This is a genomic window from Dactylosporangium sp. NPDC049742, assembly GCF_040674675.1.
GTDB classification, from domain to species: Bacteria; Actinomycetota; Actinomycetes; order Mycobacteriales; family Micromonosporaceae; genus Dactylosporangium; species Dactylosporangium maewongense.
The window spans coordinates 1-56,036 of the sequence record NZ_JBFANF010000077.1 but is presented as its reverse complement, the minus strand read 5'-3'; the positions used below and the strand labels follow the sequence as shown (position 1 = coordinate 56,036).

Genomic DNA, 56,036 nt, shown 5'->3' with positions numbered 1-56,036 from the left:
CCCGCCCGCGCGACCGGTGCGGTGGACCCGGCGGTCGCGGACCTGGTCGACCGGCTCGAGACCGGCTGGGACGCGTTCACGGTCCGGCCCGTCCACGCCTGGGACGCCGCCACCGCGGCCTCCGCCGTGCTGGAGCGGACCGACCCGGCCCGCGCGCTGCGGCTGCTCGACCGGCAGCGGGACCTGGCCGTCGCCTGGGAGGACGAGGGCCGCCGGACCGCCCACTACATCAGGTCCCTCGCCCTGCTGGCACGGGCCGGCACGGCACCGGCGCTGTGGACGGTGCTCGACTCGCCGGAGCGGCTGCGGGAAGCGCGGGAGCAGATGCTGGCGGACTCGTCGCCCGCCGCGCTGACGCTGCTGGCCGTCGCCGCGGTGCGGCACGACGAGGACACCACGGGGCTGCGCGCCCTGGCCGCGCTGCGGGCGGTGGCCCCATCGGCGATGGCCGCCCGCGCGGAGGCGTACGGCTTCGTCGAGGGGCAGCTGCTGCTCGGTCAGGGGCTCGCCCACGAACGCGACGGCGACCCCCCGGCGGCCGTCCTGCGGTTCCTGGCCGCCGCCGACGCCGCGGCCGCCGTGCCCGTGGCCGGCGAGGTCCTGCGGGCCGTCACCTGCGCCGCCGACCTGGTCCGCGCCGGCCACCCGGTGGACCTGCCCGCCGTCGCGAGGTGGTGCGCGGCGGGAGCGCTGCGTGTGGAGCTGGCCGCGCCCAAGGCCGGACCGGCCGCGATCCAGCGCCTCATCGGGCTCCTGCTGCCGGCCGCGACGCGCGACGGGTTCGACGCCGAGGTGGTGCTGCGTCTGCTGCTGGCGGCCAAGGGTCGGCGGACGGCCGCGCAGCTGACCGGCAGCACGACCGGCTGGACGCCCGACCCGCCGCTGCGGGCCCTGCTCGCCGAGGAGGTCGCCCGGGCCGCGCTGCTGCCCGCCACCGCGCCGGAGCAGCACATCGACGCCGGGCTGACGCTGACGGCGTACACGAGCGACTACGAGACCTCGGCGACGGACCACCCCGCGGGCGCGCTGGCCAACCTGCGGCGGGCGGCCGAGCGGCAGATCCTCGCCGCGATCACCCCGCACGGCTCCCCCGACCCGGACCCGGCGCTGGGCGACGTCGCCGCCGCCCTCGACGCGCGGACGGCGCTGCTGGTGCTCTACGACGGCGCCCACGACGGGCGGTCCGCCATGTACGGGCTGCTGCTCACCCGCGACCGGTGCCACCTGAGCATCACCGTCGGCGACGCGCCGCACCTCGCCGATCCGGTCATCGCCCTCGGCCACGACGGCCGGCAACGCGTCCACGTGCCGCACCTCGGGTTTCAGGTCGACGCCGTCCGCCGGGCCGTCCAGGAGGAGCCCGCCCCGCGCCCGGTCAGCCGCGACGGTGCCGAGCAGCTCGCACAGCTCGACGCCTGGGCGCTGCGGGCCGTGCGCGACGCCGCCGGCGAGCTGCGCGACGCGGGGATCACCCGGCTGCTCGTCAACCCGCACGGCGCGCTGCACTTCGCGCCGCTGCACCTGGCCGGCGCCGCCGGGGAGCCGCTGGCCGACCGGTTCACCGTGAGCTATCTGGCCAACCTCGCCCAGCTGCTCCACGTCGCGGACACCGGGCCGCGCCGCGACGGGGCGGCCGTGTTCGCCCTCGGCTACGAGGACCAGCCGGCGCTGCCGACCCTGACCTCGTCGGCGGCCGAGGGGCACGCGATCGGGGCGATCCTCGGCGTCGACCCCGTCCTCGACGCCGCCGCGACCCCGGCGGCGGTGCTCGCCGCGCTGCGGGAGCGCCGCTGGGTGCACCTGCGGGCGCACGGCCGGCACGACGCCGACGCGCCCATGTTCCAGACCGTGTTCCTGTCGGCCGCGGACGGCGGCGACGGGCGGCTGCTCGCCCACCACATCGTGCCCCTCGACCTGCGCGGGCTGGAGCTGGTCACGCTCGGCGCCTGCGAGACGTCGCTCGGGCGCATCGACCCCGGCGACAACCTGCGGGGACTGTCGGCGGCGCTGCTGACGGCCGGCGCGCACGCGGTCATCGGCACGCTGTGGGTGGTCGCGGCGGACGCGAGCACGACGTTCTTCACCGCGCTCTACGGCGCGCTGCACGGCGGCGCCGCCGTCGCGGACGCGTTCCGCACCGCCCAGCTGGCGACGCGGCGGCACCACCCGGAGTACCGGGACTGGGGCGCCTTCTACCTGACCGGAGGACATCACCCGATGACCGGGCGTGAGGACGACGTATGACCATCGTGGAACTGCCCGAGGCGCCGCTGCACGCCGTCCGCCTGGACCCGCACGAGCGACCCGTGCTCGGCCCCGGCGACCCGCCCGCGCCGCGGACCGGCCGGCTCGCCGTCGGCCTGCCCGTCGTCCTGCCGCTCACCGTCGACACCGTCGACGAGCAGACCCGGCCGTTCCTGCGGGCCCGCACCGGATCCACCTTCCATCTGCTCACCATCACGACCAGCTTCACCCACGACGACGGCGAGCCCTTCGAGTCGGCCTGGGTGGACGTCAGCCTCCGCCGCGACGGTGGCGCCGCGGGCGAGCCGCCGGTCGCCTGGTCGATGCGGCCGCGCACGGCCGCGGAGCCGGTCCCGGTCAGCCGGAAGGTGACGCTGAGCCCGACCCTGAAGCTCGGCGTCCCCGGCGCCAATCTCGAGGCGGGCGCGGGCGGCGGCACCGAGCGCCAGGTCACCTACACCCGCCAGGACGTCACCCTGGAGGCGCTCAACGAGGGCACCAGCGACCCGCGCTGGGTGTTCTACCGCACCGACGCCCTGCAGATCCGCGGCGTGCACACCCTCTGCCTGGTCGCCGACATCGCCGCCGGCGCCCGCGGCACCGCCTCGATCCAGATCGGCGCGACGATCCGCGGCCGCCGCCTGAAGGTGTTCCGATACACCGCCGCCGTCACCGACGTGCCGGCGGCGGCGAGCGTCGCCTTCGGCTGAAGGGCCGCGAGCACGACGCCCGCGGCCCTTCCCGGTGGCGCGTCAGAGGTCGGCGGGGCCCGATGCGACCGCCTCGCCGACGGCGCCGGTGCGGCGGGTCGTCGCGCGGGTCTCACCCACTGACACGCGGTCGGCGGCGACGAGCGAGGCGCGGGCTGCGGCCTGGGACTGCTCGCCGGTCACCCCGCCGCGGATGCGGTTGTCGGCGCCGACCCGCGCCGCCGGGGTGTTGCCGCCGAGCTGGAGCTGGCCGCTGATGATGTTGTCCTCGAGGGACACCCCGCCGGTCGTGTTGGTGATGCTGACGTCGCGGCCCCAGTACCCGCCGGACGCGCAGCCGTCGAGGGTGCCGTTCGGGCCGAGCTGGACGCCGCCGAGGTTGCCGGCGAACGTCGCCTTGCCCTTCACCGCGCTGCCGCACACGACGCTGCCGGTCGAGTTGTTCAGCACCGACAGGGTGCCGTCGACGAACGAGTCGTGCACGTCGGTGTAGTACGCGCCGCTGCTGCTGACGTTGCCGGTGACCTCGGTCAGCTGGTCGAGGCGGGCCTCGCCGACGTTGACGCTGACGCTGCCGTTGACCTTCGTGCCCTCCACGAACAGGAAGCCCTCGACGGTGGCGGTGCCCTTCGGGCGCACCGTCACCGTGCCGCTGCTGCCCTGGCGCAGGTACACGCCGAACCCGCCGGCGGCGAGCACGACCTGGCCGCCGATGCTGGTGCCGGTGGCGTCCAGGTAGCCGTCGGCGGCGATCCGGACCTCGCCGCTGATCGTGCCGCCGGAGACGACCAGGTTGGCGCCGGACGCCACCTGGACGTTGCCGGTGATCGTCGTGCCCTCCAGGGAGCAGGACTCCCCCGCCGGGACGTAGAGGTCGTTGGGCACGGTCACGGCGCCGCCGGTGCCGACGCAGTACGTGATCAGGCCCGCGTTCGCCTGCGCCGCGGGGGTGGCGAACACCGCGACGAGCGACAAGGCGGCGACCGTGGTGACAGAACGACGCATGGAACGGCTCCTCATGAGACGGAAGAACGGGAGGCGGCGCGCACGATCGCGCCCTGGTCCCGGCGGGTGAGCACGCCGCTGGTCACCAGGGGCGCGGTGACGGCGTCGACGTGCCGGACGAAGGCGGCGTGCGAGGGGTAGCCAGCGTGCTCGGCGATCAGGTCGTTGACGGTGCAGCCGTCGCCGGTGTCGACGTTGGCGACCCCGGAGTCGACCCCGCCGATGACGACCGTCGGCCGGTCGTCGGAGTTGGGGCAGGCGTCGGTGCCGGGCGGCACGACGGTGAACGTCACGGTCTGCGGGGCGGAGACGTTCGACGCCTGGTCGGTGGCCTGGTAGGCGACGCTGTGCGTACCGGCGGCGCTGACGACGACAGGAGCGCTGTACGCCGTCCAGACCCCACCGTCGAGGGCGTATTCGATCGAGCGCACCCCCGACTGGCTGTCGGTCGCGGTGATCGTGACGGTCGCCGGGCTGGTCCCGGTCACCGTCGCGGTCGCGACCGGCGGCGTGGTGTCCTCCACCGGCGGCTCGGTGACGGTGAACATCACCATGCCCTCCGGCGAGCGGTTCCCGGCCACGTCCGTGGCCCGGTGGTGCAGCATGTGCGCGCCCGGGGCGGTGACGGTCACCGGTGCCGTGTACGGCACCCAGGCACCGCCGTCCAGCTGGGTCTCCACGGTGGCGACCCCGGATCCGCTGTCGGTGGCGGTGACCGTCACGGTCGCGGACCTGGTGCCGTCGCCGGCGACCACGGCGGTCACGGTCGGCGGTGTGGTGTCCACCGGCCCGGGTTCGGTGACGCTGAACGACACCGACCCGGTCGCCGACGTGTTGCCGGCGACGTCCGTGGCGCGGTACTGCACCGAGTGGTCGCCGACCGCGGTCACCACCACCGGCGCGGTGTACGGCTGGAAGCTCGTGTCGTCGAGCTGGTACTCGACCGACGCCACCCCTGAGCCGCTGTCGGTCGCGGTGACCGTGACCGTCTTGGCGAAGGTGCCGGTGACGGTCGCGGTGACCGTCGGCGGGGTGGTGTCCCCACCGCCGCCGCCGGTGACCACCAGCTCGCCGACCATCAGGCTGTGCCCGGGGATGGAGCAGAAGTAGCGGTACCGGCCGGGCGTCAGCGTCACGGCGACCTCGTGCCGGCCGTTGCTGGCGTCGAACGGGTTGGCGAGGATGTTGACGCTGACGTCGTGGTTGTACCCCTCCGTCGAGGTGTCGAAGGTGAGCGTGTGCGGCATCCCGGTGGTGTTGCCGGTCGCCGCGCTGTTCTCGAACACGATCGTCGCCGGCCCGGCCACGGCCTCGGTGGGCGCCGTCTTGTACCGGGTGATCTCCCCGTCGGTCGTCCAGGTGAGGACCTGGTCGGCGGCCCGCGCGGGCGAAGGGACGACCACGAGCATCGGCAACAGCACCACGAGCACGCTCAGAAGAACACGGCGCAGCTTCACAGCGACCTCACCCGCAGGTTGCGGAACTCCATGACGTCGCTCGTGCCGTGGTTCTGCAGGCCGAGGAAGCCGCTGGTGAACTGCCGCAGATCCGTGGACGGGTCGCCTGCCCGGGAGGACTGCTTGCCGGGCGTGTTGTCGAACTCGTTGATCACCACGCCGTTGCGCGCGATCGTGTAGTGCTGCCCCACGACGCGGACCTCATATTCGTTCCACACACCTTTCGCGGTCGCGCCCCCGGTCGTCGGCACCGGGTCGAAGTTGTAGATGGAGCCGGTCTTCTGTGGTTCGCCGGTGTCGCCGTCGTACAGCTGGATCTCGTGCCCGCAGTAGATGGCGACCCAGGCCTGGGACGTGCGGGCCGAGCCGACGGTCCCGCAGCTGCCCGCCGGCCGCTGCTCCAGGGGTGTCCGCGGGTCGGGGAACCGGGCGAAGACGCCGCTGTTGGCGCGGGCCGTCCCCGGTGCCATGTCCCGGAACTGGAGCTTGAAGGAGAAGTCCCCGAATTCGCGGGCGCCGTACCAGAGCATCCCGAGCCCGCCGTCGGTGCGCAGCGTCCCGTCGGCCTGGAGCACGAACTGCCCCGACGGCGCCTGCACCCATCCGCGCAGCGACTCCGGGGTGCCGTCGAAGATCGCGTCATAGCCGGTGTGGCCGGTCCGTCCGATCGGTCCGGCGGCCGCGGTACGGGTGAGCGTCCCCGCCTCCCGCCCGTTGAGCACCCCGGCGGCCACCAGGCGGTCGGCGACCGCGGAGACGTGCCGCACGAAGCCGTCGTGGTCGGCCCAGGTGCTCTCGTCGTCGATGAGATCGTCGACGGTGCAGTGCCCGCCGGCGGTGCGGTTGGCGACGCCGGTGTCGGAGTCGCCGAGGCGGACCGTGGCGCCGCTGTCCGGCACGGCGCAGTCGACGTCGACGGTGGTGCGCACCTCGACCGTCGCCCCGCCGGCGTACGTGACGGTGAGTTTCGCGGTGTACGAGCCGACCTTCGCATACGTGTGCCGCGGGTTCGCCTCGGTGGACGTGCCGCCGTCGCCGAAGTCCCAGCGCCACGAGACGCCGCCGGAGCGCAGGCCGTTGAACGCGTAGGTGAGCGGCTTGTTGTGCACCGCCACCGCGCTCGCCGCCGGCACCGGGGTCGCCGGGCCGCCCTGGTACGCCACCCGAATCAGCTTCTGGTTGGGGTGCAGGCTGAAGAAGCCGCCGCCGTAGTCGAGCATGTACAGGGCGCCGTCCGCGCCGAACTTCGCGTCCATCCAGCTCTGCAGCCGGTTGTCGCCGCTGCCCGACGGGATGATGGCGCGCAGCGACTCGGCGAAGACCGGCGGCGCCGCCGCGGCCACCCCGGCCGGGTCGACGGTGACCGCGATCCGGTTGCTGGCGTTGGACTCGTCGCCGATGAACCACTTGCCGTCCCAGTACGCCGGCCACGCGACGCCGCTGTTCTGGTTCACCAGCTCACGGTGGTAGCTGGGGCCGGACATGACCGCCTGCCCGCCGCCGCGCAGGTAGGGCTGCGTGTAGGTGGCGTCGGCCGCGACGTACGTCGGCACGCCGCTGCCGTCGGCGCGCGGCGGGAAGACCGGGCCGCCGCCGTCCGGTGAGTACCAGATCATGTTGTTCTTCACCGGCGGCAGGTCGACCAGGCCCGTGTTGCGGGGCGAGGTGTTGCGCGGGTGGGCGCAGTCGTACCAGCCGGTGAGGACGGTCGCGTCGGTGTCGCTGCGGTCGCGGTACGGCTGCCGGTTGCCCATGCAGTACGGCCAGCCGTGGTTGCCCGCCTCGGTGATGACGGTCGCCGTCTCGTACTTGGCCGGGCCGAGCGTCGGGCTCGGCGACGCCGCGTCCGGGCCGACCCACGCGGCGGTGAGCCAGTTGCGGACCGGGTCCCACTGCAGCCGGGCGATGTTGCGCACGCCCATCACATAGATCTCGGGGCGGGTCTTGTCGGTGCCGGGCGGGAACAGGTTCCCGGCCGGGACCGTGTACGTGCCGCCGGGCTCCGGGTGGATGCGCAGGATCTTGCCGTTGAGGTCGTTGGTGTTGCCGGCGGTGCGCCGCGCGTCCTGGAACGACGTGCCCGCGAACTCGGCGGTCCAGTTGTTGCCGGAGTAGCCGCTGGAGCCCTCGGAGGAGTTGCTGTCGCCGGAGCCGACGTACAGGTTGCCGGCCTCGTCGAACGCCATCCCGCCGCCGGCGTGGCAGCAGCTGTGGATCTGCACCGGCCACTGGATGAGGTCCTTGCGGGTGGCCTGGTCGATGCTCTGCGCGGCCTTGTCGTAGGTGAACCGCGAGATCGTCCGCTGCCCGATCCTGGTCTCCCGGTTGATGGAGGCGTGCGGCATCCAGTACACGTACAGCCAGCCGTTCTGCGCGAAGCCGGGGTCGGCGACGACGCCGAGCAGCCCCTCCTCGTTCTTCACCAGCTCCGAGCCGCTGCCCCGGTTGCCCATGACCGGCAGGGTGGTCAGCAGCTTCACGGTCTTCGCCGCCGGGTCGTACCGGTGGATGGTGCCGCAGCCGAGACCGACGTCGGGGTTGGCCCAGTCGACGATCGGCCCGCTCGGGCAGGCGGCCTTGCCGACGTAGAAGATCGACCCGTCCGGGGCCACGGTCAGGCCGTGCGCCTCGCCGATCTGGTCCAGCTGCCCGGTCTGGTTCGCGGCGGTGAGCCGCTCGACGCGGTAGTTGGCGGCGATCGTCGCCTGGCAGTCGCCGCGCTCGACGCCGGTGGTCCAGCGCAGCGCGCCGCCGAGGTGGGCGCGGAAGTCCCGCTCGGCGTAGCTGCCCTCGGTGTGGCCCATGCCGGTGTAGAAGGACCGGCCGCCGTCGTAGTCGCGGCACCACGACACCGGGTGGAACGGGCCGTTGGCGCCGGCGCCGGCGACGTGCTTCCACTCCTCGACCTGCGCGACGGTGTGCACGGTGCCGACCGGGTTCGGGTCCCAGTTGTACCAGCGGTCGGAGCGGGTCAGCTTCAGCGGCAGCGACGCGGTCGCCGGGTGCTGCCGGTCCAGCACGTCCACCACGCCGGCCTGCACGACCGGCGGCGCGGGCGGCTCGGCATCACCGGCGAACAGCCGCAGGTCGGCGAGCTGGATGAGCGGCTCGCCGCTGTTGGCGGTGATGTTCAGCCGGTACCGCGGGTACACCGTGGTGTTGGTGATGTCGAACCGGCGGGTCTGGAACCGCTCGGCGAACGTCTGCCCGGTCCGCCGGTCGAGGTCGACCCAGGTCTGCCCGTCGGTGGAGCCCTGCAGGGTCCAGTCCTTCGGGTCGCGGCCGGGGAAGTCGTTGGCCGACGTGAGCGCGTAGCCGTTCACGGCCGCCGGGGTGCTCAGCTGGTACGCGACCCAGCCGGTCGTGGCGAACGTCAGCCACTTGGTGCCGGAGTTGCCGTCGGCGAGCTTCTCCTTCGTCTCGTTCGGCGGGTTCTCGGCGCTGGCGGTCACGGCGCTGACCGGCAGCGCGTTGGGGATCGCGCCGACCGGGCGGCTGCCGATGAGCCCGGTGAACCAGGTCGAGTCCGGCTGGGCCTTGGCGGCGTCGCCGATGCCGAGGAATCCGTTGCCGGCCTTGACGTAGGCCTGCAGCGCGGTCTCCTGGTCGCGGCTGAGCACCGCGCCGGCGGCGGAGAGGAAGACGACGCCGCGGTACTTGGCGAGGTTGTCCGCGGTGAAGACGGCGGGGTTCTCAGATTCGGTCACCTCGATGCCGCTGTCGGCCCCTACCTCGGTGATCTCGTCGGCGGCGCGGGCCACCGGGTCCAGCTGCTCGGTGGCGGGGCCGTGGAACAGCAGGACCTTCGGCTGTTCGGCGGCCGCCGCGGGCGGTGCGGCCGCGGCTTCGGCTGTGAAGGTCGGTTGGGCACTGTTCAGAAGGGTCAGCGCGACGGTGGCGGCAACCATGCGCCGCCATTGGGTGAACCTCATCGGAAACCTCCGTGGAAGCCCCCGGCTTGAGCCGTGGGGAGGAAACTGAACCCCTGCGGAGCAGCGCAGAATTGGCCGATCCGCCACCAAGGCGGATCGGCGCCTATCCGCGCGCCGCCGAAACGTTCCCTGTTTGGCGTGCTAGCTTGCGAGGCTTGTCCAGGACTGTGAAGCGGGCGTTCAAGTACCGCTTCTATCCGGGTACCGAGCAGGCTTCCGAGCTTGCCCGGACGTTCGGCTGTGTCCGGCTGGTGTACAACATGGCGTTGCAGGCGCGGACCGAGGCGTGGACGCTGCGGCAGGGGCGGGTCAACTACAACGCCACCAGTGCGCTGCTCACCGGATGGAAGAAGACTGAGGAGCTGTCGTTCCTCAACGAGGTGTCCCTGGCCACGGGTGCGGTCGGTGTCGACGCCGGGCTGGACAGCCTGCTCACCCTGTCCACCGGTGAGAAGATCACCAACCCGAATCACGAACGCCGGGACCGGGCCGCGCTCGCCCGCGCCCAGCGTGCGCTCGCCCGCAAGGAGAGGGACTCCGCGAACCGGGCCAAGGCACGGCTGAAAGTCGCCCGCGTCCACGCCCGGATCACCGACCGCAGACGCGACCACCTGCACAAACTGAGCACTCGGCTCGTTCGTGAGAACCAAACGATCGTGATCGAGGACCTGACCGTCCGCAACATGCTCCGAAACCACAGCCTGGCCCGCGCCATCAGCGACGCAGCCTGGCGGCAGTTCCGCACCATGCTCGAATACAAATCCGACTGGTACGGCCGAACCCTGGTCGCCGTGGACCGATGGTTCCCGTCGTCCAAACTGTGCTCGACGTGCGGTGCGCACGCTGAGCGGATGCCGCTGAACGTCAGGTCCTGGACATGCCGGTGCGGCACAGCCCACGACCGGGACATCAACGCGGCCCGCAACATTCTCGCGGAGGGGCTCTCCGTGATCGCCTGTGGAGGCGGTGTAAGACCCCAACGGACGAACGTCCCGATGGGGCAGTCGTCGATGAAGCAGGAAACCCAACGGGCGACCGCTGGAATCCCCTGCCTGTAGGCACGGGGAGGATGTCAACAGGCTCCTTCGTCGGTGGATTGTCAGCCGCCGTGGGTGTGGACGTGCGGCTGGACGGTTGCGGTGGTGGCGGCGGGGTCGTGCGCGTGGCCGTGGAAGCGGTCGATGGCCTCCTGGGCGCCGGGCGGCATGCTGCCGTCGGCGTTGCGCACCAGGAACAGGCCGGCCATGCCGGTGTCGGAGTGGGCCTGGACGTGGCAGTGGTACATCCACGCGCCCGGCCCGACGCCCTCCCCGGCGAGCACCTGGAACCCGAACGAGCTGCCCGGGTTGAGGTCCTTGTTGTCGATGACGAGGCTCGGGTCGGCGGGGCCCTCGAGCATCCCGGTCCGGTTGTCCGCCCACCGGTGGGCGTGCAGGTGGAACGTGTGGAAAAGGCTGCCGTGGCCGATGGCGGTCCACTCGACCCGCTGCCCGAGGTTCGCCTCGAACATCGGCGTGTCCGGCGCCACCCGGTTGTTGATCTGCATGTCGTTGAACACGACGGTGAACTGCTTGTCGGGCAGGATGTCGCCGCGCCGGCGGACGGTCAGCGCGCCGTACAGCCCGCGCGCCACGCCGCCGGTGCCGTGGTCGGTGCCCATCGCGTGGTCGTGGTAGTGCCAGTAGCCGGCGCTGCCGGGCATGAACCGCCGCCCCGCCGCGGCCGTCATCTCGTGCGAGCGCCAGGTGTAGGTCCTGGTCTCGCCGGGGTTGTTGAACGACGCGTGCAGTGGGCTGCCGTCGGACTCGGTGCTGTAGTCGACGCCGTGCGGGTGGATCGACAGCCGCTGGTTCGTCGTGTTGACCAGGGTGACCTCGAGCGTGTCGCCCTCGTACATCTCCAGCGTCGGCCCCGGGACGGTGGCTTGTCCGGGGGCGAGCCCGTAGCCGTACAGGTTGCCCGGCAGCGCCTCGGCGTAGATCGTCACCTTGCGGGTCGCCCCCACGGCCAGCGCGGGTAAGCCCTGCTGCGGGGAACGGGCGAGCGCGGGCGTCAGCGCGGTGCCGAGCCCGGCCGCCGACGCCGCCAGAGCACCCCCCACCAGCATCGATCTGCGCGACGTACCTCGACGGAACATCCATCCCCCTCCGCTCTCTCGCGAGGGGGTGTGCGCACACCGGGCACGGTCAACCGCCACCCCGGCATCCCCGTCACGAGCCACCAATCGACTTCTGTCGATTCGCTGCCAACTTATGTACGGGGCGAGCAAAAGTAAAGACTTGCATCTATAAAGAAGGCACTCTATGAACAGAAGTCACTGTAGTGCACGAACCGGACACCTGGATATGTAAAATCTTGTCTTAGCCAGCAGCCGGCGAACCCCGGCAACCCGGTCGACACCTGCGCGGAATCCGGGCGGCAGGTCGGGCGCGCCGGGCTACCGGACTCGAACCGGCTCATACCTTGCGGTAGTCAGCAGCAGGTGCTGGTAACGGACTTTCCCATCCGCCTTTGCCCGGCGCGCTCGCCAATCTTACTGCTGGCCGCCGATCGGCCACTTCAGGTCGCCGGCGACAGCCACGTTCCGGAGTGCGGCCGCCAGCCGGTCGCGGGCGTCGGTCTGGGCGGCGATCCGCTCGTTGAGGATCGCCAACCGGTCGTGCGCGACGCGCAGGCCCGTGGGCGAGGGCGGCGCGGCGGCGACATCGCCGTCCAGGCATGGCAGGAACACGCGCACGTCGTCCAGGGTGAGCCCGGCGGCCAGCAGATAGCGGATGTTGCGGACCCGCACCGCGGCCCGTTCGTCGTACACGCGGTAACCGTTGGAGGCGCGCTCGGAGGAGATCAGTCCGGCCTGCTCGTAGTGCCGCAGCGCACGAGCGGTCGTCCCGGTCGCTTCGGCCAGCTCACCGATCCGCACCATCCCCACCTCCGTGGCCACTCTTATCACGCCACGACCGCTCCGCCGTCGACCGGGAGCACCACGCCGGTGACGAACGAGGCGGCCGGTGCGGCCAGTTGGGTGATCGCCCAGGCCACCTCCTCCGGGCGGCCGATGCGGCCCAGCGGGGTGTGTGCCAGTTGCCATTCCCGGACTGCGGCCATCCGCTCGGGCGTCAGGCCCTGGTGCTCGCCGATGGGGGTGTCGATCGCGCCGGGGGCGACCGCCACCACCCGGACCCCGCGGGGTGCCAGCTCGACCGCCCAGCTGCGGGTCAGGAGCTCCAGGGCGGCCTTGGTCGCGGCGTACACCGAGTTGCCGGGCCAGGCCCGCTGCCCCACCGACGTGCTGACGTTGACCACCACCCCGCCGGAGGCCTCCAGCAGCGGCAGTGCGGCCTGGGTCACCAGGATCGGCGCGACGAGGTTGGTGGCGACCTGCGCCGCGATCTGCTTCGGGGTCAACCTGCCGAGGACGCCGCCGTGGACGATGCCGGCGTTGTTGACCAGCACGTCGAGCCGGCCGAACAGCTCCGTCACCGACCGGGCGATCCGCTCGGGCCCGTCCTCGGCGGTGATGTCGGCGGGCAGCGGTGTGATCCGGCCGTGCCCGGCGGCGGTCTGCCTGAGCGCTTCGCTTTGCCGGCCGATCGCCACCACGTGGGCGCCCTCGACGGCGAAGGCGCGGGCGGCGGCCCGCCCGATGCCGGTGCCGGCCCCGGTGACGGCGACGACCCTGGCGCTCTGCGATGCGGTGGTGTCCATGGCCGTCATCGTGCAACCCTGCCGCCTACGGCAAGGTCAACGCCGCTACGGCGAGCGGCGCCCGGTGCCCGCTCGTGCGGACTCCGCGGGCACCAGACGAGTGCGATACTGCCGCTCGTGGAGCAGACCGACGCAGCGCACGTCGCCGTCGAGGTGATCGACGAGCGCACCTACCTGAACGGCAGGTTCGCGACCCTGGTCAGGATCGGCCTGCAACCCGTCGACGTCCGCTGACCGGCGATGCGGAGGATCGCCGTAGTGCCCGGACCTGGTGTCATCGTCGATGCCTGCGCGTTGGGTGAGGGGCTGGGCCTGAGGGTCGTCAACGCCGGCGACCTGTTTCGCGACCATGTGCAGCGGGCGACGCCGGAAGGACTGCGGATGGCCGGGTACGTCCACGCCGGCGCGGCGGTCCCCACGGATCTGCTGACGGACGTCGTCTGTGCCGCCTTGCCGGAGTCGGGTGACGACTGGCTGTTGTACGGCCACCCGAGAACGGTGGACCAGGCCGACGCGCTGGCCCGGCGCGGGTGCGAACCGCAGGCGTTCATCGAGCTCGTCATGACCGCCGACGACGTGAACAGGCCGGACTTCTGGCTCGCGGAGTATCGGCGCGAGAACACCCTCCGGGTCCTTCCGGCCTACGAGGCACAGATGGAGCCGGTGCGGTCCCACTTCCGCGCTCGCGGCACGTATCGCGGCGCCGCCGGCTTCGGCGGCCACGAGGATGTCGCATCCAGGCTGCTCGCCGTCCTCGCCGGACCCGGATGACCTGGTTGGCACGGACGGACAGGACTGGCATGATCATGCGGCCTGGACGGCGACGGCCGAGCGGTGCGGTTGGCGGAGGTGGTGCATCGTGAAGTTCTTCAAGCGGCAGCCGTCGACTCCCGTCGGGCGGCTCATGGCCGCCGCGCGGTTGCCCACCGCGGGTGGCGACATCGCGGTGCAGGACGTCGTCATGGACGTGCTGCGACGCGGCAGCGGGCGGATGGCACCGACGCTCGCGGTCGTCGAGGAGCTGCTCGGCGAGGGTGGCGAGGCGTCGCGGGTCGCGGTGGACTTCGTCGAGTTCGTCCAGAACGCCGCCTCGCACGGTACGGACGGGCTGCTCACCACGGAGGAGCTGCTCCCGTTGCGCGGGGTGCGGACGGTGGAGTGCTGGGAGACGGTGGACCGATTCTGGACCGCCGTCGTCGCATGGTGCGACGAGCAAGGGGTGGCGCTGGAGTCGGGTGCGTCGCTCCGCGCCGTCGAGCATCCTCGCCTGCGGTCGATCATGTGGCCGTCGTGCCGGAGCCTCGCCGACGGGCGGTGGGTGAGCGTTGCCGACGTGTTGGCGTACGAGCTCGCGGTCGGCGTGCCGATGGCCGGCTTCGGTCACCGTCCGACGGCGTGAACGGCAAGCCGCGGCGACCCTGCGATGCTGCGTGGGCGCCGCCGGCGCGTCACGTCACGAACGTTGCGGTGCTCCGGTGTAACGGAACGTGTTGGAGGCGCGGCGGATAAAGCCAAGCCGCTCGTACAGGCGGATCGCGGAGACACGGTCGGGGCGGGACGTCAGGTCGACGCTGCGGGCGCCTTCGGACTCGGCGAGGCGCAGGGCCTCCCGCATGAGCGCGGCGCCGGCGCCGTGGCCCCGGGCGGACCCGTCGACGACGACGTCCTCGATCCTGGCGCGCAGGCCGGTCGGGACGGGGAACATGGCGAGCGTCAGCACGCCGACCACCCTGCCGCCGACGCGGGCGGCGAGGATGCGGTTGCCCGGCCAGGCGAGGAGCGCCTCGAGGGCCGCGGCGTCCAGCAGATAAGCGGACGGCCAGACCCGAAGTTCCGGGAACGCCGAGCCCGCCGGACGTCGTTCCACACCAGATCTGAGGCCACGCCGTAATCATGATGAGTCCGTTGGTCAGCTGCTCCGGCAATTGCCGCTGACCGAACGTCCTGCGAAGAGTCGGCAACTCATGGAAGGCGCGGATCACCCGCTTTCGCGGCATGCCGTTGTCTTGGCGGGGCATGCCGTCGAGGTAGCGCGCAGCTGGCCTGGGGGTCTCATGTCGCAGTTGCTTGTCACGTCGTACGGCGATCCGCGCCGGTCCGTGTCGCTGGAGCGCACGGCCCACCCGGCACTGGGGACCGACGACGTCCTGGTCGAGATGGAGGCCGCACCGGTCAATCCGTCCGACCTGCTGCTCGTCCGTGGTGACTACGGGATGCGGCCGTCGCTGCCGAGCCCGCTGGGCGGCGAGGGAGTGGGTCGGGTGATCGACGCCGGCGGGGGCGCGGGCCAGCACCTGGTTGGGCGGAAGGTGGTCATTCTGCCCAACTACGAGCAGGGCACCTGGGCGGACCAGGTGACCACGGGGTACCGCAACGTCGTGCCGATCCGGGAGGACGGCGACCCGCTGCAACTCGCCATGCTGCCGATCAACCCGGCGACCGCGTACCTGCTGCTGCACAAGTTTGCCACGCTGGCTCCCGGCGACTGGGTCGGCCTCAACGCCGCCAACTCCGCTGTCGGGCTGTGCGTCATCGCCCTCGCTCGGCTGCGGGGCTTCAAGACGCTCAACATCGTGCGGCGCGACGCCGCCGCCGAAACCGTGCGTGACGCCGGCGGCGACCGGGTGATCGTCGCCGGGGACGACCTGCCCGCGCAGATCGCGGACGCACTGGACGGCGCGGAGCTCGGTCTCGCCCTGGACGCCACGGCCGGACGAACCGTCGCCGACCTCGCCGCGGCGCTGAGGTTCGGCGGCACGATCGTCAGCTACGCCTACGCGACCGACGCGCCCCCAACCGTCCGCGCCCACGACCTCATCTTCAACGAGGTGACGCACACCGGGTTCTGGCTGCTCAACTGGCTGCGGCACGCTCCACGCACCGAGATCGAGCAGACCTACCGGGCACTCAACGACCTCGTCGCCGACGGCGACCTGACCGTCCCGGTCGACGCGACCTACCGCCTGGACGAGTACCACGAGGCGATCGAACACGCGATGGCACCGGGACGCAGCGGAAAGGTCCTGTTCACGTTCGCCTGAAGTGCCTCGGAGGTGAACCGCCTGCGGTCAGCCGTCCAGCTCGTTGGTGGCGCCCTTGCTACTGCACGGCCGTCCCAGCCCGCAGCGCGCGAGTCCACCGGCTACGGCCCGAGGCGGTGGCGCCGGTAGCTCGGCCCTGGAGGATGGTGTTCGAGCCCGTTCTCGTCGAGCGCGTTGTAGACGACCAACCAGGTCTGACCGAGATCCAACCCGACAGCGACGCTGCCGTCGGCCATGTCACCGCCGGTCCATTCGAGGAGCTCGACGTGATCGAGCGTCCGGCCGGGCAGCTCCGTCAACGGCGGCAGGGGTTCTGCCCGCCAGGCGAGGCGGAAGCCGGGGTCTTCGATCGCCTGGTGCGGGTCGATGGTGTTCCAGGTGATGGACAGGTCGTCGAACTTCTGATGGTCGATCTCGACCTGCTCGGCACCGAAGTCCAGGAGCACAGGCGCGTCGGCGAACCACTCGTCGTCGTCGAGGTCCCAGACCAGCCAGACGTGCCGGAGCGTGAGCCCGCCGAGTCCGGCAAGGCGCGCACCGTGCGCCGTGACGATGCTGTCACGTCCGTTGCGCCAGCGCGGCCGGTAGCCCTGGATACCGAAGCGGAACATGATCCGATTCTGCCCACGGCTGGCCGGCGACACATCCGAATTCCGGGCACGCCAGATGATCGCGAGGTGGTTGTCATCGTGGCGTCACCCGAGGTCCCGGCACAGCGCCGCCGATGTCCGTCCGATTGCCGGGTCCACCGCTCGGACCAGAGTATCGCGCAGGTTTGCGGGAGCGACCGCGAACGCTTCACGCAGGACCGCGACCGCTTGGCGTCCGCGGGTGCGTCCGGCAACGAGCGGCAGGCTCCACACCGCGGTCGGCAAGAAGCGCGCGTCGGCCAGCACTCGCACCCGCAGCGCTGCCAGGGCGGCAGCACGAACCTCGTCGACCCAGTCGGCTGAGCGAAGCATGATCACCGGCATCAGGATCGTCAACGGACCGGTGTGGGTGTCCGGCTCCAGGAAGTCCCACATGGACACCCAGCCCTTGGTGGCCAGGTGATCCGAAGCCCCGACGCCGGAGGCAAGACCGTCCGCCGGCCCCGTCACCGCGAGGGGACCGGCGCACATGGCGTCGATCGCACGCTGCCGGACACGGCCATCCGGGTGCATCCCGGCCAGCACCCAACTCACCGGCCCCGCACTCCCGTCAACCAGCCGGCCACCGACCACATCCATCGCCGCCGCATGCCACGCGAACCGCTGCCGCACGTGCCGGTCCAGGTGCTTCCATCCCGCCTGCGGACGATTGAAGTCGAGCAGCTGGCAGATCAGCTGCACGTGCCCCGACGGTTCCAATTCGATCATGCCCTGCACGAACCAGCGCAACGCTTCCTGGTCCCCGAACGCCGCCGCTTCCTTCGCGCCCATCAACCGCTCCAGCCAACGCGGCAACGCACCAGGAACCGGCGGATCGGTGAGATTCGGCGCAGTCACACCCGCATTCTGCACGTAGGGCGACAGTCCCGAGGGCCGGCAAGCGCCTCACGCAAGCGACGCACCTGGGGGCGTGGCAGGAACCTGTGGTCAGAGGGTCGAGGAGGGTGGGAGGGCGAAGACGTCGCCGGTGCGGAAGCAGTCCCAGCCGGCCGGCAAGGGGTCGGGTTCGTCGATGACGGCCTGGGCGCGGAAGCCGCCGGTTTCCAGGCCGTCGGCGGCAAAGCCGGTGAGGCGGGCTTCGAGGGTCTCACCGAGGCCGGCGTGCTCCAGCACGGTGAAGATGGCGTCGGCGGCGCAGGTGACGATGGCGGCCGCCTCCTCGGGTGTCGCTTCTGGGTGCAGGTCGAGGTGGAGCCGGCGGGCGGCGGCAAGGAGGCGGGCGGCGTCGGTCACGGTGAAGTCGTAGCGGAGGCGGACGGACAAATTCATCCCGTCGCGGAGCGGGTCGTTGCCGGCGATGGGGACCTGGGCCTTGTCCATCGCGTCACGATAGCTGTGGGGCTCCGGTGTAGCGGAAGGTGTTGGAGGCGCGGCGGGTGAAGCCGAGTCGTTCGTACAGGCGGATCGCGGAGACGCGGTCGGGGCGGGATGTCAGGTCGACGCTGCGGGCGCCTTCGGACTCGGCGAGGCGCAGGGCTTCGCGGATGAGTGCGGCGCCGGCGCCGTGGCCTCGGGCGGACTCGTCGACGACGACGTCCTCGATCCTGGCGCGCAGGCCGGTCGGGACGGGGAACGTGACGAGCGTCAGCACGCCGACGATCCTGCCTTCGACGCAGGCGGCCAGGATGTGGTTGCCCGGCCAGATGATGAGTGCGTCGAGGGCCGCGGCGTCCAGTGGCGTGGCGGAGGCGGACAGCTGGGGCAGCAGGCGGGCGAATGCCTCGACCGTCTCTTCGGTGGCGGCGGCGATGCGCTCGACGGCGACGTCCATAGCAGCACTCTAACGACGGACGGTCCGGCCGCCGGGTCCGCGGTGGTGTTGGATGCGGCGCAGGACGGCGTCGGCGCTGGCGGTGACCTGCTCGATCTGGCCGGCCAGGGTGGGGTCCAGGTGCGGGCGGGCGGCCGCCAGCAGAGCGGGCAGGGCGGCGGCGTCGGGGTTAGCGAGGGCCTGGTGAAGGCGGTCGCGGCGGCGGGCGCGTAGGTTGGGGGCGTGGGCGGGGAGGCGGAGGCGCGGCGGTTGTTCGACGCGTTCCGGGACGAGCTGTGGGGGCAGCGGCACTGGGACAGCGACTTCACGCCGGCGCCGCATGAGCCTGACGTGAAGCTGCGGGAGCTCGTCGACGGGGCGGGGGTGGCGGCGGTGCCGTTGCTGCTGGAGGCGTTGCACGGGGACAGCGATCTGCGGTACTGGGCGCTCATCGGCCTGCAGTGGGTGGGGCCGCCGGCCGGGGGCGCGGCGGTGGCCGCCCTCGTCGAGCACATCGAGGCGCGCCGGGAGCCGCTGTGGCCGGCGGTGGTTGCGCTGGACGCGATGGCGCCGGAACGGGTGCGGGCGCTGGGCGTACACCTGCTGCCGGCGACGATGGAGCACCTGACCGACCGGTATCTGCGGCTGCCGGGCGACGCGATCGTCGGGCACGTCGAGCGGTTCGTCCGGGAGGAGCGCGACGAGGACGTCGTCCGGTTCCTCGGGCAGCGGCGGCTGCGGGACCGGCTGGTGCACGACCGCCCGCCGCGCCTCGCGCGCCTGCTGCGCGACACCATGCGCGACAAAGAACGGAACCCGCTGGTGCGCCGGGCGGTGGCGGAGATCCTGGCGATGGTCGACCCCGTCACCGAGGACCTGATCGAGGCGCTGCGGCACGGCGGGCCCCTCGCGCCCGGGATCGTGGACCGGGTCGCCGCGCACCCCGCGAGCGAGCGGCTCGTGCCCAGGCTCGTGGAGCGGCCCGGCGCGGCCGAAGCGCTCGCGGCGCTCGTCGTGCGGCGGCGGGCGGCGGGGCTGACGACGGATCCCGGGCCGCTGCGGGAGTTCCTGCGGTTGTGCGTCGACGAGCCGAGGCAGCGGTGGCCCAGTCCGCGGTTCGGCGCCGCGGTACCGCAGGCGATCGGCGCGCTCGGAGACGAGACGCTGCTGGTACACCTGCTGCCGATGCTGCACGAGGAGCACCTCAGCGTGTCGGAGCGGAACGCGACGATCGCGGCCTTCGCGGCCTTCGGCGAACGAGGGGCGGCACTGACCAACGCCGAAGGGGCCGTGCGGCGGATCGAGGACGCCGACGACGCGTTCCTGCGCGGGCGGATCGAGACCACGCTGGGCGGCGCGTTCGACGCGTACGCCGGCGTCCTGCTGGTCGAGCCGTCGGCGCACGCCGCGTTCCAGCTGGCGTGGATCGACCGGGCGTACGGCGCGCCCGTCACCGCGGCACGCGTCGCCTGGATCCGCGGGCTCGGCTTCGCCGGCGAGGACCTCCTGGCCGAGGTCGCTCGACCGGTGGAACGGCCGCTCGAAGGGCTGCGCATCGGGTGGGACTGCGGCCGGCCCGGCAAGCACGACCCGGCCCGCGCGGCCCGCGCCGCAGCCGCCGGCCTGCCCTCGCTCGCCTACGGCTGGCTCCGCCACGAGGCCTACGCCCAGGCCGCCCGCATCCATCTCGACGACGTCCGGGCCGCCACCGATGCGGCTTCCTGACTACCTGCCCGGCCAGGACGCGCCGCTGGTCGACGCCATGCCCTGGCTGGAGGACGAGCTGTTCTGGCCCGCGTTCCTGTTCGCCGTCGGCCACGCGGGCTCGGCACCGGAGGCGTTCGGGGTGGACCCGGCCGACCTGGAGGCGTTCCTCGACGACTTCGAGCGATCGGATCTGTGGCCGGTGTTCACCGTCGCGATCGGCCGGGGGGTCCTGCACCTGATCGTGCGCAACTTTCCCGGCGATCCTGGCCTCGACTGGCTGGTCGACGCCGAGATCGGGGCCGCCGCGCGCCGCCTCGCCGCCGAGGACGGCGGCGACAGCCCAGGGCCCGGCCTGCCGTGGGGACTGCTGCCCACCGACCCGGTGAACCTGCTCCTGGCACTGCCGGCGTTCGGCAAAGGCGAAAGCGGAGGCGGCGACCCCGGCCCCGTGGCGGCCGCCCTGCGGGCCGTGGGCGCGACCGCGTCGGTCGACGAGCTTGCCGCCGAGCTGTTCTACGGCCGCTAAATTCGGGTCGTGGATTAAGGTTGCTTTAGATCTCTGTCGGGCACGGGGCGACGGCGCCTACGATCACGGCGGCCGTGCACCGTCCGCGCTCGTGGGGAGTCATCCGTTGTCGTACGCGTCGAACCACGGCGTTCCCTGGCGGCTCGGCCGGAGCAAGGTGGTGATGGCGGCGGCGGGCCTGATCGTCGTGGCCGGCGCGGCTGCGGTCTACCTCGCCACGTCGCCCGGATCGGCGAAGCCTTCCTCGGTTGCGGACGCGTCGCCGGTACCGGCGGAATCCGGCGCTGTGATCGGCGCCGCGCCCGCGCCGTCGGGGTCCGCCTCGGCCGCCACGAGCGCGAGCGCCGCGGCGTCGAAGTCCGCCACCGCGAAGGCGCCCGCGACGGGCTGGATCCCGGTGGACGCCGCGGCGTGGAAGGCGCAGGTCGACGCGTTCCAGGCGCTCAAGACCGACCCGGTGCCGGCGGGGGTGGGCAACCTGCCGGAGTTCCGGGCGGACTGCCAGTACAGCCACTCCCTCGCCGACGACCCGATCGTCTTCCCCGGGCTCGCCGGCTCGTCGCACATGCACTCGTTCGTCGGGAACAAGGCCGTCACCGCCGACACGACGCCCGAGGACCTGACGAAGTTCACGGCCACGACGTGCAAGCCGGTCCAGGACCACTCCGCGTACTGGGTGCCCACGCTGTACGACGCCGCGACGAACAAACCCGTCGAGACCACCGGCTTCCGGGTCTACTACCGGTCGCTGATGAACACGTCGGCCGGTCAGCTGCCGATGCCGAACGGGCTGCGGATGATCAGCGGCGACGCGACGAAGCGGCAGCCGACGCCGCGTGGGGCGCAGGGCCAGTTCTACTGCGCCTTCTACGGCCCCGGCGACCTCGACGGCGTCGCGCGCAGCACCAACGGCAACTGGCCCATCTGCGGCGGCGACGCCACGCTGCACTTCATGATGCAGTTCCCGGACTGCTGGGACGGCAAGCACCTGGACAGCCCCAACCACAAGGACCACGTCAAGCACGGCTCGGGCAACGCCTGCCCGGCCAGCCACCCGGTGAAGATCCCGGCGATCACCTTCGACATCCAGTACGGCGCGAAGGGCACCCAGCAGGGCTACTACCTGTCCTCCGACAAGGAGGGCAGGAGCGCCTCCTCGATGCACGGCGACGCGTTCGTGATGTGGGACGCCGCGACCATGAACAAGCGCACGAAGAACTGCATCCTCCAGCGCCGTACCTGCGACAACAACGGCTACCAGCAGTAGGGCGGCGGCATCGGTTAGGCTCTCCTTACTTTCCACAGGGGGGATGGCCGTGCCGTTCGTGAACGTCGGTGCCGTGACGCTGCATTATGAGGAGTCCGGCAGCGGCGACGCCGTGTTGCTGGTAGCCGGCACCGCCGCGCGCGGCCGCACGTGGCGGCTGCACCAGGTGCCCGCGCTGGTCGCCGCCGGCTACCGGGCGATCACCTTCGACAACCGTGGCGTGTCGCCGAGCGACCCGGCGAAGACCGGGCTCACCATCGACGACCTGGTCGCCGACACGGCCGGCCTGATCGAGCGGCTCGTCGGCGGGCCGTGCCGGCTGGTCGGCTCGTCGATGGGCGCGTACGTCGTGCAGGAGCTGCTGCTGACCCGGCCCGACCTGGCCACCCAGGCGGTGCTGATGGCGAGCCGGGGCCGCGCCGACGCGATGTCCCGGGCGCTCGCCGCCGCCGAGCGCGCACTGTACGACGAGCGCGTCCACCTCCCCGGCGTGTACGACGCGACGACGCGCGCGGTGCAGAACCTGTCGCCGAGCACGCTGCAGGACGAGCAGGCGGTGCAGGACTGGCTCGACCTGTTCGAGATGTCGCCGGCCGACGTGACCGACGCCGGCCTGCGCCCGCAGCTCGACGTCGAGCTCGACACGGACCGGCTCGGCGCGTACCGGCGGATCGACACGCCGACGCTGGTGCTGTCGTTCGCGGACGACGTGATGGCGCCGGCGGCCCGCGGCCGTGAGCTCGCCGGCTCGATCCCCGGCGCCCGGTACGCCGAGATCCCCGCCGCCGGCCACTACGGCTACCTGGAGCAGCCCGACGCCGTCAACGACGCGATGCTGGCGTTCTTCAAGGGCTGACCAGGGCTGAACGGGGCTGACCAGGGCTGATCAGCGCACCACCAGCTGCACCAGCAGCAGGTGGCCGGAGTGCGTCTCGACCTCGAACATGCCGGTCGTGTCGGCGCGGAACTCCAGCGTCGCCGGCCGGCCCGCCTCCAGCACGGCCTTGCGGTCGTAGCCGTGGACGTGCAGCTCGTCGGGCACGTCGGAGGTGACGGTGAGCCGGATCGTGCTGCCCTTGCCCACCTCGACCCGGCCCACGGGCGGCTCGACCCGGCCGCCGGTGATCGAGACCGTGATCGACCGGTCCTGGGGTGGTGTCTCGCCGGTACCGCCGCGGAACAGCACCCAGGCGACGACGCCCGCGACGATCAGTACGGCGACGGCGACGAGCCGGAAGACGGCGTCGCGCGACCGGACGGGCGCGACGTCGGCGGTGGTGGGCACGGCGGGTTCCTCACGGGAGCGCGACAGGGCAGGGCCCGGAGCGCCGCACACCGGTAGCCCGCCCCGGCCGCCGAGCCGGAGATGCGGACGGGCGTAAGCGTAACGGCCCGCCCGCGTCCCGGCGAGGGTCACTTCATGCGGCGCCGCCGCTGCCAGACCGCGATGCCGGCGGCGACCACCGCGGCCGCGCCCAGCGCCGCCCACAGCAGCCCGACGATGCCGCCGCCGTCGTCCTTGGCGGCCGGCTCGGCGGCGGCCGGCGACGGGGCCGCGCTGGTGGGGGCGGCGGACGGCGACGGTGAGGGCGACGGCGCCGCGCTCGTCGGGGCCGGCGCGGCGTTGGTGAACGTGAACCTGCCCTCCAGGGGGTGCCCGTCGCCGGCGGCCGTGCGCCACACGACCGTCACCGGTCCCGGCGGCAGCGGCCGGATCGCCTGCGTGAGGGTCTTGTTCACCGATCTGGGGGTGCCCTCGCTGTACGAGACGCCGTCGGCACCGGTCACCTCGACGGTGCTCGCCTGCTGCTTCACCATCTCCGTGAACGTCAGCGTCACCGCGGCGACCGGCGTGCTGACGGTGGCGCCCGCGGCCGGGTCGCTCTTGGTGAGCGTCGTGTGGGCCCACGCCGGGGCCGGCGGCAGCAGGATGAGGAGCGTCGCCGCGGCGGCGGCCAGGATCGCGCGGAGCGTCGCGTGCAGTCGCATGCGCCAATCCTGGCATGGGGCGCGGCGCGGACCTGGAAGCCGGTGGTCACAGCGGGCCGCATCCACTGTGACCACCGGCGCTCATGGGGGTGCTACCTGCGGAAGACGAACCAGTCGACGTTGACGAAGTCGGCCGGCTGGCCGCTGCTGAAGCGCAGGAACACCGTGTGCCGGCCGGTGACCTGGGATGTCAGGTTGCCCGGGATCTCGCGGAAGCTGCTCCAGCCGCCGGTGTTGGCGACGGAGAAGCTCGCGACCGGCGCGTTGCCGACGTTGTCGAGGCGGACCTCGACGGTGCCGCTGACGCCGCCGGCGGCGCCGGAGGAGACGCGGGCGAGGAAGTCCTTCGGCGAGGCGCTGCCGAAGTCGACGTTGTCGTAGCGGGCCCAGTCGCCGTTGGCGAGGTACCCGATCTGGTCGCTGCCGGGCACGACCCCGGACTGCGCGTTGTAGGACTCGGCCTGGATGGTGCTGTAGGCGCCGCGGCCGCCACCGGTCTGGGTCTGGGTCGGGGTCGGGGTGACGGTCGGGGTCGGGTTCGAGCCGCCGCCCTTGGTGTACACGGCGACGTAGTCCACGAGCATCGGCACGCCGGACGCGGTGCTGCCGGTGGGGGTGGAGTAGCCGGCGACGCCGTTGGGGAACGAGCCGCCCATGGCGACGTTGAGCAGGATGAAGTAGCCCTCGTGGCTGGTCATGCTCGACCAGTACGAGCCGACCTGGTTCTGGTTCACGGAGAAGAACTGGACGCCGTCGAGGTACCAGCGCAGCACCTGCGGGCTGACGCTCGCGTCCCACTCGATCGCGTACGTGTGGAAGTTGCCCTGGCAGGCGCTGGTCGGGCAGCTCCGGGTCGCGCCGAGGCCGGTGGTCTCGTTGCAGGGCCCGCCCGGGTTGACGCCGCAGTGCAGCGTGCCCCAGACCTGGTTGACGCCGTTGACGTTCTCCATGATGTCCAGCTCGCCGATGCCCGGCCAGTTCCAGTAGTTGCCCCGGTACGGCGAGCCGAGGGCCCAGAACGCCGGCCAGTAGCCCGCGGCGGCGGCGCCGGAGACGTTCGGCATCTGCAGGCGGCCCTCGATGCGCATGACACCGCCCGACGGCGGCTTGAAGTTGGTCCGGCGGGTCTCGATGCGGGCCGACGTCCACTGCCCGGAGCCGGACCTGATCGGGGTGATCCTCAGGTTTCCGGAGCCGTCGAGGGCGAGGTTCTGCGTGCTGGTGGTGTAGGTCTGGATCTCGCCGGTACCGAAGTTGGCGGGGCCGCCGGCGTACTGGGTGCCGGTGGTGAAGAGCCAGTTCGTCGACGACGGCAGGGTGCCGGCGGTGCCGGTGAAGTCGTCGCTCCACTGCAACGTCCAGCCGGACGGGGTCGACGGGACGGCGGCGTAGGCGTTGACGGTGACGGCGGCGGTCGCCACCAGGACGGCCGCGAGGGCCAGGGGGCGCACAGCAGGGGGCATTGGCGGAAACCTCCAAGAGCGGGGGGGTGTCTCGTGAGAGCGCTCTCATGCTTTGTAGCGAGCGTGCGATCCTGGTGTCAATGACTGTTTCCGCTGTTCAGAGTCTTAACAGAAGCACCGTTCGGGTGGCGGCGCTTCGTGGAAGAGAGCGCTCTCTCCGCTGGTCGCGGAGCGGATGGGGTCGCGGCGCAACCGGTACCGCAACCGGTCCCAGATCCGGTGTTCCCGCCCGGTTCGACGAATGCCGCCGCCACGATTGCCGATACGGAGAGCGGAGGTGGCCGGTATGGGCGCGGGCGACGGTGCGGTGATCGGTGTGCTGTCGCCGTTCGTCGGCGGCGCCTACTACGGCACGATCCTCGCCGGGATCAGCGCGGCCGCCGCCGCGGCCGGCAGCCGCACCGTCGCGGTGCAGACCCTCGACGCCGCCGCGGACATGGCCGTCAACGGGGGCACGCCGACGTTCACCGCGCCGGTCGCCTGGGACCACATCGCCGGGTTCGTGGTCCTCGCCGACGCCGTCACCGGCGACTACCTCGACCGGCTCCACGCCGCCGGGAAGCCCGTGGTGCTCCTCGGGCACCGCGCCGGCCGCCCCGACCTGACCGCCGTCGTCGCCGACAACGGCGCCGGCGTCCGGGACGCCGTCACGCACCTCGTCGAGCACGGGCACCGCAGGATCGCGTTCACGGGGTACGTCGCCGCCTCCGACATCGCCGAACGCCACCACGCCTACACCGGGACCCTGCTCGCCCACGGCATCGAGCCCGACCCCGCGCTGTTCCTGCCCGCCACCGACAACCTCGAGAGCGGCGTCGCCGGGGTCGACCCGCGGGCCCTGCGCAACACCGCGACCGCGATCGTGGCGGCGACCGACCGCAACGCGATGGGGCTGCTGACCGCGCTGACCGCCGCCGGGTTCGCCTGCCCCGACGACCTCGCGATCACCGGCTTCGACGACATCGAGGTCGCCGCGTACCTCAACCCGAGCCTCGCCAGCGTCCGCCAGCCGCTGACCGTGATGGCGGCCCGCGCGGTGGACCTGCTGCTGCGGGCCGTCGCCGGGGCGCCGCTGCCGCCGGGCGCGCAGCGGGTGCCGACCGCGTTCGTGCCCCGCGGGTCCTGCGGCTGCTCCGACTCGGTCCTGCGGCTGCCCCCGCCGGTCGCGGATCCCGGCCCGGCCCGGCTCACCGAGCGCCTCGCCGTGCTGCTGCCGCCGGATGCCGTACGGACGGGCGAACACCTCACCGTTCTCGCCAAGGCCGTCGACTCGGTCGTCGACCTGGCCGGCGCGGCGGCCGCCGGGCGACCCCCGGACCACGCCGGCGCGACCGCCGCGCTGCTCGCGCTCTATGCCTTGCAGGCCCAGCCCGAAGGCATGCGGATCGTGGCCCGCGCCGTCCAGGAGTACGTCCAGCAGGTGCCCGCCGCCGACGTCGCCACGGCCCGGCGCCTCGACGGCTGCGTCCAGGAGCTGATCCTCGCCGTCGTGCGGGTCCGGCAGGTGGCCAACTTCGGCGACCGGTGGCGGCTGCGCTCCACGGTCGGCGCCCACTACGACCTGTCCATGGCGCTGCTCTACAACCGCCAATCCGACCCGCGGGACCTCGGCTGGCTGTCGGTGACCCCGGCGACCGCCGGCTCCCTCGGGCTCTGGGGCGCGCAAGGGCGGCTCGACGTCACGGACGGCTGGCGCCGGCACCCCGGCCCGGCGATCGGCGGCGGCACCCTCGAGGTGCGCGCGTTCCCGCCGGCCGGGCTGATCGAAGCGGCCGGTCCCGGCGAGACGGTCTTCGTCGTGCCGGCGAAGGTCAACGCCAGCGACCGGGGCCTGCTCGCGGTCGCCGGCGTCGTGGAGAGCCAGGTCGAGGACGGCCGCGAGCTGGTCAACCAGTGCGCGGCCCTGCTCACCGTCGGGCTGGACCTGCGCGAACAGGAGGAGCGGCTGCGCCGGGCCGCGCTGTCCGACCCGCTCACCGGCCTGCCCAACCGGGCCGCGCTCGTGGAGACCCTTTCGCGCGCCGTCCGCGCCCCCGACCGCCGCTTCGCCGTGCTGTTCCTCGACCTCGACGGCTTCAAGCAGGTCAACGACCGCCTCGGCCACGCCGCCGGCGACGAACTGCTCGTCTACGTGGCGGAACGCATCCGCCGGTCGCTGCGCACCGGGGACATGGCCGCCCGCTTCGGCGGCGACGAGTTCGTGGTGTTCCTGGCGGAGGCGGAGCACCTGGACGGCATCGCCGACCGCCTCCGGGCGTCGATCGTCGCGCCCTACACGGTCGCCGGCCAGCTCGTGCGGATCGGCGTCAGCATCGGCTGCACCCCGTGCGACGACCGCGCCACCGCCGACGAGATCCTCTCCGCCGCCGACGCCGCCATGTACCAGGCAAAGACCGCCGCCCGCTGAGACGTTTTTGCTCGCCGACGATCGGCCCACGTCCAAGTGGCCGACCCGCGCGACGTTGTCCGCGCTCCCCAAGTCATGGCCCAACTGTTGCACCGGCAGCACCACTTGGCGAGCGTCAATCACTCGGGCGGCCGTCGGCATCACACCACCGCCGCCTGCCTGGTAAACAGAATCGAATCGTGTTCCGCTTCGGCATTCAGGGCCACCGGCCGCGCTGGCGGACGGAAGCCTTGCCGTTTCAGGATGCGCTTCGGGCCGGTCGGATGTCACTGGGGCGGCCGCGCAGCAGGAGGGGCGCCACCAGTACCGTGGCGGCTCCGGCGGACGCGATGGCCAGGGCGGGGGAAGTGAGCTCCGCGACGGTGCCCAGAAGCAGGGGGCTGAGGCCCTGCAGGGTCATCATGCCGGTGGAGAGCAGGGCGAAGAGCTGGCCGCGGCGGGCTTCGGGGGCGGCGGCGAGGAAGGCGCGTTGCAGGCCGAGGCCGTACGCGAAGCCTGTCCCCGCGATGACGAGCAGCGCGGCCAGGACCGGGAGTGGTGGGGCGGCGAGCACGGCGATGAGTGGGGTGCCGAGCAGGAGCAGGAAGGGGCCGGCGAGGCGTTCGCGCAGGGTGGGGCGGAGGAAGCGGCCGGCGACGAAGTTGCCCAGGAGCATGCCGGCGGCGGGGGCGGCCATGAGGACGGCGCCGGAGCCTGATGGGAAGCCGCGGCGGCCGGCGTACGCGACGAGGAGGGCCTCAGCGCCGGCGGCGAACGCGGACGGCAGCCACTGGGCGAGCAGCAGCCGGCGGATGGTGCGGTCGCCGAACAGCGCCGACGCCCCGGCCAGGCTGTCCCTGACAGCGCCGCCACGGGAACGGACGGCGCCGCCACGGGAACGGACGGCACCACCGCGGGAACCGCCGCCTGGGCCGAGGCCGAAGCGGACCAGCACCGCGGCGGCCACGTGGCAGGCGGCGGCGAAGAGCAGGGCGTGGCGGGGGCCCGCGGCGGCCACGGCGACGCCGCCGCCCGCGAGGCCGAGCAGCTGGGCGGCGGAGGACGACATGTTGGACACGGAGCGGCCGAGGACGTACGCGTCGCCGGTCAGTTGCTCGGCGATGACGCGGGCCGCCGCGCCCGCGAACACCGGCGTGCCGCACGCGACCACGGCGACCAGCGAGAGGCTCGCCGCGACCGGCAGGTCGAGCAGGCCCAGGGCCGCCGCGAGGAGGGCCTCGACCGCGTACCCGGCGACGATGAGCGGCCGCGGTCGCAGGCGGTCGGTCAGCGACCCGAGCAGCAGCCCGCCGACGACCTGTGGCAGGAAGCCCGCGCCGAAGGCGAGCGCGCTGAGCAGTGCGGAGCCGGTGCCGGTGTAGACCAGGACGGACAGCGCGAAGATCTGCAGGGAGTTCGCGCCGATCGCCAGGGTCCGCGCGACGAACAGGGCACGGAACGACGGCTCCGCGAACACCTCGCGGTACGTGGCCGGGCGGTCGACGACAGTCATGCGCACCAGCCTGCGGGCGGGCGGGGAACGGCACGAATGATTCGCCACACGGCGTAAGGTCTAGGGCGTGCTGCGGTTCGTGGTGGGTGCGGAGGACCTGGTGCGCACCAGGTTCGCGCTGTCGCCGGTCTTCGAGCTGCACCACCTGATCCGCGCCCTGCAGAGCCCGCACCCGCAGGGCGTGCCAGAGGCGTGGCTGGCCCGGCTGCGGCCGCGGTTCGCGGAGCTGGCCGGGCGGCACGGGGCGGGGCTCGCGGCGATCGACGCGCTGCACACGCCGCGGGCCGGCGCGACGTTCTTCTCCCCACCGCCGCGGCTGCAGACCATCGAGGACGACCTCGCCACGATGCGCGCCGCGCCGGCGGACGGCGTCCGGGCGGAGATCGACTTCTATCTGCGGCACCGCCGGGATGTGTCGGACGCCGCGCGGGCGGTGCTGGCCGCGCCGGACGCCCTGGACCGCCTCGCCGACGTGCTGGCCGCGGCGTGGACGGCGCTGCTGGAAGACGACTGGCCGCGGCTGCGGCTGCTGTGCGAGCGCGACGTCGTGCACCGCGTCGGCGAGCTCGGCCGCGCGGGCTGGGCCGCCGCCCTCGCCGGGCTGCACCGGAAGGTCCGCTGGCGCGACGGCGGCATCGACCTGCACGTCCGGAGCAAGGGCGAGATCGCGCTCTGCGGGGACGGGCTGCTGCTCGTCCCGTCGGTCTTCGTGTGGCCGGAGATCGCCGTGTACGCCGACGACCCCTGGCCCAAGGCGATCGTCTACCCGGCCCGCGGCGTCGGGACGCTGCTCGAGCACGGCCCGCCCGAGCCGCCCGCGCACCTGTCTGCGCTGCTCGGCCGGTCCCGGGCGCTGCTGCTGGCCACCCTCGGCGACCCGGCCAGCACGAGCCAGCTCGCCCGGGCGTACGGCATGGCCACCGGCGCCGTCGGCGACCACCTCGCCGTCCTGCACCGCTCGGGCCTGGTGCACCGCGCCCGGTCGGGCCGCTCCGTGCTCTACCGCCGCACCCCGCTCGGCGACGCACTCGTCGCAGCGCCGGGATAGCGGCCGTCGGTACGCCAGATGCTGCGACGACAAGCGGGTGTAACGCACGGGGTGTTGGTGGACATGGAGCGGGTATGCGATCGGCCCGGTTCGAGCGAGCATATGCCGCCCACTATGAGCCAGTCTTTGCCTACGTGCTGCGCCGCACCGATTCGGTCCAGGACGCCTCGGATGTCGTCGCGGATGTCTTGACCGCCTGCGGCCCGAGGATCAAGACATCCTCGGTCTCGTCGCGGTCGAAGGTCTCACGCCCACCGAGATCGCCCGGGTGCTGGGTCGCACGGCGGTGTATGTACGGGTGAGGCTCCATCGTGCCCGGTCCCGGTTCGCCCGCGAGCTGAACGCCGAGGGCATCGAGGTGTAACGCGCTGCCGGGTGGCGGACATGGAGTGCCAGGAGGTGGGAGCTGTGAAGGACGAACGACTCGCCGATCATGTCAGGCAGGCGATGGCGCTGGACGCGACGCACACGGAGGCACTTGGTGATTCCCGCGCCAGGCAGGCTCTCCTCGAACGGGTCATCAACAGTCCGTCGGCAGCACCACGACCTCGCCGCCGTTGGGCGTTGACCATCGGCGCGGCCGTGACGACCGCAACGGCGGCGGTCCTTGCCCTCGCCATTGCGTTGAACGGGCTGCCACAAAAGCCGACGGGGCCCGAGTCGACGCCGGGACCCGGGTCACCGTCCGGCGCGCGTCGCGGCGACGTCTTCGCGGGCACCTCAGTGAGCCAGAGTTGTGTCGAGTCGTATTCGGCCCAGTCACTTGCCCGGCGCAGCTTCGCGTTCGACGGGACGGTGGCCGGAATCGGCGCCACCAACGACGGGACAGGCATGTTTCTTCCGGTGACGTTCAAGGTTCACCGATGGTTCCGGGGCGGCTCAGCCGGGAGCGTCACCGTCGGACTGGTGAATCCGACGGGCGGCGTCAGCCCGGATCTGGTGCCGTTCGGGATCGGATCGCGGCTGCTGGTCTCCGGCGAACCGCGTTTCGGTGGGACGCCGTTGACCGATCCGGTGGCCTGGGCCTGTGGGTTCACGCGCTGGCACGACGCAGCCGACGCCGAACTGTGGCAGCAGAGTTTCGCTTGAATCAGACCGCCCGGCCGGTCTCACCCCGCGCCGGGACCGGCCGGGCGGCATCGGCTAGTGGGAAGGGTCGCGGCCGATGAAGGCCAGCAGCCGGGTCTGCGCGTCGGCGTCGGCGGGGATCTCGACCCGCGGGCCGTAGTGGCCGCTGCTGCGCAGCACCTCGTCCATCGGCAGCATGCCCTCCAGCATCACCGCGCAGCGCTGCGGGTCGAGCCGCTCGTCCTGGCCGGTCGCGCGGGCCAGGTCCCACGTGTGCAGGAACACGTCGGAGGTGTAGAACTGGCTGATCGCCGTGGCGACCGGCAGCTCGCCGATGTGCGGGTTGGACAGCATCCGGTCCGCGCTGGACGGGTCGTCCAGCAGCGCCTGCACGGCGTCGGTGTGCACCTGCCAGGCGGCGACCGGGTCCTCGGCGACCGGCGGTCCCTTCGGCAGGTCGATGCCCGCGCCGGCGCGCAGGAACCCCGGCAGCCATTCGACGAGATGCCCGACGACGTCCCGGGCCACCCAGCCCTCGCACGGCGCCGGTCGGTCCCAGCCGCCGGTCGGCACGCCACGGACCCGATCGGTGAACGTGCCGGCGATGCTCCGGTGTTCTTCCGCTGCAGTCATGCGGCCACGCTAACCCGTCCGACCGTCCCCCACCGGCCGCTCGGCGAGATTGCAGCCGTTCGGGCCCCGACCCCAGGGATCCATGTCCACGAATGCGGCCGCAGCGCGCACATCGAAGGAACCAGCTGCGCCCCGGGTCAGCGGGACTGCCGGGACTGCAGCCGCCCGACCTCCGCCCGCGCGTCTTCGACGTCCTCGTGGTCGTCGCCAAGAGCGCGGGCCAGGTACGGCGGTGTCGCGGCCGCGCCGGCAGCCGAACGCGGCGGGGTGAGCCAGCTCAGCGGCCGTCGCGGAGGGCGGCGAGGCCGCCCTGGGAGTCCTCAAGGGCGATGCGTTCGGCGGTGGCGGAGTCGCCGGCGCGCAGGGCCCTGACGAGGGCGCGGTGGCTGGTGTACCGCTCGAGGCCGAACGACTCGTCCTCCGCGACCCGGCGCAGCAGCAGCTCGCGGCGCTGCGGGCGGGAGAAGACGCGGCTCTGGTCGAGCATGCGGATCAGCACGGGGTTGTGCGCGCAGGCGTCGACCGTGTCGTTGAACTCCTGCATGGTGTCCAGCAGCGCGTTGAGATGCCGGTCGGTGGGCTGCTCGTGCCGGCGGCGGTCCTTGAGCAGGATGAGCAGGTCGTCGGCGCGGTCGAGGATCGCGTCGAGGGCGTCGAGCTGGTCGGTGGTGGCGTGCCTGGCGGCGAAGCGGGCGACCAGGCCGCGCAGCCCGATCTCCACCTCGGTCAGGTCGTCGACGGCGGCGTCGCGGATCGCGGCGACGAGCACGGTCCGCGGGCCGATGCGTTCGATGAGTCCGTCGAGCTCCAGGCGGCGCAGCGCCTCGCGGACGGGGGTCGGGCTGATCGCGAGGCGGGACGCCACACCGCGCTCGGTGACCTTCTCCCCCGCCGCCAGCTCGCCGGTGGCGATGGCGGTGCGGACGTGGCGGTACGCCTGGTCGGCGAGCGTCTCGGCGGGCATGCCACGCACTCTAGCGCATGCCATCACGTACACCCGATGCAACTGTTGACGGTTTTGCTATAGCAAATTAGCGTGACGCCGGACACCCCAAGGAGGCACGGCATGGCCGAACCGAAGGTCCGCGACGGCACGGTGTCCGACCGCGGCATCACGTTCTTCGTCGCCCTGGCGCTCTTCGCGCAGGAGTCGACCTGGAACTTCTACGACAACCAGGTGCCCGCCCTGCTGCGCGAGCACGTGTCCAGCGCGGCGGTCGTGGGCCTGCTCATGGGCGCGGACAACCTGGTGGGCATGTTCGTCCAGCCGTGGATCGGCAACCGGTCGGACAACACGCGGACGCGGTGGGGGCGGCGGATGCCGTACATCGCGGTCGGCATGCCCCTCGCCGCGCTGATCTTCCTGCTGCTGCCCTGGGCGACGTCGCTGGCGGCGCTGGTCGCGGTGATGTTCCTGTACGCGCTGGTCGCCAACAGCACCCGCCCCCTGGCGGAGTCGCTGGTGCCGGACTTCATCGCCCCGGAGCGCCGCAGCCGGGCGACCGCCGCCGTGAAGATCGCGACCTCGCTGACCATCATCGTCGCGTCGCTGATCAGCCTGCTCGTGGTCGACGAGCACCCGAAGGGCGCGTTCGTCATCCCCGCCGCGATCATGCTGGTCGCCACGGCGGTCCTGGTGGCCAAGGTGCGCGACAGCCGGTCGCCGGGCTACCAGGCCGCGGTCACCGAGGCGAAGGCCGACGGAGCCGAGGGCAAGGCCCGTCAGGTGTTCGCTGAACTGGTCCGCGACCCCGACCGCCGCCGGCTCCTGCTGCTGCTCACCGTGCTGCTGTTCGGCGGGGCGTGGTTCGCGTCGCGGTCGCTCATCACGCCGTACGGGATGCAGGCCCTCGGCCTCACCCGCGGCGAGGCCGGCGGGCTGACCCTGCCCAGCGGCGTCGCGTACCTGCTCGCCTGCTACCCGGCCGCGCTCGCCGCCGAACGCTTCGGGCGGCTGCGCACCATGGCCGCCGGCATGGTCGTCTTCGTGGTCGCGCTCGCCGCCGGCACCGTCGCGCAGACCGCCACCGGCACGGTCGTCGTGTTCTGCGTCGCGGCCGCCGGCGCCGCCGCGTTCACGATCAACGCGATCGTCGCGCTGTGGAACCTGGCCCCGTCCAGCCGGGTCCTCGGCACCTACACCGGGCTGTACGCGGTCACCTGGTACCTCGGCGGCTTCGGCGGACCGGCGCTCATCGGCGCCGTCGTCGACCTCACCGGCTGGGCCGGGATGCTGCTGGACATCGCGGTCCTCGCGTCGCTCGCCATCGTCGTGATCGCGCGGCTCCAGCACCTGGAGCGGCGTACCGGAGCAGTCCCCTCAGAACAGGAGATCATGTGACCGTCCGCATCCTCGTGCCGTCCGGCATGCTCGGCTCCGGGTTCCCGCCCGAGATCATCGCCCGCGGGCTGGAGCTCGGCGCCGACGTGATCGCCCTCGACGGCGGCTCCACCGACTCCGGGCCCTACTACCTCGGCACCGGCACCGCGAAGACCGCCGCCGCGGCCGTGGCCCGTGACCTGCGCCCGCTGCTGCGCGCGGTGGCCACGGCCGGCATCCCGCTGATCATCGGCTCGTGCGGCACCAGCGGCACCGACGCCGGCGTCGACTGGGTCGCCGGCATCACCCGCGACGTCCTGGCCGCCGAAGGCATGTCCCTGCGGGTGGCCACCATCTACAGCGAGCAGCGGGCCGCGGACCTCGGCACGCTCCTGGACCAGGGCCGGATCCACCCGCTGCCGCCGGCCGGCGACCTCGACGCGGCGACCCTGGACAGCTGCGCGCACATCGTCGCCATGATGGGCCACGAACCGATCGCGGAGGCGCTCGCCGCCGGCGCCGACGTCGTGCTCGCCGGCCGCGCCACCGACACCGCGCTCGCCGCGGCCGTCCCGCTCATGCGCGGCCTGCCCGCCGGCCCCGCCTGGCACGCCGCGAAGATCGTCGAGTGCGGCGCGCAGTGCACCACGGACCCGCGCTCCAGCGGGGTCCTCGCCACGGTCGACGCCACCGGCTTCACCATCGAGCCGCTCGACCCCGCGGTGGCGTGCACCCCCACGTCGGTCGCGGCGCACATGCTGTACGAGACGGCCAACCCGTTCTCCATGCGCGAGCCCGCCGGGACGCTGGAGGTGGCCGACGCGACGTACCGCGCCCTGGACCACCGCCGGGTCCGGGTGGAGGGCTCCCGCTTCGAGCCGGCCGAGCAGTACACCGTGAAGCTCGAAGGCGCGCGGGTCACCGGCTACCAGACGATGTCGTTCACCGCGATCCGCGACCCGCACATCCTCGGCCAGATCACCACGTGGGCCGCGCTGCTGCGCAAGGTCCTCACCGACCGGGTCGCGCAGACGCTCGGCCTGCACGACGGCTACTCGTTCGACATCCGCCTCTACGGCTTCGACGCGGTCCTCGGCCCGCTCGACCCCGACACCCGGCCGCCCCGCGAGGTCGGCGTGATGCTGCTGGTCAACGCCGCCGACCAGCCGACCGCCACCGCGATCGCGAAGGTGGCGAACCCGCTCATGCTGCACCTGCCGACGCCGGACATGCAGCACCTGCCGAGCCTCGCGTTCGCGACGTCACCCGCCGAGACCGAGCGCGGCGCCACCTACGAGTTCGCCCTCAACCACGTCGTCGCCGTGGACTCGCCCACCAGCCTGTTCCGCATCGCTTTCCCGGAGGCCTTGTGATGTCCCGTACCGTCGGCGACCTGGCGATCGAGGTGCGCTCCAAGAACGCCGGCCCGTTCTGGGTGACGATGGAGCTCTTCATGCGCGACGCCGCGGGGTTCGCCGCCGTCGCCTTCGTCGACGCGCCGGTGATCGCCCGTCTGTACGGGGTCCCGCCGGCCACCGTGCAGATCTTCCGCATCCCGTCGCTCAACGTCGTCAAGATCTCGTTCCCCCGCCCGGTCTCGCAGGGCAGCCTGCACGACCGCGACATCCACGCCGGCCAGCACCACGTCCCCCTCGCCCTGCTCCCCCTGCCCGGCGACGGGTAGCGCGGCGCCCGCGTCAGGTGCGGCGGGCGGTGATCAGCCAGGCGCGGGAGTCGAACGTGACGCCGGCGGGGGTGGCGTGCGCGGTGACGGCCTCGTGCAGGCGGCGGCGGGCGGACGGGTCCGGGTCGGTGCCGGCGGCCCGCTCGAGGTACATGACGGCGTCGTACGCGGACGTCGGGTCGGGGCCGTAGTAGACGGGCTCGTGCACGTCGGTGAAGGCGACGCCCGTAAAGCCCGCGGACGTCAGAAGGTCGCCCGTCGAGGCCGGGTCGGCCAGGGAGAACGCGGCGGGGCGGGGTGGGGCCGCGAGCGCCTCGCCGACCACGGTCGACCACTCGTTGCGGTCGGCGGCCTGCCAGACGAGCATGGCCAGGCGTGCGCCGGGGCGCAGGGCCATGGCGATGTTGGTGAAGGCGGCCGCCGGGTCCGCGAAGAACATCGTGCCGAAGCGGCTGAGGCACACGTCGAACTGGGCGGGCGGGAAGGCGTGCACCGCGGCGTCCGCCTCCTCGAACGCGATGTTGCTCAGGCCGGCGCTCCGGGTCCGCGCCGTAGCGAGCGCCGGGCCGTTGATGTCGACGCCGAGCGCGCTGCCGGCGGTGGCGGCGCGGGCCGCGGCGCGGGTCGTCTGACCCGTGCCGCAGCCGACGTCGAGCACCCGGTCGCGGGTGTCCACCGCGGCGGCGGCGCGCAGGTGGGCGGTGTGCGGGCGGAGCTCGGCGTCGTAGTCGAACACGCATCCACCGTAAGGGCCGCCCGGGTCGACGAAAAACGACAATGCGCGATGGCCACCATCGGTCAGCGCGATGGGTCCAGCAGCTCGGCAAGGTGGACGGCGGGACGGTCGCGGAGGTCGGCGACCTGGGTGCGGCAGGAGAAGCCGTCGGCGAGGACGACCGCGGAAGGGGCGGCGTCCAGGGCCGGCAGCAGCTGCTGCGAGGCGACGGCCACGGACACGTCGTAGTGGCCGATCTCGACGCCGAAGTTGCCGGCCAGGCCGCAACAGCCGGAGAGGCGGCGGACCTTGGCGCCGGTGGACGCCAGCAGGTCGGCGTCGGCCTTCCAGCCGAGGACGGCGTGGTGGTGGCAGTGCGGCTGGGCGACGACCTCGACGTCCGACAGGTCCGGCGGGGTCCAGCCGGGGGTCTCGGCGAGCAGCTCGGCGAGGGTGCGGACCGACGAGGCGACCACGGGGGCGTCCGGGGAGTCCGGCAGCAGCTCGTGGATGTCGGAGCGGAGCACCGCGGTACACGACGGCTCGATGCCGACGATGGGCACTCCGGCGTGGGCGTCGGCGGCGAGCGCGGCCACGGTGCGCGTCAGGATCTTGCGGGCGGAGTCGAGCTGGCCGGTGGTGATCCAGGTCAGGCCGCAGCACACCGACCCCGACGGCAGGCGTGGCTCGTAGCCGGCGGCGCGCAGGACCCGGACGGTGGCGGCGGCCACGGACGGGGAGAACGCGTCGGAGAACGAGTCCGCGAACAGCACGACCGGCTTGAGCTCGCTGGTCTCGGGCTTGAACGTGCGCCGGAACGGGCGGCGGGCGAAGCGGGGCACGGAGCGGCGCTTGTCGACGCCCGCCAGCCACAGGAAGAACGCGCCCAGCACGGGCAGGCGGATGCCGAGGTTCGCCAGCCGCGGCGTCCACCCCGCCAGGCGCGCCCAGAGGGGCAGCTTCCCGAGGGTGTAGTGCGAGCGTGGCCGCAGCCGGCCGCGGTACGTCTGGTGCAGCACCTCGGACTTGTAGGTGGCCATGTCGATGCCGGTCGGGCAGTCCGAGGCGCAGCCCTTGCAGGACAGGCACAGGTCGAGGGCGTCGTGCACGGACGGGTCGGACCAGGTCAGCTCGCCGCGGACCACCTCCTGCAGGATCCGGGCCCGGCCGCGGGTGGAGTCCTTCTCCTCGCGGGTCGCCAGGTAGGACGGGCACATGACGCCGCCGGCGGCGGAGTTGTCGGCGCGGCACTTGCCGACGCCCGTGCAGCGGTGCACGGCCTGCGCGAGGTCGCCGCCGTCGTGCGGGTACGCCAGCGCCAGCCCCTTGAGCGGGAAGCGGCCGGCCGGTCGTACATCGGCGTCGACGGGATCCGGGTCGACGAGGACACCGGGGTTGAGGAGGTTACCGGGGTCGAAGGCGTGTTTGACCCCGGCGAACAGGGCGATCGCGTCCGCCGAGTACATGTGCGGCAGCAGCTCGGAGCGGGCCCGCCCGTCGCCGTGCTCGCCGGAGAGCGAGCCGCCGAACTCCCCGACGAGCTTGGCCGCGTCGGTGAGGAAGTCGCGCAGGACCTTGGTGCCGCCGGGCTCGTCGAGCGGGTAGTCGAGGCGCACGTGCATGCAGCCGTCGCCGAAGTGCCCGAACGGCGCCGACGTCATCTTGTACGACGCGACGAGCTCGTCGAACCGCGCCAGGTAGGCGCCGAGCTGCGCGGGTGGCACGGCGGCGTCCTCCCAGCCGGGCCACGCGGGCCGGTCGGAGGGAGCGCGGCCGGCGAGGCCCGCGCCGTCCTCCCGGATCCGCCACAGCTGCGCCTGCACCACCGGGTCGGTGACGACCAGCGCTTCCGGGGCGATCCCATCGGCGGCCAGCCTCGAGGCACGCGCCGAAACCTCGCCCGGGTCGTCGCCGGCCAGCTCGACGAAGAGCCACGCGCCGCCCGCCGGCAGCGGCGGCACGGCGGCCGGGCCGCGGCGGGCGCGCAGCACGTCGAGCAGCCGCGAGTCGAGCCCCTCGCAGGAGGTGGGGCCGTGCGCGACGACGGCCGGGGCGGCCTCGCCGGCGGCGACGATGTCGCGGAAGCCGAGGACCACGACGACGCGGACCGGCGCGTCGACGACGAGCTTCACGGTCGCCTGGGTGATGACGGCGAGGGTGCCTTCGGATCCGACGAGCGCCTGGGTGAGGTCGAAGCGCTCGGGGAGCAGGTGCTGCACCGCGTAGCCGGAGACCTGGCGGCCGAACCGGTCGAACTCGGTCCTGGCGGTCTTGAGGTGCTTGCCGACGACGGCGCGCACGGCATCGACCGTCGACTGCGCGCCGCTGACCGTGGGTCCGGTGACCAGCTCCTCCCCCGCCGCCGTCAGCACCGTGAGGGCGGCGACGTTGTCGGAGGTCCGCCCGTACGCGAGGGAGCGCGAGCCGCACGCGTTGTTGCCGATCATCCCGCCGATCGTGCAGCGCGGGTGGGTCGACGGGTCGGGGCCGAAGCGCACGCCGTGCGGCATGACGGCCTTCTGCAGGACGGCGTGCACGGTGCCGGGCTCGACGACCGCGGTCCGCGCCTCCGGGTCGACGCTGAGCACCCGGTTCAGGTGGCGGGAGAAGTCCAGGACGATGCCCCGGCCGACGGCGTTGCCGGCCACCGACGTGCCGGCGCCACGGGACGTGACGGGCACGCCCGTCTCCCGCGCCACGGCGAGGGCCGCGGCGACCTCGTCCACGTGCCGCGGCCGCACCACGGCGAGCGGCGGGATCCGGTACAGCGAGGCGTCCGAGGAGTACATGCCACGGGTGCCCGCGTCCGCGCGGACCTCGAGCCCGGCCGCCTCCAGCGCCGCCACCACGTCAGTCATAGGTAACATGTTACTCATGCCGTCGCTGCGACTTCCCCCCGAGGCCCCCTCCCTCGCCGACGCCGTCGCCCAGGCCGTGCGCGACGGCATCGCGGCCGGCGAGCTCGTGCCCGGCGCGACGTACTCGGTGTATCAGCTGGCCGACCTGCTCGGCGTCTCCCGCAGCCCGGTCCGGGAGGGGATGCTCCGCCTGGCCGAGGCGGGCCTGGTCGCGATCCGGCGCAACCGCGGCTTCAGCGTCCTGCTGCCCACCGCCCACGACGTCGAGGAGATCATCGAGATCCGGCTCGCGCTGGAGCCACCCGCCGCGCGGAAGGCGGCCACCCTCGCGACCGACGAGCAGCACGCGGCGATCCGGGCGGCCCTGGACACCATGGCGGCCGCGGCGGCACGCGGCGACGAGGCCGCCTTCTGGCCGGCCGACCGGGCGCTGCACGACCTGCTCCTGCACGCCGCCGGCAACGCCCGCGCCGCGGCCATCGTCGCCCAGCTGCGCTCCACGACCGCGCTGCTCGGCCCGCCGACGACCGCCAGCGGCCGCACCCTGACCCAGATCCACGCCGAGCACGAGCCGGTCGTGGCCGCGGTCATCGCCCGCGCCGGCCACGCCGCCGAAGCCGCCATGCGCACCCACCTCGAAGCGACCGGCACCCTCCTCGTCGCCAACCTGGCCTGACTTGTCCCGTTTTCCGCCAATGTACGACGCTGCCACCCGACCAGGAGCGAAAGCGCTCGGGCAACCTGCCGGGACGGGTCTCCCCCAGGTGGTGGCCTGACCATCCGCCGCTGAACAGACCGACGATCCCCGCCTTCATCCGGCCGCCACATGCCTCGGCAGAACCCTGATTTCGGCTGCACAGGCCGGCGACTGCCGCACACACCGGCGGCCCGCACTGCGTCCGGGTGTCACATGGCGAACGCCTCGGCGGGGGTGATGGGGTCGCTGGTGGCGGCCGGCGACCAGCGGCGGACGAGCGCGTCCAGGTCTTCCGGGACGGCGTCGGCGGTCAGGCCCTGTGCCTGGTCGCGCAGCTGCTGCCACTGCGCGGCGATCGCGGTGACGGCGCGGCGGCGGTCGCCGTCACACAGCAGCGGCGACTGGAGGACCGCGGCGCGGGCGGCGCGCTGGTACCCGTCGGCGGCGGTGTCGTCGCCCTCGCTCCAGGCGTGGACCGCCGCGGCCCAGGCACGGTCGGCGTCGGGGATGCTCAGGTCGGGCCGTTCGGTGCGGCACTCGAGGCGCAGCAGCATGAAGTCGTGGCCGGCGAGCGGCACCACGGCCCCGTCGCGGACGACGTGCAGCCGGTCGCCGACGACCCGCAGGTCGGCGTCGGCGAGGTCGCGCTGCGCGGCGAGGACGACGGCGAGGTGGCCGGGGCTGACGACGGCGCCGCCGCCACCGTCCGCGCTGAACGTCTGGTGCAGATCCAGATGCACCCGCCCGTCCGAACGCACGACCAGGTCACGCGCGCTCTCGGACACCTTCGCCGCGACCGGCAGCGCGGGCACGGGCAGCAGCGACACGAGCGACAGCACGTCCACGGCCACGTCCAGGTGGTTGCCGGACTGCAGCCCGAAGAGCACCGCGGTCACCTCGATCTCGCCGCCCTCGTACGGCACGAGGTCGGTGAGCGCGAAGTTGAGCCGCACGCCGTCGGTGAGCTGCCCCGGCTCGGGCCGCAGCACCCGCCCGTAGTCGTGCGTCGTCCGCCCGCCGGCCGTGATCCCGACCCTGGTGTGCGCGGCCGGCACCCAGTCGGCGAGCAGCGTCGAGCGGTGCTGCAGGAACATCTGCGACAGCCACACCCGCACGTACCCCTGCCGCGGCACCAGCGGCGTGGCACCCTCGGCAGGCAACGCCGCGAACACCAGCTGCTCCGCGGGCCGCCGCACCGTGGTGCGCACCGTTGACCAGAACCCCATTACGCCTCGCTCCCTGTCTGCACCTGGAAGAACGTCATCTCCGCCGCGTACGCCCGATCGGTCCGCCGCGCCAACTCGTCCCGCGCCGCCCGCACCGCCGCCGGGATTCCGGTGAACGCCGCTGCTGCCTCGCCACCCACCGCCAGCTCGTCGCTCGCTGCACCGCCAGCCGCCAGCCCGCCGCCAGCCGCCAGCCCGTCGCCAGCCGGCAGCCCGTCGCGCGCCGCACCATTTCCCGCCAGGTCACCACTTCCCGCCAGCCCGCCGCCGGCCGCGGACTCGCTGGCAGCCGCCGGAAAGTCGCGTGCCGGCGTCGGGCCGTCCGTGCGGTCTTCGCCAACCGCCGGGGGGTCCGTGAGCGCCGCGAACGGTGCGAGGACCGGCCCGAGGTGCTGGAGCGGCATCGCCGGCACGAGCACCACGGCGGCCGCGCCGGCCCGCATCAGGTCGCCGCAGCACCTGCGCAGCAGGGCGTTGTCCGGTCCGGGCTCGGTGGCGTCGGCGACGACGAGGATCAGCCGCAGCCGGTCCATCGGCAGGTCGTCCGGGTGCACGGTCAGCGCCTCGACCGTGATGCGGGGCTGCCCGTCGACGAGGACGGCGAGCCCGGCGACGGCCAGCAGCCCAGTCGTCACGGCGCCCGGCGTCCCGATCGTGTCCCGCGCCGTCATCGTCTCGCGCAGCAGCGTCCGGCGGATCGGCCCCGCCAGCACGGTCCAGCCCGGGTCCGCCGGCGCGATCGCGCCCTGAGCTGCCCAGACCCTGCGTGCATCCAGCAGGGCCTCGGCACCCTGCGCCAGCGGCACCTCCCACGCCACGCCGTCGTCGGACGGGAGGACGTGCAGCGCCACCGGCAGCCCGGCCCGATCCGCCGCGGCCAGGACCGCCGCCGCCCGGCGCGCTCGGCGCCGCGGCCAGAGCGGAGCGTCGGCGTCCGTCCCTTGCCGCAACGGGACGGCGACCCGGGCGCTTGCCGCGGGGTCGTCCCACTCGGCGCTGACCAGCATGCGCGGTTGGCTGTTCACCCAGGGCCCGGGGAGGCCGACGCGGAGGCTGACGAGCACCCGCCGGGGCGTCCGGCGCCAGGTGCGGGACCACCGGGGCAGCCCTTCCCACAACCAGTCCAACCCGATGCTCGCCGCCGGCACGAGGGCGAGCGCGACCGCGACCGGCAGCAGCGCCAATCCCTGCCCGTACCCGAACGCGACGAGGAACCCGAGCGCGAGGACCCCGCAGGTGGTCGTGAGCGGCCGCCAGTCCTGCGAGCGGACCGCCCACCGCTCGGCCCACGCCGGCACCGCCGGGGACGCCGGCAGCGGGTCGGCGACGGGCACCTGGGCCGGGTCTCCCGACGGCGGCTGCGGCTGCTCACCGAGCGCGGCGAACCGGCCGGCGGCCCATCGCAGCAGGCGTTGGCCGGCCGCTGGGCGGTACACGGCGAGGAGCCGACCCTCCTCGAGGGCTATCTCCGCGATCCGGCGGGCGCCCAGGGCAGGCTCCAGCCAGTCCAGCGCCGGGGGATCGCCGCCGCCGAACAGGGCCGCGTCCAGCAGCGCCCGCCGGGCCGCCGCGTCGGGCTCGTTGCGGTGCCGCCACCACCACTCGTGCGGCGGAGGGCTCTCGCGCTCCCGTGGGTACGGGTCCGGGGGTCTGACCGCGGACGGGTCGAGCACGGCCCGCGCCCGGACCGCCGCCGGGGACGTCGACGTCTGCCGGAGGTGCCGGCCCCAGTCGCGGTTGAGCAGCACGGCCAGGTCGAGCAGCGCGTCGTCGAACACGTCCATGGTCGGCCGGTCCGCCACCCGCGCCCGGTCGAGCGCGGCACGCGCCTCCACCGCAGCGCCGAGGGCACCCCAGGCCCGGGCGAGCGCGACCCGCAGCGGCGGCACCGCCTCGTGCGCGGCGACCGTCGCGGCCGGCGTCACGGTCGAGCCGAGCGCCTGCTCGACCGCCACCACAGTGCCCCGGTCGACAACAGCGTGCGCAAGCATGTGCAGCAGCGTGATCGAGGCAAGCCGGTCGGCGTCCGGATTGCCGGCCCGACCCGCAGCGTCGAGCAAAAACACCCGGTCCGCCCGCGCGAGCATCCGCTCCGGCTCCGCAAGCACCCGGTCCGGCTCCCCCGACGAACGGTCCGGGTCCGTCACCGGCCGGTCCAGCTCCCCAGGCGGGCGGTCCTGGTCGGTCAACGGCCGGTCCGGAACCCTCGGCAGCCCATGCGGTTCCGTCAGCGGCCGGTCTGGATACGCCGGCAGCTGGTCCGAGGCCGCAAGCGGTCGGTCCGGGTCATGCGGCGGGCGGTCCGGGTCCGTCAGCGGCCCATCTGGATGCGCGAGCGGCTGGTCCGAGACCGCAAGCGGCCGGTCCGGATCACGCGGCGGACGGTGCGGTTCCGGCCGTGGGCGATCCGGATGCACCGGCAGCTGGTCCGGATCCGTCACCGACCGGTCCAGCTCCCCCAGGAGGCGGTCAGGCTTCGGGAGGGGGCGGCCGGCGAGGCGGGCGATTTCGAGGCGGACCCGGTCGGCCGTGACTGCGGGTGCGTCCCAGTCCGCGCCGACGAACGGGTCCAGCGGCGCCGACGGGTCGTCCGGCAGCGCGGCGAGGGCCTCCCCGGCGAGCCGGTCCGCCTCGTCGACGTCGCCGGAGAGCCAGGCGAGGCGGGCGCGGAGCATGCGGGCGTACGCGGCGGCCCCGCACGCCTCGGCCAGCGCGGCCAGCTCGTCGACCTGCGCACGGCCGACGCCGAGCTCGCGCACGTCGCGGTCCGGGCTCCGCTCGATCTGGTCCAGCCGGGCGGACACGGCCGCGAGGGCGTCGCCGAGCAGCAGCCGGGCCCGGCGCCAGCCTTCGGCGAGGTCCCAGAGCCTGACCGTGCCGTCGGCGGCGCCGGTCGCCGCGACCGTCCTGCCCCGGACGGTGGCGAGGGCGATCGCGGTCACCGCGGCGTCGTGCCCGGCGATCGGCGCGCCGAGCGGCACCCCGGCGCGCAGGTCCCAGGCGTGGATGCGGCCGTCGGTGGCGCCGGTGAGCGCGATCGGCCGCCCGTCGAGCGTGCCGGCCGCGACGGCGGTGGCGGGGCCCGCCTCCGGTACAGCACCCGACAGCGCGAGCCGGCGCCTTCCGGTCGCCGCGTCCCAGGCGCGCACGTCCCGCCCGCCCGCGACGAGCCAGGTGCCGTCGGGCGCGATCGCGACCCCCCACACACCGGCGGCGTGACCGGTCAGGACGGCCCCGGGTACGCCTGTCGCGGACCAGATCCGGACGGCGCCGTCGTTGCCCGCGGCGGCCACCCACGTGCCGTCGGGCGCGACCGCGCAGCCCCATAGCGGCCCGACCGCACCGGTCAGGGTGCGCAGCGGCGCGCCGGTCTCCGCGTCCCACAGCCGCACCGCCCCGTCGGCGCCGGCCGTCGCCAGCCACCTGCCGTCGGGTGCGACCGCGCACGCCCACGCCCCGCCCGCGTGGCCCTCGAGCGTGCGTCGCAGCGCCCCGGTTTGCGCATCATGCAGGTGTACGGCCCCGCCGGCCGTACCCACCACGACCCCTCTCCCGTCCGGGGTGACCGCGCACCCCCGCAGCCCGCCACCGCCCTGCGGAAACTCCCAGACGGGCGGGCCACCGGCGGTCGCGTACCGGCGCAGGACCCCGGCGCCGTCGGCGGTCACGACCCACGTCCCGTCGGGCCCGGCCGCGCACCCCCACACCCCGCCCTCGTGCCCACCCAACGCCGCCAGCGGACGCCCCGTCGCCGGGTCCCACAGCCTGGCGGCGTCGTCCCCGCCGGCGGCCGCGACCCACGTGCCGTCGGGCGCCACCGCGCACGCGAGCACCGCCCCGCCGCTGCGCAGCACCCGCAACGGCTCCCCGCTCGCCGCGTCCCACAGCCGCACCGCCCCGTCGGCGTCCCCGGTCGCGAACCACCTGCCGTCGGGCGCGACCACACACGCGTGGACGAGCACCTCCGCACCCGCCAGCCTCCGCACGCCACCGCCCGCGCCGAGGTCGTGCACCCGAGCCCCGTCCCCGGCCGCGACGACGGCGAGCGACGCCGACCCACCGGCGCTCGTGACGGCGACGGCATGCACGGCGGCGGCACCGTCGCTCACAGCCCCGGCCGTCGCGGTCCGCGGATCGACCCGGACCACCCCCGACCCGGCCCCCACGACCAGCACCGCCCCACCACTGTCCACAGTGTCCTGAGGCGCACCCGCCGCTTGAAGTGAGTCGACGGCCGCGAGCGCGGTGACGGGCGGCCCCGGGACGATCACCTCACGAGCGAGATGGTCGGGCGCCCCGGCCGGCCACAGCCTGACCCTGCCGTCCCGCAGCACCGCCACCACCGGACCACCGGCATCATCGACGGTGGCGAGCCCGGTCACCGCACCCGCGCCCCGCAGGACCGGGAGGTCCGCGGCCGGCCCGGGCTCGACCGGCCACCAGCGGACACACCCGTCCGCCCCACCGCTCACCGCCACCGGCCGCCCGCCGAGCCGCAGCACCGCCACCGACAGCACCGCCCCCGCATGCGCCCGCCGCGGCGGCGTCACCGCCCGCACACTGCCGAAGTCCCACACCCGCAACGTCCCGGCCGCATCCCCCGCCACCACCGCCGCCCCGTCGTCCCCCACCGCGATGGCGATCGCCCGCACCGCCGCACCGCCAGCACCGCCACCACCACCGGGCCTGCCCGGTTCCCTCGTCAGACGCTGTCCGGATGCCGCACCGGCCCCGCCCGTCTCGCCAGGCGTGCCATCTCCGGACCGACGCCCGTCAACCGGGCCACGGGACCTGCTACCAGGCTCGTTCGCCACCGCCCCACCCGGCGCAACAGCCTGCCGCGCATCACGCCCGGACGGCTCAACAGGCCCACTCGCCACCGCCCCACCCGGCGCAACAGCCTGCCGCGCGTCGCGCCCGGACGGCTCAACAGATCCACTGCCGGCCACGCGCTCTTCCGGAGCGCCCACCGCAGCGCCCTGCCTGACACCGGCCGCACCGCCTGGCGAGGTGCGGGACCCGCCGTCCTGCGAGGTTCCCGGCTCCGGGGCGTTGCCGGGTGCCCAGCGGCCCAGGACCGAGCCCGCGGCCGTCCCCGGCGGGATGCCCAGCGTCGCGCCCACGGCCGTCCCGATGCCGGGCATCTCCGACACGACCAGCGACGGCGTGGGCTGCGAGCCCGCTCCCCCGGTGCCCCCCACACCGCCGGTGCCGACCCAGCCGACGCCACCGATCGTACCGCCGACACCACCCCGACCCGACCCGCCAACACCCCCAGCGACGCCACCACTACCACCCGCCACGCCACCACCCGCCGCCCCACTACCGGCCGTGCCAACGCCGACAGACCCAAGCCCGGTGCCGAATTCTGTGCCACTCAGAGATCGCCCACTGGCCCCCCGGCCGAGGACACCGCCGGCGCCGGCCACCAAGCCGCCGCCGTGGTACGCCAGGCCCAGGCCGCCGCCGAGGCCACCACCCGAGGCGGCGGGAGCGGCCCCCGGCAGTGGCGGGACGGGGTCGATGTGGGGCGTGCCGGCCGGCACCGCCACCGACGCGGCCGCCAGGAGGGCGTGCAGCGCGGGACGGCGGTCCGCACCGCGCCCGATGGCGGCGTGCTCGGCCCGCAGACGCAGCCAGCCCGCCCCCGGGTCGGTGGCGACGGCGTCGGCGACCTCCGTCCAGATCGGCACGAGCGGGGTGGCAGCGGAGATCTTTCCGGCCGCCGCGGCGTACAGCGCCCGGGCGCCCGCCGTCGCCGGATGCGCGGCGCCGGCCAGCGCGCCGTCGGTGCTGAGGATCCGCGCGAACACCGTCTCCGCCCAGCCCCACGCCTGCTCCGACACCACCCTGCGGGCCAGCGAGTCGCACAGCGTCGCCGCGCGGTCCGGGGGTGCGCACCTGAGGGCGGCGTCGACGTGCTCGACGCGCAGCCGGTCGAGGGGGCGGCTGTCGACGAGGCCGGGCAGGCGCAGCCCGAGCGCGCGCTGCGCCTCGAGCCGCTCGTGGTGCTGCGGGTACCGCTCGAAGTACCGCTCGAGCCGGTCCAGCAGGCTGCCGTGCACCTCCAGGAAGGGCGTGTCGAGCGGCGGGTGGACGCGGTATTCCAGCCATTCCGTGGCGGCCAGCTCGAACCATGCCTCGGCCAGCCGGTCGCGGTGCGGCGCGGTGGTGACGGCGGCCTCGAGCATCTCGCGGTCGAAGCGGCGCAGGGCGACGACGGCGGCGAGCAGCCCGCGGGCGGGTTCGCGGAGGCGCCGGACGATGCGGTGCTCGACGTACGGGTCGGCCCCCAGCAGCGCCGTGGCGTGCAGGTACCCGGGGTCCTCACGGACGGCGGCGGCGTGCTGGGCGAGGTCGAACGGGCTGTACCGGACCTCGCTGGCCCGCGGGACCGGCTCCGGGCACAGGGCGAGCAGCCGGTCGAGGTCCGCGGCGGCAAGGGTGAGGCCGACCCGGTCGGTGACGTACCGCGAAGCCTCCGACCGGCTGAACCCACGCACCTCCGCGACCCGCAGATACGGCTGCCCCGACGGCAGCGGCGCGACGCCGCCGGCCGAGGCGCGGACCAGTGGCCGGCGGCCGGCCAGAACGACGCGCACGGACGGTACCGCCGCATGGATCCGCTCCAGGAGCGTGAACATCGCGACGAGCTGCGGCATCCGGCCCGCCTCGGGGCGGAACTTCGCGACCTCCTCGCAGGTGTCCAGGACGAGCACGACGCGGCGCGGCAGCAGGCGGAGGAACTCGCAGAAGCCGTCGATCGCGGCGAGCATCGCGGGTGAGTCGAGCGCGGCGAGGGCGTCGAGGGCGGTGTCGTCGGGCGCCCAGTGGCGCAGGTCGCGCAGCTGCCGGTCGACGCGGCGGAAGAGCGTGTCGGCGCCGCCGGCGGTGGCGTGCGCGCCGAGCTCCTGCAGCAGCTCCAGCAGCAGCTGGCCGGGGCGGCGCAGCGGGTAGTCGGGGTCGAGGTGGTCGAAGTCGACGCGGCTGGTGATGATCCCGCGCTCCGGGGCGAGGCGGGCGGTGAGGTACCGCAGCAGCGTCGTCTTGCCGATCCCGCCCTGGCCGAGGTAGTGCAGCGCCCACCGGCCGCCCTCGTCGGGCTCGGCGAGCAGCTGGTCGAACTCCTCGACCGGCCCGCGGCGCACCAGGAACCGCTCCAGGTGCCGGCGGTCCTGCTCGCGCCGCTGGGCCAGCTCCGCCCGCCGCGACACGAGCAGCACGCTCGTCTCCAGCTCGCCGCCGATGACCGGCAGCAGCAGCCGCGCGGTCTCGACCCAGCCGAGGGCCTCGCCGACGGCGCCGGACTCCAGCAGCGGCCCGCACGCGCTTTCCAGGCGCCGGGCGGTCGCCGCGCCGGAGGGGTCCTGCGCGGTCCCGGCGAGGTTCGCCCATTGCCGCAGCGTCGCCGGTACGGCCAGCGCCTGCACCTCAGGCGACCGCACCCTGCCCGCGGCCGTGACGGACACCGCCCGCAGCCACGCCGTGCCGTGCTGTGCGGCGAGGGCGGCGAGCACGTCGGGGCGGGCCGCGTCGGGCATCCAGAACCCGGCGTCGCTCCCGGCGGGCGCGGTGAGCTCCAGCACCCGGCGCAGCAGCGCGGGCGCACCGGCGTCGGCCACGTAGGGCAGCAGGCGGGCGAGCACCGCGGCGTCGGGCTCCTCGGCCTCCTCCGCCGCGATCCGCGCCTCCTCGGCGACCCGGGCGGCGTCCTGCGGCGCGAGGGCCGGCAGGGATCGCAGCTTGGCGGTCGCCCGCACGGTACGGTCGTCCGGCAGTGCGGCGGATCCGATGGCCCGCACGATCCGGTCGGCGGCCCGTGCCCGGCCGGCGGTGCGCAGCGCGACGGCGGCGCGGGCGAGCCCGGCGATCGCGTCGGGGTGGCCGCGCCGGTCGGCCAGCAGGTTGGCCAGGCTCTCGGCGGCGGCGCCCGCACCGGCGGCGGCGAGGGTCTCGACGAGCGCGACGCAGCCTTCCTGGCCCGGTTCGGCGGTTTCGGCGGCGGCGCGGGCGACCGGCTCGGCGATGCCGGCGACCGCGGCATGGAGGGGCGGGTGGGCGCGGACGGCGGCGGCGTACGCCTCCAGTCGCAGGCCCTCGTCGAGGATCCGGTCGGCGAACCCGAGCGCGTCGTCGGGGCGGCCGCGGGCGGCGGCGAGGGCGGCCAGGTCGACGAGGATCAGGGCGCCGATCGACGGGTGGACGCCGGTCAGCGACGCCTCGACCCGGGCCTGCGCCTGCTCGGCGGAGGACGCCGGCAGCAGTCCTCCCGTGGCGGCGAGCACCGCGGCCCGGTCGGCAGGATCGTCCTCAGTGGACGGCGGGCCCGCCTCCAGGGTGGCCACGGCCGGCGCGAGGACGGCGGGCGGGACGTCGCCGAGCAGCTGGACCAGTTCCGCGTACGGCGCCGCGCACTCCACCGCGGCCGCCGCCACGCCTGCGGCGTCGCCGAGGACGGCCGCGACGCGCAGCCGGTCCTCCTCACCAAGTGGGTCCACTGTGGACGGGTCGGCGCCGGTGACGGCGAGGGCGTACGCGCGCTGGGCCGGGTCCGCGACCGCGGCGGCCACGGCACGGGCGTCGGCGGTCAGCTCGCCGGGCAGCCCGCGGGCGATCTGGGCGAGGAGGGTGGCCTTGGTGGCGTCGGAGCCGATCTGCGGCACGGCCGCGAGCACCTCGGCGCACAGCTGCTGCCGCAGCCACGGCGTCGTCGCCGCCGGCAGCTCGCGGATGGTGGTGGCGAGCAGCCGGGCCCTGACCAGGGCGCCGCGGCGGTCGAGGCGGTGCCGCTCGGCGACGCACCAGCCGGCGTCGACCGCCTCCGTCAGCACCGCGTCGAGCCCGGGGAACCCGGCGGCCGCAGCGACCCGGCGGGTCCACTCGGGGGCGAGCGCGAGCCAGGCGACCGCCTCCGCACCGATCCGCGCGATCCGCTCCCGGCGGTCGGCCTCGATCCGCGCGGCGAGCCCCGCGTCGAGCGCCCTCGCGTCCAGTCCGCCCGTACCGCGACCGCCCGCGTCACCACCGCCCGCACTACGGGCGCTCACAGCACCGCCGCCCGTACCGCGACCGCCCGCGTCACCGCCGCCCGCACTACGGGCGCTCACAGCACCGCCGACCGCACCACGACTGTCAGCGGCATCACCGCCCGTACCACGGGCGCCCGCGTCATGAGCCCCTACTCCGCCGGCAGCGGCAGCTGGAGTGGAGGCATCGCGGGCGGCCGAGATGCCGGCAGCGGTGCCACGGGCAATGGCGTCACTGACGGCGGCGGAGAAGTCGGAGGAGATACGGTCGTAGGCGTCGCGGGCGGCGGCCTCGCGGGCGAGAGCGTCGCGGACAGCGGCCTCGCGGGCGGCGTCGTCGCGGGCGGCCGCGGAGGTGTCGGGCGGGTCCGGGTTCACAGGCCCGCCGCGGTGACGTCGTCGTCGGCGGACAGCACGTACTTCGCGTGGAACGACATCTCGATGGCGAGCGGGAACACGACGCCCTCGACGAAGTTGTACGGAAGGCCCTTCATGTACCGGCGCCAGGTGACGACGATCGGCGCGGCCTCCTCCGGGGTGAGGGTGCGGTCCACGGCCCAGGGCCGGTCGGTGAAGCCGGGCGCCTTCTGGCCCAGGAACGGGTGGAGCATGACCTGTTCGTAGGCGAACAGGTCCTCGTCGCCGGCGTCGCTGAGCGGGGCGAGGTCGACGTGGGCGAGCCAGCGGCCCCGCTGGCGGCCCTGCCGGATGTCGTCGACGATCCGCGGTGCGCTGATCATGAGGACGACGGGGAGGGGTTCCTGCTCGTCGCCGAGGCCGTGTTCGCCGAGCATGCCGCCGCCGAGCAGCGCGTCGAGCACGTCCTGCGCGGTCTGGTCGAGGTTGTCGAGCAGCAGCACGGCCCGGCCGTCGCGCAGGTGCGGCCAGCGCTGCCGGGCGTCGGCGAGCAGCGCGGCCAGGTCCAGTTGCAGCGCCATGCGCATGGCGGCCAGCGGCATGCGGCCGACGAGGCGGCGCACGGTCGGGTTGAGCAGCGCCGGGTCGGCGTCGGCGGTGCCGGCGAGCACGTCGGCGAGGCCGGCGGACTCGGTCAGCTCGTCGATGGTGAGCCCCAGGTGCAGCCGGACCTGCTCGATGCCGTTGGACACCGCGGAGCACAGGGTGGCGTGGCTGCGGGGCGCGACGAGGTCGCCGCCGCCGGTGCCGACGAGGACCGGCAGGTGCCCGTCGAGCAGCGCCTGCCGGGCGATCTCGCGCAGGGTGCGGGTCTTGCCGACGCCGGCGGACGGCTCGGCGCAGATCGCGAGGGCGCCGCGGCGCGGCTCGTCGCGCCCGGACTCCCAGCCGGTGCGGCGGCCGCCCGGCCCGGCGAGCAGCGGCAGGAACGCGGACAGGACGTTCTCCCGGCCGCAGAAGACGGGGTCCTCCTCGAGGCCGTACGCGCTGATCCAGCCGGCCGCGAGGCCGGCACCGCCGTCGCCGGCGCGGATCGGCAGCGGCTCGTCCTCGTCGGCGAGGAACACCGCGGGCAGCGCCCAGTCCAGCCCGCCGGCGGCGTCCGCGGCGAACGTGAGCCGCCGGGCCTCGGCGGTCGCGGCGACGATCGAGGTGCCGGCGGCGAGCGCCTGGCCGAAGCGGCGGGTGAAGAGCCGGCACGCCCGGTCGCTGACCATCCCCGCCATCGCGGCGACGACCGGCACGCCGCCGGCGACGAGGTCGACCGCGAACGGCGTCGCCATCCCCGGCCCCGGCACGTGCAGCGCCCCGGTCTCGCACGCGCTGAGCACGACCACCGGCGGTTTCCGGCCGCCGACGGTGAGCTGCTCGGCGAGCTGCGCGGCGTACCGCTGCTCCTCCTTGACCCTCGGGTCGTCCGCGCACAGCACGATGTACGGCCCGTGCGGCCCGGTCCCGCCGTGGGCGATGATGTGCACGACGTCGGGCCGGAACGTCTCCATCGCCGCCTCGAGCCGGTCGGGGCTGGCGTCGTGCAGCATCCGGTAGTGGATGCGGGCGCCCGCCTGCCGGACGGCGCGCAGCAGCCCGGCGATCTCGGCCCCGGGCCGGACCCGCAGGTCGGTCGCGGCGGTCCCCACGACGAACAGCACCCGCGGCGGCACACGCAGCGGCTCGGCCGTGCCCCGCGTGCCGGCCAGGACCCGGGTGACGGCTACGGGCGCCCCACCGGCGGACGTGGCGAGGAACCGCCGCCCGTCGTGCAGCAGCTCCCACGGCAGCCCGCTGAGGTCGGCGTCCCCCACCGGCCACCGCAGCGCCAGCTCCAGCGGCGCGCCCGGGTGCAGCGCGACGAGGTCCCCGATCGCCGCCCATGCCCCGCCACCGCCGGTGGCGGCCGGCCCGAGGAGCGCGGCGTGCAGCAAACGCCCGAGGGCGGCGCCGGTCGTGGCGCCGACGCGGACGGCCATGGCGGCCACCGCCCGGGCGACCGACTCGGCCGTCGCGGCGCAGCACAACGAGTGGTCGGGCCCGCCCGTGCACCAGTCAGGGTCCGGCAGCGGGACCCGGCGGCCCGCGTGGGTGCCCGCCCGCATCCGCCGCGGCAGCGCGGCCGGCGCCGGCCATGACCAGCCGGGCTGCCCGGGGCTCGTCAGGCGCACGGTCCAGCCGTCGCCGGCCGGGTCGCGGGCCACGTCGACGAGGATCCGCAGCGCGGTCACGGCTCGTCCCGCAGCAGCAGCGCCGCCAGCTCGGCGGCGAGCGCGGCAGAGTCGGCCGGGGCGGCAGCCGGGCCCGCGTCGCGCAGGCCGGGCTCGGCGCAGGCGGTGATCACGTCGACGGTCGTGTCGGCGAGGCGGCGTACAGCGGCAGGGTCGGTGAGCCGCGAACGGGCGACGTGGCCGGCGGCGGCGTACCCGAGCACGGCCCGCGGACCGGACTCCCCCGCCGCGCCGTCGCCGCGCAGCAGCAGCCCCGCGCGCAGGTCGACGGCGCCGCCCGGGTGGTGCTCGGCCGGGTCGAAGCCGGCCAGGTCCGCGAGGCCGACCGGCCCGCACAGCGGACCGAGCAGCGCGTCGACGACACCGGTCACGCGGCCCAGGTCGCGGCGGATCGCGGCGGCGCGCCGGTCGGTGGCGGGCGGGTCGCCCAGCGGGGCGCCGACGGGCGGCAGGCCGAGGCGGTCCGCGAGCGTGGACAGGACGGTGAGGCGGACCAGCGGCGCCGGGTACGGTCCGCGGCCACGGTCCAGCATCGACGGGCCGCCACCGAGCTCGAACGGCAGCAGCGCCGCCGCCGACGCCGCGCCCATCGTGACGAGCCCGGCCAGGTCGGCGAAGAGCTCGTGACTCCAGCCGCCCCACGACGCCGCGTCGTCGCCGCCGGCCGCGCCGACGGCCGTGCGGACCCGCTCGCGCAGCGCCCCGCCGGGCAGCAGGTCGTGCTCCAGGTGGTGCCCGACCTCGTGACCGAGCAGCACCAGGGTCCACGGCGCCCAGGCGGCACCCGCGGGCAGCGCCACGGTCGGCACCGGAAGCCTGGCGAGGAGCACCGCGAGGAGGTCGTCGGCGCTGTCGGGGCGCAGCGCGGCCGGCGGCGCGTCGCGGGGCGTCGCCTCGGGTGCCTGCACCGGGTCGAGGAACGGCAGCGGCGCCGGCGACGGCGGCACGGGCAGCCCGTGCGCGAGCGCGCCGCGGACGAGCCCGGCGTGGACGCTCCAGGCGACCTCGTCGGCGGCGGCGAGCGCGCGGCGGTGGGCGGGGTCGTCGCGCTGGTCGAACTTGGTCGCGTACCAGCTCCACAGCCGGCGCACGAGCGCGGCGCGACCCTCGAACCTCCGGCACGCGTCGAAGATCTCGCCGGGCGTGCCGGTCGCCGCGGCCGGGAACGCGGCGGCCACCCGCTCGGCGGCGCCGCCGAGGGTGTCGTCGATGCTGGCCAATGCCGTGTGGAACTGCCGGCGCGGGTCGCGGGTGCGGCGCCGGTCGGTCCACGCGGCGATCTCGCGGCGGAGCCGGTCGATACCCTCCGCGGTCTCCGTCACTCGGATGTGTACCGCGTCCAAGGGGACACCTTTCCGTCTGACACCTTCCGCATCTGGCCGCGTACCGCTTGTATAGCTCACGGCGGACACGGTTGGTATCGGCGTTCCGACGGACGGAGACCGGTGGCGGTGATGGACGGCCTGCACAGCGCCGAGCGGCTGGGCCTGGTCCGGGGGCGGCTGCTCGACGAGCTCGCGGCGTTGCGGACCCGGCCGCTCGCCCTCGTGGTCGCGCCGGCCGGTGCGGGCAAGACGACCCTGCTCGCCCAGTACGCCACCCGCTGGGACGGACCGGTCGGCTGGTGGCGGGTCGACCCGGCCGACGCGGGCGCCGCGGCCGTCGCCCGCCGGATGCGCGCCGCGATCCCCGGTGCGGCGCACCTGCCGGACGAGCCGCAGGCCCTCGCGGCCGCGCTCGGCGGCGAGGACCGGCCGCCGACGCTGGTGATCGTCGACGACCTGCACCGGCTCGCCGCACCCGACGCCGAACAGGCGCTGGAGACGCTGCTGGTACGCGCGCCGGCCTGGCTGCACGTCCTGGCCGCCGGGCGGCGCATGCCGGGGCTGAACCTGGCCCGCTACGAGCTGGCCGACGTGAGCATCGTCGACGGCGAGCAGCTCCGGTTCCGCTCGTGGGAGGCGGAGCGGCTGCTGCGGGAGGTGTACCGGGAGCCGCTCCCACCCGACGACGTCGCCGCCCTCGCCCGCCGCCTCGGTGGCTGGGCCGCCGGGCTGCACATGTTCCACCTGTCGACGCACAACCGGCCGCTGGTCGAGCGCCGCCGCGCGGTCGCCGCGCTGGACGGCCGGCAGGCGCTGACCCGGGCGTACCTGGCGCACACGGTCCTGGCCGAGCTGCCGGTGCCGCTGCGGGAGTTCCTGCTGCGCACCAGCGTCTTCGACGTGCTCACCCCGCAGCGGTGCGAACGGCTGCTCGACGAGCAGGGCGGCAGCCGGGAGCACCTCGCCGAGCTGGAGCGGCGGCAGGCCTTCACCGCCAGCACCGACGGCGGGCGCAGCTACCGCTACCACGAGGTGCTCCGCGCCCACCTGGCGGTGACCCTCGCCGAACGCTTCGGCGAGGCGGGTGCGCGGGCGCTGCACGCCCGGGCCGCGACACTCCTCGCCGAGGAGGGCGCGCTCGTGGAGGCGGTGCGCGCCGCCGCCCGCGCCGAGGACTGGGACCAGGTCCGGGCGCTGCTGGGCCGGCTCGGCGGGCAAGCCGCCGACGACCCCGGCGACGGCACCGAGCCGTGGCAGGACCTGCTGCCGGAGTGGCTGGTCGCCGAGGACCCGTGGCTCATGCTGGCGAAGGGCCGGCACCTGCTGGCCCGCGGGCGGATCGAGGCGGCGGTGCTGTGCCTGCGCGCCGCCGAGGAGCACTTCTTCGACGAGCAGGGCCGGGGCCTCTGCCGGGCGGCCCGCCGGCTCGCCGCGCTGTGGGCGCCCGGCGGC

General features: G+C 74.2%; 42 protein-coding genes and 1 pseudogene. 20 read left to right on the top strand and 23 right to left on the bottom strand.

The features are described 5' to 3' along the window. Positions 1 to 2,244, top strand: a 2,244-nt coding sequence (locus tag AB0J72_RS51115; protein WP_363413906.1) for a CHAT domain-containing protein, incomplete at its 5' end; no start/stop codon positions are given. Beyond that, positions 2,241 to 2,954: a hypothetical protein gene (locus AB0J72_RS51110; RefSeq protein WP_363413903.1), complete on the top strand. Its 714-nt coding sequence runs from the start codon at positions 2,241 to 2,243 to the stop codon at positions 2,952 to 2,954. The genes AB0J72_RS51115 and AB0J72_RS51110, both read left to right, overlap by 4 nt. 42 nt (positions 2,955 to 2,996) lie before the next feature. Here AB0J72_RS51110 and AB0J72_RS51105 read toward each other — a convergent pair whose 3' ends face one another. From AB0J72_RS51105 to AB0J72_RS51095, 3 genes are read right to left on the bottom strand one after another with little or no spacing between them, the layout of a single operon-like run. After that, positions 2,997 to 3,959: a hypothetical protein gene (locus AB0J72_RS51105; protein WP_363413900.1), complete on the bottom strand. Its 963-nt coding sequence runs from the start codon at positions 3,957 to 3,959 to the stop codon at positions 2,997 to 2,999. 11 nt (positions 3,960 to 3,970) lie between these two features. Beyond that, the gene (locus AB0J72_RS51100) at positions 3,971 to 5,389 is read right to left on the bottom strand and encodes a plastocyanin/azurin family copper-binding protein (RefSeq protein ID WP_363413897.1); all 1,419 of its coding nucleotides are present in this window, start codon (positions 5,387 to 5,389) and stop codon (positions 3,971 to 3,973) included. 23 nt (positions 5,390 to 5,412) lie between these two features. Further along, complete coding sequence (locus AB0J72_RS51095; RefSeq protein ID WP_363413895.1) at positions 5,413 to 9,348, bottom strand: ThuA domain-containing protein; 3,936 nt, start codon at positions 9,346 to 9,348, stop codon at positions 5,413 to 5,415. 71 nt (positions 9,349 to 9,419) lie between these two features. On the opposite strand from AB0J72_RS51095, the gene AB0J72_RS51090 reads away from it, so the two are divergent. Beyond that, the gene (locus AB0J72_RS51090; protein ID WP_363413892.1) at positions 9,420 to 10,406 is read left to right on the top strand and encodes an RNA-guided endonuclease TnpB family protein; all 987 of its coding nucleotides are present in this window, start codon (positions 9,420 to 9,422) and stop codon (positions 10,404 to 10,406) included. A 41-nt stretch (positions 10,407 to 10,447) separates the two neighbouring features. On the opposite strand, the gene AB0J72_RS51085 is transcribed toward AB0J72_RS51090, so the two are convergent. The 3 genes from AB0J72_RS51085 to AB0J72_RS51075 form a co-directional block, all read right to left on the bottom strand. Further along, entirely contained in the window at positions 10,448 to 11,455 is a 1,008-nt protein-coding gene (locus tag AB0J72_RS51085) for a multicopper oxidase domain-containing protein (protein ID WP_363413889.1), read from the bottom strand. Between the two features lie 426 nt (positions 11,456 to 11,881). Continuing rightward, on the bottom strand, positions 11,882 to 12,271 hold the full coding sequence (locus AB0J72_RS51080; protein ID WP_363413886.1) for a MerR family transcriptional regulator: 390 nt from the start codon (positions 12,269 to 12,271) through the stop codon (positions 11,882 to 11,884). Positions 12,272 to 12,294: 23 nt separating this feature from the next. Continuing rightward, positions 12,295 to 13,053 carry an SDR family oxidoreductase gene (locus AB0J72_RS51075; protein ID WP_363413883.1) on the bottom strand — a complete coding sequence of 253 codons (759 nt, stop codon included), beginning with the start codon at positions 13,051 to 13,053 and terminating at the stop codon, positions 12,295 to 12,297. 258 nt (positions 13,054 to 13,311) lie between these two features. On the opposite strand from AB0J72_RS51075, the gene AB0J72_RS51070 reads away from it, so the two are divergent. After that, the gene (locus tag AB0J72_RS51070) at positions 13,312 to 13,824 is read left to right on the top strand and encodes a nucleoside monophosphate kinase (protein WP_363413880.1); all 513 of its coding nucleotides are present in this window, start codon (positions 13,312 to 13,314) and stop codon (positions 13,822 to 13,824) included. 88 nt (positions 13,825 to 13,912) lie between these two features. Next, on the top strand, positions 13,913 to 14,452 hold the full coding sequence (locus tag AB0J72_RS51065; protein WP_363413877.1) for a hypothetical protein: 540 nt from the start codon (positions 13,913 to 13,915) through the stop codon (positions 14,450 to 14,452). Between the two features lie 54 nt (positions 14,453 to 14,506). Here the strand turns inward: AB0J72_RS51065 and AB0J72_RS51060 are convergent, their stop codons facing one another. After that, positions 14,507 to 14,920, bottom strand: a complete 414-nt coding sequence (locus AB0J72_RS51060; protein ID WP_363413874.1) for a GNAT family N-acetyltransferase — start codon at positions 14,918 to 14,920, stop codon at positions 14,507 to 14,509. Positions 14,921 to 15,107: 187 nt separating this feature from the next. Between AB0J72_RS51060 and AB0J72_RS51055 the strand changes: the two genes are divergently transcribed. Beyond that, entirely contained in the window at positions 15,108 to 16,094 is a 987-nt protein-coding gene (locus AB0J72_RS51055; protein WP_363413872.1) for a zinc-dependent alcohol dehydrogenase family protein, read from the top strand. 101 nt (positions 16,095 to 16,195) lie between these two features. Here AB0J72_RS51055 and AB0J72_RS51050 read toward each other — a convergent pair whose 3' ends face one another. The 4 genes from AB0J72_RS51050 to AB0J72_RS51035 all read right to left on the bottom strand — a co-directional run bounded on the left by AB0J72_RS51050 (position 16,196) and on the right by AB0J72_RS51035 (position 18,515). After that, entirely contained in the window at positions 16,196 to 16,705 is a 510-nt protein-coding gene (locus AB0J72_RS51050) for a hypothetical protein (RefSeq protein ID WP_363413869.1), read from the bottom strand. A gap of 84 nt (positions 16,706 to 16,789) precedes the next feature. After that, the gene (locus AB0J72_RS51045; RefSeq protein ID WP_363413867.1) at positions 16,790 to 17,581 is read right to left on the bottom strand and encodes a hypothetical protein; all 792 of its coding nucleotides are present in this window, start codon (positions 17,579 to 17,581) and stop codon (positions 16,790 to 16,792) included. Positions 17,582 to 17,671: 90 nt separating this feature from the next. Next, positions 17,672 to 18,064 carry a hypothetical protein gene (locus tag AB0J72_RS51040; protein ID WP_363413864.1) on the bottom strand — a complete coding sequence of 131 codons (393 nt, stop codon included), beginning with the start codon at positions 18,062 to 18,064 and terminating at the stop codon, positions 17,672 to 17,674. Between the two features lie 4 nt (positions 18,065 to 18,068). Beyond that, positions 18,069 to 18,515 (bottom strand): GNAT family N-acetyltransferase, encoded by a 447-nt coding sequence (locus AB0J72_RS51035; protein ID WP_363413861.1) that lies wholly within the window; start codon positions 18,513 to 18,515, stop codon positions 18,069 to 18,071. Positions 18,516 to 18,557: 42 nt separating this feature from the next. On the opposite strand from AB0J72_RS51035, the gene AB0J72_RS51030 reads away from it, so the two are divergent. The 5 genes from AB0J72_RS51030 (at position 18,558) to AB0J72_RS51010 (ending at position 22,850) form a co-directional block, all read left to right on the top strand. Next, positions 18,558 to 18,728, top strand: coding sequence for a hypothetical protein (locus AB0J72_RS51030; RefSeq protein WP_363413858.1), 171 nt, complete (start codon positions 18,558 to 18,560; stop codon positions 18,726 to 18,728). A gap of 9 nt (positions 18,729 to 18,737) precedes the next feature. Beyond that, positions 18,738 to 20,219, top strand: coding sequence for a hypothetical protein (locus AB0J72_RS51025; RefSeq protein WP_363413855.1), 1,482 nt, complete (start codon positions 18,738 to 18,740; stop codon positions 20,217 to 20,219). Next, positions 20,206 to 20,727 (top strand): hypothetical protein, encoded by a 522-nt coding sequence (locus AB0J72_RS51020; RefSeq protein ID WP_363413852.1) that lies wholly within the window; start codon positions 20,206 to 20,208, stop codon positions 20,725 to 20,727. The genes AB0J72_RS51025 and AB0J72_RS51020 overlap by 14 nt, the downstream gene beginning before the upstream one ends. Before the next feature lie 106 nt (positions 20,728 to 20,833). Further along, on the top strand, positions 20,834 to 21,994 hold the full coding sequence (locus tag AB0J72_RS51015) for a DUF1996 domain-containing protein (protein WP_363413849.1): 1,161 nt from the start codon (positions 20,834 to 20,836) through the stop codon (positions 21,992 to 21,994). Positions 21,995 to 22,067: 73 nt separating this feature from the next. Continuing rightward, entirely contained in the window at positions 22,068 to 22,850 is a 783-nt protein-coding gene (locus AB0J72_RS51010) for an alpha/beta hydrolase (RefSeq protein WP_363413846.1), read from the top strand. 30 nt (positions 22,851 to 22,880) lie between these two features. Here AB0J72_RS51010 and AB0J72_RS51005 read toward each other — a convergent pair whose 3' ends face one another. The 3 genes from AB0J72_RS51005 to AB0J72_RS50995 form a co-directional block, all read right to left on the bottom strand. Further along, a complete protein-coding gene (locus AB0J72_RS51005) occupies positions 22,881 to 23,279 on the bottom strand; it encodes a hypothetical protein (RefSeq protein WP_363413843.1) in 399 nt (132 codons plus the stop codon). A gap of 128 nt (positions 23,280 to 23,407) precedes the next feature. Next, positions 23,408 to 23,983: a copper resistance CopC family protein gene (locus AB0J72_RS51000; protein ID WP_363413840.1), complete on the bottom strand. Its 576-nt coding sequence runs from the start codon at positions 23,981 to 23,983 to the stop codon at positions 23,408 to 23,410. A gap of 92 nt (positions 23,984 to 24,075) precedes the next feature. Continuing rightward, entirely contained in the window at positions 24,076 to 25,446 is a 1,371-nt protein-coding gene (locus tag AB0J72_RS50995; protein WP_363413837.1) for a carbohydrate-binding protein, read from the bottom strand. Between the two features lie 286 nt (positions 25,447 to 25,732). Here AB0J72_RS50995 and AB0J72_RS50990 point away from each other — a divergent pair, with 286 nt between their 5' ends. Next, positions 25,733 to 27,853, top strand: a complete 2,121-nt coding sequence (locus AB0J72_RS50990; RefSeq protein ID WP_363413834.1) for a GGDEF domain-containing protein — start codon at positions 25,733 to 25,735, stop codon at positions 27,851 to 27,853. A gap of 238 nt (positions 27,854 to 28,091) precedes the next feature. Here the strand turns inward: AB0J72_RS50990 and AB0J72_RS50985 are convergent, their stop codons facing one another. After that, positions 28,092 to 29,345 (bottom strand): MFS transporter, encoded by a 1,254-nt coding sequence (locus AB0J72_RS50985; RefSeq protein WP_363413831.1) that lies wholly within the window; start codon positions 29,343 to 29,345, stop codon positions 28,092 to 28,094. Positions 29,346 to 29,412: 67 nt separating this feature from the next. Between AB0J72_RS50985 and AB0J72_RS50980 the strand changes: the two genes are divergently transcribed. The 3 genes from AB0J72_RS50980 (at position 29,413) to AB0J72_RS50970 (ending at position 31,482) form a co-directional block, all read left to right on the top strand. Further along, positions 29,413 to 30,393 carry a winged helix-turn-helix domain-containing protein gene (locus AB0J72_RS50980; protein WP_363413828.1) on the top strand — a complete coding sequence of 327 codons (981 nt, stop codon included), beginning with the start codon at positions 29,413 to 29,415 and terminating at the stop codon, positions 30,391 to 30,393. A gap of 196 nt (positions 30,394 to 30,589) precedes the next feature. Continuing rightward, positions 30,590 to 30,757, top strand: a complete 168-nt coding sequence (locus AB0J72_RS50975) for a sigma factor-like helix-turn-helix DNA-binding protein (protein ID WP_363413909.1) — start codon at positions 30,590 to 30,592, stop codon at positions 30,755 to 30,757. 44 nt (positions 30,758 to 30,801) lie between these two features. After that, on the top strand, positions 30,802 to 31,482 hold the full coding sequence (locus AB0J72_RS50970) for a hypothetical protein (RefSeq protein ID WP_363413825.1): 681 nt from the start codon (positions 30,802 to 30,804) through the stop codon (positions 31,480 to 31,482). Between the two features lie 54 nt (positions 31,483 to 31,536). On the opposite strand, the gene AB0J72_RS50965 is transcribed toward AB0J72_RS50970, so the two are convergent. Then, on the bottom strand, positions 31,537 to 32,094 hold the full coding sequence (locus tag AB0J72_RS50965; RefSeq protein ID WP_363413822.1) for a TIGR03086 family metal-binding protein: 558 nt from the start codon (positions 32,092 to 32,094) through the stop codon (positions 31,537 to 31,539). 277 nt (positions 32,095 to 32,371) lie between these two features. Next, positions 32,372 to 33,058 (bottom strand): GntR family transcriptional regulator, encoded by a 687-nt coding sequence (locus AB0J72_RS50960; RefSeq protein ID WP_363413819.1) that lies wholly within the window; start codon positions 33,056 to 33,058, stop codon positions 32,372 to 32,374. A gap of 102 nt (positions 33,059 to 33,160) precedes the next feature. Between AB0J72_RS50960 and AB0J72_RS50955 the strand changes: the two genes are divergently transcribed. The 3 genes from AB0J72_RS50955 to AB0J72_RS50945 are packed head-to-tail and all read left to right on the top strand — an operon-like array spanning position 33,161 to position 36,098. Continuing rightward, entirely contained in the window at positions 33,161 to 34,435 is a 1,275-nt protein-coding gene (locus AB0J72_RS50955; RefSeq protein ID WP_363413816.1) for an MFS transporter, read from the top strand. Next, positions 34,432 to 35,787: an acyclic terpene utilization AtuA family protein gene (locus tag AB0J72_RS50950; protein WP_363413813.1), complete on the top strand. Its 1,356-nt coding sequence runs from the start codon at positions 34,432 to 34,434 to the stop codon at positions 35,785 to 35,787. The genes AB0J72_RS50955 and AB0J72_RS50950 overlap by 4 nt, the downstream gene beginning before the upstream one ends. Beyond that, on the top strand, positions 35,787 to 36,098 hold the full coding sequence (locus tag AB0J72_RS50945; protein ID WP_363413810.1) for a DUF4387 family protein: 312 nt from the start codon (positions 35,787 to 35,789) through the stop codon (positions 36,096 to 36,098). The genes AB0J72_RS50950 and AB0J72_RS50945 overlap by 1 nt, the downstream gene beginning before the upstream one ends. 13 nt (positions 36,099 to 36,111) lie before the next feature. On the opposite strand, the gene AB0J72_RS50940 is transcribed toward AB0J72_RS50945, so the two are convergent. Together AB0J72_RS50940 and AB0J72_RS50935 are read right to left on the bottom strand one after the other, a co-directional pair. Continuing rightward, a complete protein-coding gene (locus AB0J72_RS50940) occupies positions 36,112 to 36,834 on the bottom strand; it encodes a class I SAM-dependent methyltransferase (protein WP_363413807.1) in 723 nt (240 codons plus the stop codon). A 62-nt stretch (positions 36,835 to 36,896) separates the two neighbouring features. Beyond that, the gene (locus AB0J72_RS50935; RefSeq protein WP_363413805.1) at positions 36,897 to 39,671 is read right to left on the bottom strand and encodes an FAD-binding and (Fe-S)-binding domain-containing protein; all 2,775 of its coding nucleotides are present in this window, start codon (positions 39,669 to 39,671) and stop codon (positions 36,897 to 36,899) included. A gap of 16 nt (positions 39,672 to 39,687) precedes the next feature. On the opposite strand from AB0J72_RS50935, the gene AB0J72_RS50930 reads away from it, so the two are divergent. Beyond that, positions 39,688 to 40,347 (top strand): GntR family transcriptional regulator, encoded by a 660-nt coding sequence (locus tag AB0J72_RS50930; RefSeq protein ID WP_363413803.1) that lies wholly within the window; start codon positions 39,688 to 39,690, stop codon positions 40,345 to 40,347. 230 nt (positions 40,348 to 40,577) lie between these two features. Here AB0J72_RS50930 and AB0J72_RS50925 read toward each other — a convergent pair whose 3' ends face one another. From AB0J72_RS50925 to AB0J72_RS50910, 4 genes are all read right to left on the bottom strand, one after another. Beyond that, on the bottom strand, positions 40,578 to 41,594 hold the full coding sequence (locus AB0J72_RS50925; protein WP_363413800.1) for a hypothetical protein: 1,017 nt from the start codon (positions 41,592 to 41,594) through the stop codon (positions 40,578 to 40,580). Next, complete coding sequence (locus AB0J72_RS50920; protein ID WP_363413797.1) at positions 41,594 to 50,641, bottom strand: hypothetical protein; 9,048 nt, start codon at positions 50,639 to 50,641, stop codon at positions 41,594 to 41,596. The genes AB0J72_RS50925 and AB0J72_RS50920 overlap by 1 nt, the downstream gene beginning before the upstream one ends. 353 nt (positions 50,642 to 50,994) lie before the next feature. After that, positions 50,995 to 53,259 carry a CHAT domain-containing protein gene (locus AB0J72_RS50915; RefSeq protein ID WP_363413794.1) on the bottom strand — a complete coding sequence of 755 codons (2,265 nt, stop codon included), beginning with the start codon at positions 53,257 to 53,259 and terminating at the stop codon, positions 50,995 to 50,997. After that, complete coding sequence (locus AB0J72_RS50910) at positions 53,256 to 54,602, bottom strand: hypothetical protein (protein WP_363413791.1); 1,347 nt, start codon at positions 54,600 to 54,602, stop codon at positions 53,256 to 53,258. Before AB0J72_RS50910 ends, AB0J72_RS50915 begins: the two co-directional genes overlap by 4 nt. 102 nt (positions 54,603 to 54,704) lie before the next feature. Here AB0J72_RS50910 and AB0J72_RS50905 point away from each other — a divergent pair. Then, positions 54,705 to 56,036: pseudogene (locus AB0J72_RS50905) on the top strand (hypothetical protein); the annotation flags it as partial.

Coding starts and splice junctions, on each gene's coding strand:
- AB0J72_RS51110 (WP_363413903.1), top strand. CDS start 2,241: ATGACCATCGTGGAACTGCCCGAGGCGCCGCTGCACGCCGTCCGCCTG.
- AB0J72_RS51105 (WP_363413900.1), bottom strand. CDS start 3,959: ATGCGTCGTTCTGTCACCACGGTCGCCGCCTTGTCGCTCGTCGCGGTG.
- AB0J72_RS51095 (WP_363413895.1), bottom strand. CDS start 9,348: ATGAGGTTCACCCAATGGCGGCGCATGGTTGCCGCCACCGTCGCGCTG.
- AB0J72_RS51085 (WP_363413889.1), bottom strand. CDS start 11,455: ATGCTGGTGGGGGGTGCTCTGGCGGCGTCGGCGGCCGGGCTCGGCACC.
- AB0J72_RS51080 (WP_363413886.1), bottom strand. CDS start 12,271: ATGGTGCGGATCGGTGAGCTGGCCGAAGCGACCGGGACGACCGCTCGT.
- AB0J72_RS51075 (WP_363413883.1), bottom strand. CDS start 13,053: ATGGACACCACCGCATCGCAGAGCGCCAGGGTCGTCGCCGTCACCGGG.
- AB0J72_RS51055 (WP_363413872.1), top strand. CDS start 15,108: ATGTCGCAGTTGCTTGTCACGTCGTACGGCGATCCGCGCCGGTCCGTG.
- AB0J72_RS51050 (WP_363413869.1), bottom strand. CDS start 16,705: ATGTTCCGCTTCGGTATCCAGGGCTACCGGCCGCGCTGGCGCAACGGA.
- AB0J72_RS51040 (WP_363413864.1), bottom strand. CDS start 18,064: ATGGACAAGGCCCAGGTCCCCATCGCCGGCAACGACCCGCTCCGCGAC.
- AB0J72_RS51035 (WP_363413861.1), bottom strand. CDS start 18,515: ATGGACGTCGCCGTCGAGCGCATCGCCGCCGCCACCGAAGAGACGGTC.
- AB0J72_RS51020 (WP_363413852.1), top strand. CDS start 20,206: ATGCGGCTTCCTGACTACCTGCCCGGCCAGGACGCGCCGCTGGTCGAC.
- AB0J72_RS51000 (WP_363413840.1), bottom strand. CDS start 23,983: ATGCGACTGCACGCGACGCTCCGCGCGATCCTGGCCGCCGCCGCGGCG.
- AB0J72_RS50995 (WP_363413837.1), bottom strand. CDS start 25,446: ATGCCCCCTGCTGTGCGCCCCCTGGCCCTCGCGGCCGTCCTGGTGGCG.
- AB0J72_RS50990 (WP_363413834.1), top strand. CDS start 25,733: ATGGGCGCGGGCGACGGTGCGGTGATCGGTGTGCTGTCGCCGTTCGTC.
- AB0J72_RS50985 (WP_363413831.1), bottom strand. CDS start 29,345: ATGACTGTCGTCGACCGCCCGGCCACGTACCGCGAGGTGTTCGCGGAG.
- AB0J72_RS50965 (WP_363413822.1), bottom strand. CDS start 32,094: ATGACTGCAGCGGAAGAACACCGGAGCATCGCCGGCACGTTCACCGAT.
- AB0J72_RS50960 (WP_363413819.1), bottom strand. CDS start 33,058: ATGCCCGCCGAGACGCTCGCCGACCAGGCGTACCGCCACGTCCGCACC.
- AB0J72_RS50955 (WP_363413816.1), top strand. CDS start 33,161: ATGGCCGAACCGAAGGTCCGCGACGGCACGGTGTCCGACCGCGGCATC.
- AB0J72_RS50945 (WP_363413810.1), top strand. CDS start 35,787: ATGTCCCGTACCGTCGGCGACCTGGCGATCGAGGTGCGCTCCAAGAAC.
- AB0J72_RS50935 (WP_363413805.1), bottom strand. CDS start 39,671: ATGACTGACGTGGTGGCGGCGCTGGAGGCGGCCGGGCTCGAGGTCCGC.
- AB0J72_RS50930 (WP_363413803.1), top strand. CDS start 39,688: ATGCCGTCGCTGCGACTTCCCCCCGAGGCCCCCTCCCTCGCCGACGCC.
- AB0J72_RS50925 (WP_363413800.1), bottom strand. CDS start 41,594: ATGGGGTTCTGGTCAACGGTGCGCACCACGGTGCGGCGGCCCGCGGAG.